Raw genomic sequence first — 48,105 nt, 5'->3', positions numbered from 1 at the left:
CCCGCACGGACTCCCGCACCGGCGGGAGTCCGTGCGGGAATCAGCGTCGGGGTGACCGGCGGCGCCGCGATCGGGTGCGGTGCCGGAACGCGAGTCGAAGCCACCGTCGGCGCGGCGGCCGCGATCGCCGGGTTCTGCTGCACGGGTGCGGTGTCCGCGTCCGCGCCGGCGTCCATCGCCCGCAGCCCGTCGCCCTCCACGTCGATGCGGGGGAGCGCCTTGTCGAGCCAGCGCGGGATCCACCACGCGCGATCGCCGAGCACCGCCATCGCCGTGGGCATGATGATCATCCGCACGAGGAAGGCGTCGAAGACGATGGCCGCCGCCATCGAGAAGCCCATCAGCTTCAGGAAGGTCATGGAGGAGAGCGTGAATCCGGCGAAGACGGAGATCATGATGATCGCGGCCGCGGTCACGACGCGGGCCCCCGACCGGTAGCCGATCCGGATCGCCTCCAGAGCCGGCGCTCCGTGATGGTGCTCCTCCCGCATCCGGCTCACCAGGAACACCTGGTAGTCCATCGCGAGCCCGAAGACGATGCCGATGAGGAAGATCGGCATGAACACCAGGATCGGGCCGCGCTCCTCGGGCGCGATCCAGCCCAACCAGCCCTCCTGGAAGACGCCGACGGTGACGCCGAAGGTGGCGGCGATGGAGAGCAGGAAGCCCAGCGACGCGATCACGGGGATGATCACCGAGCGGAAGACGATCATCAGCAACAGGATCGCCAGGCCCACGACCACGATCAGGTACAGCGGCAGCTTCGAGGTGAGCGTCTCGGAGAAGTCGGCGTTGATCGCCGCGGCGCCGCCGATGCCGATGTAGGTCGACGTGGCGCCGCCCACGGTCTCCGCGCGGTCCCGCAGCTCGTCGAGCAGGGTCGCGGTCTGCTTCGTCGACGGCCCCGACTCCGGGACGATGATGAACTGCGCCGCGTCGCCGGTCGCGTTGGGCACGGGACCGATCACGCCGTCGTGGGCGATTCCCGGCAGCGTGCGGGCCTGATCGGCGAACCGCTGCGTCGCCGCCTTCAGGTCCCCCTTGCCCTGGGTGTCGACGACGGCGACGAGCGGCGACGACTTGCCGGCGCCGAAAGCGTCGCTCTGCATCTGCACCGCCGCCTTGTCCGACGGCGCGGCGAAGTCCAGGCCGAGCTCGATCTTCCCGATGGGGATGGCCGCGAGCGCGAGGATCGCGACGGCACCCACGAGGAAGGGGAGCGGCTTGCGGGTGAGGAGGTCGCCGATGCGCTGACCCATCGGGCGGCGCTCGGTCTGCTCGGGCGTCCAGAGCAGCGGCAGCCGAGGCTTGAACACGGTCGACTTGAACATGCCCAGGAGGGCGGGGAGCACCGTCAGCGCCACAAGGACGGCGAGCGCGACGGTGACCGCGGCACCGAGGCCCATCTGGGACAGGAACGACATACCCGTGATCGACAGCCCGCACAGCGCGATGATCACCGTGGCACCGGCGAAGACCACGGCGCTGCCCGCGGTGCCGACCGCGAGGCCCGCGGCGTGCGACCGGTCCGACGTGGTCATCAACTCCTGGCGGTACCGCGAGATCACGAACAGCGAGTAGTCGATGCCCACCGCGAGCCCGATCATCATCGACAGGCCGGTCGTGGAGGTGCCGAGCGTGAGGAAGGAGGTGCCGATCGCGATGATCGACGTCGAGAGCCCGATGCCGATCAGCGCCGCCCCCAGCGGCATCAGCGCCGCGAGCAGTGCCGCGAAGGTGATGATCATGACGATCACCGCCACCACGATGCCGATCATCTCCGCCGGCGGTTCGGCCTCGGTCTCGTTGGCGGAGCCGGCGCTCTCGACCTTCAGGCCCGCGTCGGTGCCCGCCTTCTTCGCCGCCGCCACGGCCTCGATCGACTCCTCCGAGACCTCCTTGACGTCGCCGAAGGAGAAGTGGATCTGCGCGGTCCGGCCGTCGCTGCTGAGGTTCTCGGCGGCGGCCGCCCCCACGGTGGGGTTGATGACGGCGGCCTTGTCGGCGGCGGTGAGTTGCGGCACCTGGCGCAGCTTGTCGACCACGGCGTTCACGGCCGTGGCGTTGCCGCCCTGGTCCAGCCGCTGCCCGTTGGTCGACTGCAGCACGACAGTGGCGGTGGGCGCCTGCGTCTTCGCGGTCTCGGGGAACTTCTCCTGCAACACGTTCTGCGCCTCGACGGCGCGGCTGCCGGGGAGGTTGAAGTCGTCCTTGAAGGGCTTGGACAGCGACGATCCCGCGGCTCCGATCGCGAGGAAGGCGACAATCCAGAGCACGAGGACGAGCCACCATTTCCGGTAGCAGAACCGTCCGACCTTGTAGAGGAATGATGCCATGCCATCCAGTGTGGCCACCGGGAGCGACGCACGGTAGGCCTCGAAAGCCCTTGTGGACGACCGATGTCCACTTCGTAGACGATGGTCGGACCGGGGCGCCGGCGACCCCCTACGAAAGTCGTACGGGTGGCACCGTCGGCCTAACGGGGCGTGAGACCGGCGTCGTGCGCGAGGATCGCGAGCTGCACCCGGTTGGCCACGTCGAGCTTGTCCAGCAGCCGCGAGACGTGGGTCTTCACCGTGGCCTCGCTCATGAACAGCTCCCGGCCGATCTGGGCATTGGATCCGCCCCCGGCGATGCCGAGGAAGACCTCGTGCTCGCGGTCCGTGAGCACCGCGACCCGGGCGAGCGCGACGCGGCGGCGGTCCTCGCGCGGATCGTCGGCGAAGCGGGCGATGAGCTTGCGGGTCACGCTGGGGGAGAGCATCGCCTCGCCCGAGGCGACCACGCGGACGCCGTCGAGCAGCTGGCGCGGCGGGGTGTCCTTGAGCATGAAGCCGGCGGCGCCCGCCTGCAGGGCGCGCAGCACGTAGTCGTCGAGGTCGAACGTGGTGAGCACGATGACCTGCGGCGGTTCGGGCTCCGCGCGCACCAGCGCGGTGGCGGCGAGACCGTCGACGGACGGCATGCGGATGTCCATGAGCACCACGTCGGGACGGCATTCGCGGACCAGGTCCACGGCCTCGGCGCCGTCGCCGCCCTCGCCGACGATCGTCAGGTCCTCGGCGGATTCGATGATCATGCGCAGGCCGGACCGCACCAGCGGGTCGTCGTCGATGATGACGATGCGGGTCACGGGTCCTCCTGGGGTCGTGACCATCCTGCCACGGCCCCCGGCGGGTCAGGCCCGCTCGACGGGGACGGGCAGCTCGGCGTAGACGCGCCACCCGCCGGCAGCGGTGGCGGCGGAGGTGATCTCGCCGCCGGCGAGCTGCACCCGCTCGGCCAGGCCGATCAGGCCGGAGCCCGAGCCGGGCAGGGGAGACGCGGGAGAGTGCGGGCGGTCGTTGACCACCTCGATGGAGAGCCGATGCGCGTGCAGCCGCACCGCGACCCGGACGGCCGCCGGGCCGGCGTGCTTGCGCACGTTCGTCAGGCTCTCCTGGACGATGCGGTAGGCGGTGCGGCCCAGGGCCTCCGGCACGGCGTGCGGCGCCGCGGAGGCCTCGTCGATCAGCAGCTCGACGGTGGCGCCGCCCACCCGGGACTCCTCGACCAGGCGGGCGAGGTCGGCGAGATCCGGCTGCGGCGCGAGCGGCTCGGCGTCGGACCCGCGCAGCACGCCGAGCACGCCCCGCAGGTCCTCGAGGGTCTCGTGCGCCGTGGTGCGGATCTCCGCCGCCGCCCGTTCGACGGTGCCGGACGCCGCGCCGGCGTTGACCTCGAGCGCGCCGGCCTGCAGCGCGATGAGCGAGACCCGGTGCGCCAGGACGTCGTGCATCTCCCGCGCGATGCGGGAGCGCTCGGCGGTGCGGGCCTGGACGGCGCGCAGCTCGCGTTCGGCCTCGGCTCGCACGGCGCGCTCGCGCAGCGACTCGATGAGGTCCCGGCGCGCGCCGACGTACGAGCCCCAGAGCGCGAAGGCCGCGGCGAGCGCCACGCTGGTGAGGGTGTCGCCGAGCTGCCACGGAACGCTCGACCACGGGCGTGGCACGGCGAGGCAGGCGGCGACGAAGGCGGTCGCGATCACCAGGACGCGGTCGCGCCGCCGCACGGCGAGGGTGAACAGGCCGAGGAGGGCCACGCCGGGGAATCCGACGGCCGCGGTGAGGATCCCGCCGATCACGGTGACTTCGAGCGGCCACCTGCGACGCCACCACAGGAGCGGCGAACCGGCGAGGCCGACCACGAGCGCGAGATTGCCGTAGGCGGTGGACCCGCCGCGCCACTCCACCGCTGCGGTGGCGACCGCGAGGAGGACCGAGAGCACGACGCATGCGCCGTCGCGGAGGCGCGGGGCGGTCCACCACCGCTGCCACCGCGGCCCGTCGACGCTCGAATCCATGCGTCCACGGTACTGGCGAGGCGCAGCGGCGGGGAGCCGCCGAAGGTCGCGGCGCGGGCCCGCGCGACTACGACTTTCGTCGCGGTCGGGTCGCGCACGCGAACGGGGCGCCGCCGCGGTCCACCGCGCCGACGCCCCGTCGTACCTCCCCTGGCTTACTTGAGCTGCGAGCTCGTGAGGTCCAGGTGACGGCGCGCGATGATCAGCTGCTGGATCTGCTGCGTGCCCTCGAAGATGTCGAGGATCTTCGAGTCGCGTGCCCACTTCTCGAGCAGCGTGCGCTCCGAGTAACCCAGCGCACCGGCCAGTTCCACGGCCTTGAGCGTGACGTCCGAGCCCACCCGGCCCGCCTTGGCCTTCGCCATCGACGCGTTCATCGAGTTCGGGAGCTTGTTGTCGGCCATCCAGCCCGACTTCAGCGTCAGCTGGTAGGCGGCTTCCCAGTCGGACTCGAGGCGGATGAACTCTGCCGCGGCGTGCGGCAGGGTGTTCACCGGCGCGTCGTAGTCGATGACGATGCCCGCGTTCTCGAGGACGGTGCGCAGCTCCTCCAGCGACGCCCGTGCGACGCCGATGGCCATGGCGGCCACCAGCGGACGGGTGTTGTCGAAGGTCTGCATGACCCCGGCGAAGCCCTTCTCGACGTTCACCTCGGGGCTGCCGAGGATGTTCTCGAAGGGGATGCGGCAGTCCTCGAAGCGGATCTCCGCGGTGTCCGAGGCGCGGATGCCGAGCTTGTGCTCGAGCCGGGCAACGGTGACGCCCGGGTGCTCGCGGGGCACCACGAAGGACTTGATCGCGGCGCGGCCGGCGCTCTTGTCCACGGTCGCCCACACCACGATGTGGTCGGCGCGCGAGCCCGAGGTCACGAAGATCTTGGTGCCGTTGAGGACCCACTCGTCGCCGTCGCGGGTCGCTGTCGCGGTGACGGCGGCCGAGTCCGAGCCGAACGACGGCTCGGTGATCGCCATGGACGCCCACACCTTGCCGAAGCGCTCGAGCTGCTCGTCGGTCGCGACGGCGGCGATCGCGGCGTTACCGAGGCCCTGGTAGGGGAAGGCGAGCATGAGGCCCGCGTCGCCCCAGCACATCTCGATCGCGTTGATGATCGACTCCATGGTGCCGCCGTTGCGGCTGCCCGCGGTGACATCGGCCGGCTTGGGCTTGGGCTTCTCCTCGCCCTCGCCCTTCTTGCGGTCGCCCGTGGCGGCCGACGGGGCCTGGCCCGCGTCCGCGAGCCCGTCGTAGAGGGCCGCGATGGTGTCGAGTTCCTTGGGGTACTCGTGCTCGGCGAGGTCGTACTTGCGCGAGATGGGGCGGAAGATCTCGGCCGCACCCTGGTGCGACATCTCGGCCGACGCCTTCAGCTTCTTGGGGAGTTCCAGATTGATTGCCATGAGGGTTCTTTCTTCTGCTCTGAAGTCGAAGGGGCCTAGAGGACGACGACGCCCTCGGCGATGCCGACGGCGCGCAGGTCGCGGTACCAGCGCTCCACGGGGTGCTCCTTCGTGAAGCCGTGCCCGCCGAGCAGCTGGACGCCGTCCAGGCCGATCCGCATGCCCTTGTCGGTGGCGAACTTCCGCGCGAGCGCGGCCTCGCGGCCGAAGGACAGGCCCTGGTCGGCGCGCGCGGCGCCGCGCCATACGAGCAGCTCCAGGCCCTCGACCTCGGTCGCCATGTCGGCCACGGCGAAGGCCACCGCCTGCCGGTGCGCGATCGGCTCGCCGAAGGCCTCGCGCTCCTTGACGTACGGGGTGACGTAGTCGAGCACGGCGCGCGACGTGCCGAGCGCGAGCGCCGACCAGCCGAGGCGGGCCAGGCGCACCACGTCGGTGTAGTTCTGGGTAGCGGTGTCGAGGTCGACCTCGCCCAGCAGCGCGGTCGCGGGAACCTTGACGTTGTTGAGGTTCAGGCGGCCGAGCGCGGCGGCGCGCAGGCCCATGCTGGGGTCGCCCTCGACGATCACGCCGTCGGTGCCGGACTCGACGATGAACAGGGCGGGCTTGCCGTCCAGCTCGGCGCCGACCACGAACAGTTCGGCCGAACCGGCCTGTGGCACCATCGACTTCACGCCGCTCAGGACGTAGCCGCCCGTGGTGCGCGTGGCCTTGGTGGACAGCGCGAACGGGTTGAACAGCGCGCCGGGCTCGGCGATCACCACGGAGGACTGCGGCACGGACTCGCCGGCGTACTCCTTGAGGTAGGTCTGCTGCTGGCCGTCGGAGCCGAACTGCGACAGCGTCACCGCGACGCCGCTGGGGGCGAGGATCGGCAGCGCGAGGCCCATGTCGCCGTGGGCGAGGGCCGCGGCGACGAGGGCGTTGGTCACCGCGCCGCGGTCGCTGCCGGCACCGTCGAGCTCCTCGGGCACGTTGATCATGGTGATGCCGAGCTCGGTCGCGCGCTCGAGCAGCGACGCCGGGGCCGCGGTCGCCGCGTCGGCGTCGAAGGCCGCCGGACGGACGATCTCGGCTGCGAAGTCCCGCACCGTGTCGACGATCATCTGCTGCTCGTCGTCCGGGGTGAGGTCGTAGTTCGACTTCGTGCTCGAGCTCAGCCGCTTCGGCTTACCGGTGCCGGCGACCACCTTGAAGGTCCGGTTCGCGGCGCCGAGCGCCTTGAATCCGTGCTTGGTGCCCTCGTAGGCGACGCGGTTCACCACGTCCTGCAGGCCGCGGTTCTGGACGAAGGGCGTCTGCACCACGGCCATCAGGGCGCGGATCAGCTGGCCCGTGGGGTTCCGCCGGATCGGGTTCTTCCCGATGGCGCTGGTGTCCCGGGGATCGGTTGACGTGCTCATCTCCACCATCTCGTCGTCGTGGCGGCGCTGGTCGCGGGGGTGATCCCGGCGTCCTGGCCGCCAACTTACTCATCAGTCAGATGAGACCTTACTCCTCGGTAAGTTAAGTGCCAAGAGATGGGACGAAAACCGTGTCGGCGTGTCAGGGAGTGAGACGTGCCAGCACCTGGGGGTGCAGCGCCGGGTTCGCGGCCACGGCCGAGCCCGCGTGCGGGCCCGGCGTCCCGTCGGTGCCGGTGAACACGCCCCCGGCCTCGCGCACCACGATCTCGACAGCGGCCAGATCCCACAGGGACACTTCGGGTTCCACCGCGATGTCCACCGCGCCCTCCGCGACCAGGCAGTAGCTCCAGAAGTCGCCGTAGCCGCGCAGGCGCCACGCGTCGGCGGCCAGCGCCAGGAAGCGCTCGCGCGATCCGGCGTCGGGGAAGTACGACAGGTCGGAGAAGGAGATCGACGAGTCCGCGATCTCCTGCACGCCCGAGACCGCGATCCGGCGCGGCTCGGCACCGTCGAAGGAGACGAACGAGCCGACGCCCGCGCCGGCGAACCAGCGGCGCTTGAGCGCGGGGGCCGAGACCACGCCCACCACGGGCACGCCGTCCTCGAGGAGCGCGATCAGCGTGCACCAGACCGGCACCGCGCGGACGTAGTTCTTCGTGCCGTCGATGGGATCGATCACCCACTGCCGGCCCTCGAAGACGGCCTCGCCCCCGAACTCCTCGCCGAGCACCGCGTCGCCGGGGCGTTCCGCGGCGAGCCGCTCGCGGATGAGCGTCTCGGTGGCGAGGTCGGCGTCGGAGACGGGCGTGAGGTCGGGCTTGGCGTCGACCTTCAGGTCCAGCGCGCCGAACCGCGCCATGGTCAGCTCGTCGGCCGCGTCCGCGAGGGCGAGGGCCAGGGCGAGGTCGGGGTTCACGGGGTTCGACGGTGCGCTCGACATGCGAGAACGGTAGCCGAGGCCGGTCACGGGCGCGGGGCGGTCCCCGTCGGTAATCTGGACATATGGAATGGATCTGGGTGCTCATGCTCGCCGCGATGCTGGGCGCGCTCGTCGTCATGTGGCAGCGCTCCAAGCGGGGCACGCTCGGGACCGCGCCGGCGGGCCCGGGCATGGAGGACGGGATGCTCACGCTCAGCGGCGTGAGCCCGCGCCCGGTCGAACCCGATCAGAAGGGGCAGGCCTTCGTCACGGTCTCCGGCACCGTCGAGGGCCCGACCACCCCGCCGACGCACGTCTACCGGCGGCTGATCGTGGACTTCACTGAGCGCTGGCCGGAGGTCGGGGACCGTCTGCCCGTCTACTACAAGGTGGGCAAGGTCGACAGCTCCTGGCAGCTCGGCTCGCTGCAGCCGCCCGCCATCTGATCGCAGGGCCTAGGTGGTGAGGAGCCGCCACAGCCCGATGGTGCCGACCACCACGATGATCGTGCGTAGCGCGGTGGGGGAGAGGCCTCGGCCGAAGCGCGCGCCGAGCGCTCCGCCGATCAGGGAACCCACCGCGATGACCCCGGCCACAGGCCAGGCGATCCGGTCGAAGGCGAACACCAGGTAGAACACCGCCGCGACCACGTTGACCAGCAGGGAGAGCAGGTTCTTCGCCGCGTTGATGCGCTGCAGGTCGTCGTGCACCAGGACGCCCATCGCGGCGACCAGCAGGATGCCCTGCGCGGCGGTGAAGTAGCCGCCGTAGATGCCGATCGCGAACGTGGCGGCGACGAGCGCGGCGAGCCGGCCCGTCGAGGGCGGTGTGTCGGCATCGTCGTGCGGGGCGGTCCACCGCTGGATGCGGGGCTGCAGGACCACGAGCGCCAGCGCCAGGACCAGGAGGATCGGGACGATCGTCTCGAACACCGTCTCCGGCAGGTGCAGCAGGAGGAACGCGCCGACCACCGCCCCCGCCACCGACGCCGGCATCTGCCAGCGCAGCCGGTCGAACTGCCCGGAGAGCTCGCGGCGGTACCCCCAGGTGCCGGAGATCCCGCCCGCGACGAGGCCGATCGCGTTGCTGATCGTCGCGGTGACCGGCGGGACGCCGAAGGCGACGAGCGTGGGGAAGGTGATGAGGGTGCCGCTGCCGACGAGGGAGTTGATGAAACCGGCCCCGACACCGGCCGCGAGGACGATCAGCAGCTCCCATCCGTCCATGACGCGACCATAGTGCGCCGTCGGCCTCGGCCATCGCGGCGGCCCAGTATCCTGGGTGACTGTGCATCCTGACGTAGCCGCAGACATCGACAGCCTCGACACCACCCTGCAGACGGTGGAGAAGGTGATCGACCTCGACGAGCTGCGCCGGCGCGTCGACGAGCTGGAACACAAGGCGTCCGACCCCGAGCTGTGGAACGACCAGGCCAACGCCCAGCAGGTCACGAGCGAGCTGTCCTACGCCCAGGCGGAGCTGCGCCGCGTCACCGACCTGCGGCAGCGGCTCGACGACCTGCCCGTGCTCTACGAGCTGGCCGACGCGGAGGAGGGCGACGACAAGGCGGCGGCGCTCGAGGACGCCGACGGCGACCGCGCCCAGCTGCGCACCGAGATCGAGGCCATGGAGGTCAAGACCATGCTCTCGGGCGAGTACGACGCCCGCGACGCGCTGGTCAACATCCGCGCCGGCGCCGGCGGCGTCGACGCCGCGGACTGGGCCGAGATGCTCATGCGCATGTACATCCGCTGGGCCGAGAAGCACGGCTACGGCGTCGAGGTCTACGACACCAGCTACGCCGAGGAGGCGGGCCTGAAGTCCGCCACCTTCGCGGTCAAGACGGACTACGCCTACGGCACCCTCTCGGTCGAGATGGGCACCCACCGCCTCGTGCGGATCAGCCCCTTCGACAACCAGGGCCGCCGCCAGACCTCCTTCGCCGAGGTCGAGGTGCTGCCGGTGGTGGAGACCACCGACCACATCGACGTCGACGAGAACGAGGTGCGCGTCGACGTGTACCGCTCGTCGGGCCCGGGCGGCCAGTCGGTCAACACCACCGACTCCGCGGTGCGGCTCACGCACATCCCCACCGGCATCGTCGTCACCTGCCAGAACGAGAAGAGCCAGCTGCAGAACAAGGTCTCGGCCATGAAGGTCCTGCAGGCCAAGCTGCTCGAGCGCAAGCGGCAGGAGGAGCGCGCGCAGATGGACGCGCTCAAGACGAACGAGGGCGCCTCCTGGGGCAACCAGATGCGCTCCTACGTGCTGCACCCGTACCAGATGGTGAAGGACCTGCGCACCGAGTACGAGGTGAACAACCCGTCGGCCGTGCTCGACGGCGATCTGGACGGCTTCATCGAGGCGGGTATCCGCTGGCGGATGCGCGGCGATGACGAGTAGCGCGCTGCTCGCGAACTCGATCCTCCCCGACGTCACGGGGTGGCGCCTCCTCATGTTCGAGCGGGTCCTGCCGATCATGCTGTGGATCATCGCCGCGGTCCTGGCGAACCGGTTCGTGAACTGGTTCTCGGCGCGGGTCACCATGCGGATCGACGCCCAGTTCAAGAACAGCGACTCGCTGGTGCGCTCGGAGTCCGCGAAGCACCAGCACGCGCTCATCCAGGTGATCAGCTGGGTCGCGATCGCCGCGATCTACCTGTTCGCCGCCTATCAGATCGTCAAGGCGCTCGGCGTGCCGATCAACGCCCTCGTCGCGCCGGCCACCGTCATCGGCGCGGCCCTCGGTTTCGGCGCCCAGCGGGTGGTGCAGGACCTGCTGGCCGGCTTCTTCCTCATCACCGAGCGGCAGTACGGCTTCGGTGATGTGGTGAACCTCTCGCTGACCGGCGGCTCGGAGGCCGAGGGCACCGTCTCCGACGTCACGCTGCGGGTCACCAAGCTCCGCAACACCGACGGCGAGGTCATCACCGTGCCGAACGGGCAGATCGTCAAGGCCACCAACCTGTCGAAGGACTGGGCGCGCGCCGTGGTCGACATCCCGTTGCCGAAGACCGTCGACATGGGGAAGGTCAACACGCTGCTGCACCGCGTCGGCGAGCGGGCCTATCACGACCCGAAGATGTCGACGCTGCTGCTCGACGAGCCCACCCTCATGGGCATCGAGTCGATCGACCTCGACCGGGTGAACCTGCGGATGGTCGCCCGCACCCTGCCCGGCAAGCAGTTCGAGGTGGGTCGCAACCTGCGCGAGCGCATCGTCCGCAGCCTGGCGACGGCCGGCATCGACGTCGCGCCCGTCACCGACACCGTCGAGGACGAGGAGGAGGTGACGCCGCAGTGAGCGACATCTCGAAGGGGTCGCCGGACGAGCCCGAGAACGACGCCGACGCCACGACGGAGATCCGCGCCCAGGCCGCGCCGCCCGAGCCGCCTCCCGCGCCGTCCGAGCCCACCCGGGCGCTCCCGGCCGCGTGGGAGCGCATCCCGAAGACGATCCCGCACACCCGCGCGCGCACCAGCACCGTCGTCCTGGGGCTGCTGTTCCTGGGGCTGATGTGGTGGTACCTCGACCTGTACGCGCAGTTCGTCCCCGAGGAGCAGCGCCGCACCGGGCAGACGCCGGTCGCCACCACGACGGCGCCCGCGCAGGAGGAGCCCACGTACGACGCGCCGGTCACGACCACGCCCCCGCGGGCACCGTCGAGCGCGGTCCCGTCGAGCGGTGGGCCGGGGGAGTCCGGCGCACCGTCGTCGACGGTGCCGGGCCGCTCGGGTGAGCCGGGGACCGCCACCACCACGGGAGGCGCGACGACCACCTCCGCGCCGGGCGGGATCGTGCTGCCGGGCGGGGTCACGCTGCCGGGGATTCCGGGCGCGACGACCGAGCCGCCCACCACCGGCGGCGCACCGACGACGGTGGTTCCGCCGGGCTAGTGCGCGGCGTCAGTAGACTGGGCGCTCGTGATCACGCTCCAGAACGTCACGATGATGTACAAGGCGTCGGCCCGGCCGGCGCTCCACGACCTGTCGCTCGAGATCGGCAAGGGTGAGTTCGCCTTCCTGATCGGGCCCTCGGGTTCCGGGAAGTCGACGTTCTTCCGGCTCCTGCTCAAGGAGGACAAGCCGACGAGCGGCGACGTCTACGTGGGCGATTACCACGTGAACAAGCTCTCCGGGCGCCGCGTGCCGCAGCTGCGGCAGTCGCTGGGGTGCGTCTTCCAGGACTTCCGCCTGCTCCAGCAGAAGACGGTGGCCGAGAACGTGGCCTTCGCCCTCGAGGTCATCGGCAAGCCGCGCAACGTCATCGACCGGACGGTCCCGCAGGTGCTCGACTACGTGGGCCTCGGCGGCAAGGCGAACCGCATGCCCAGCGAGCTGTCGGGCGGCGAGAAGCAGCGCGTGGCCATCGCCCGCGCCATCGCCAACCGGCCGCTGCTGCTGCTCGCCGACGAGCCGACCGGCAACCTCGACCCCGACACCTCCGCGGAGATCGTGGACGTGCTCGACCGGATCAACCGGGCCGGGACCACCGTGGTCATGGCCACGCACGACCGCCACATCGTGGACTCGATGCGCCGCCGCGTCATCGAGTTCCGCATGGGCGAGATGGTGCGCGACGACGCCACCGGCGTGTACGGGCTGGGCCGCTGACGGCGCCCGCCGCCCCCCGCCGACGACGACGAACCGAAGGACTGAATTTCCAGTGCGAGCCAGTTTCATCACCAGCGAGGTCTTCACGGGCCTCCGCCGGAACGTGAGCATGACGATCGCCATGATCCTCACCACCGCGATCTCGCTCGGCCTGTTCGGCGGCGGCCTGCTCGTGGTGCGGATGGCGGACAAGAGCCAGGACATTTTCCTGCAGCGCGTCGAGATCCAGGTGTTCGTCGACGACAAGGTCGCCGCCGACGATCCCGACTGCCAGAAGGCCGTGTGCCAGGCGATCGAGTCGAAGATCAAGGCGCAGCCGGGCGTCGACTCGATCGACTACATCTCGCAGGACAAGGCGCTCGAGACCGCGAAGACCAAGACCTTCGCCGACCAGCCCGAGCTCGCCGAGCTGGTGCGGCCCGGCGTGTTGCCCGCGTCCTTCAAGGTGCGCGTGGGCGACGAGACGAAGTTCTCCGCGGTGATCGACGCGGTGAAGGGGCAGCCCGGCGTGGCCGGGGTCCAGGACCAGCGCGAGCTGGTGGAGCGCGTCTTCTCCGTGCTCAACGGCGCGCGGAACGCCGCCTTCTTCGTCGCCCTGATCCAGGCCGTCGCCGCGGTGCTGCTGATCGCGAACATGGTGCAGGTGGCCGCGTACACGCGGCGCACCGAGGTCTCGATCATGCGCCTGGTGGGTGCCTCCCGCTGGTACACCCAGCTGCCCTTCCTGCTGGAGGCGGTGATCGGCGCCGTCATCGGCGCGGTCCTCGCGATCGCCGGCCTGTTCGCGGGCAAGGCCCTGTTCTTCGACCGGGCCCTGCGCGAGATGTACGGCGTGAACATCCTGGCGCGGATCACGAACACCGACGTGCTGCTGGTCTCCCCGTGGCTGCTCCTCGTGGGCGCCGGCTTCGCCGCCATCACCGCGTACGTCACGCTGCGCTTCTACGTCCGGGAGTAGCCCCGCCGATAAGTCGCTTTCCGCGCACCGTCGCATCCCCGTACGATGGAGTGGTTGTCCAGCGTGACCGGCACCCGGTTACGGCGTACGGAAGGGATGGGGACGATGGCGAAGGAGAAGGGGCGCTCGGTGATCGCGAGCAACCGCAAGGCGCGCCACAACTACGCCATCCTCGACACCTTCGAGGCCGGCGTGGTGCTCGTGGGCACCGAGGTCAAGGCGCTCCGCGAGGGCAAGGCCTCGCTCGTGGACGCGTACGCCACGATCGACGACGGCGAGGTCTGGCTGCGCGGTCTGCACATCCCCGAGTACGGCAACGGCTCGTGGACCAACCACACGCCGCGCCGCACGCGGAAGCTGCTCATGCACCGGCGTGAGATCGACTCGCTGACCGGCAAGATCCGCGAGGGCAACCAGACCCTGGTGCCGCTGTCGATGTACTTCAACGAGGGCCGGGTCAAGGTCGAGCTGGCGCTCGCCAAGGGCAAGCAGGACTACGACAAGCGGCAGGACATCGCCCGCCGCACCGCCGAGCGCGAGCTCGTCAAGGAGCTCGGCCGGCGCGTCAAGGGCATGCGCGGCTGATTTCATTCCGACGGTGCCCGGCGTGGCACGTTGAGTTCCGGTCTTGGCGGGCGTTCACTTGAGATACGAGTTACTGATGTGACTCGTGGGACTCAAGTGAGGAGCGGATCCATGAGTGTCGAGAACAAGGCCAAGGTCGTTTCGCTGGCGCATCGCATCGGAGCGGTGCTGCTCACCGTGCTGATGAACATGAACGCCTCCGCCGCCGGCGTGCGGCTGCGCACCGTCTGATATTCGCTGGACAGTCGCCGATGCCGGTGCGGTAGTATGGAACTTCCACTCCGCAAGGGGTGGGCTTCCGCAGAGCGGACGATGAGGGGCCGATCGGTTTCGACTTCGTTTGTTGACGCGGGGGAAGCGTGCCGGTGCAGGCTGGAGACCACCGTAAGCGTCGCAGCAACCCTATAAGCGCCGATTCCAATCAGCGCGACTTCGCTCTCGCTGCCTAAGCAGCCAGGCGAGTCTGTCAGTCCGGGTTCGCCCTCGGCCCGGGTACTGGCATCAGCTAGAGGGATTCACCCCGCGGTGCGGTCGCGGTATCGCGGGGGACATCAAACAGCGACTGGGATCGTCATCCCGGCTCGTCCGTGAGACCGGGAGATCCGAGTAGAGACAGAGCGGACTGCGCACGGAGAAGCCCCGTAGAAATGACGGAGGACCCGGGTTCAATTCCCGGCGGCTCCACAGCGAAGCGCCCCCGGCCATCGGCCGGGGGCGCTTTCGTGTCCGCTGCTACTTCTTCACCTCGCAGGCGATCCCGTCGCCGTCGCGGTCGAGGTGGCTCGCGTACCCGGGATCGCCCTTGAGCAGTGGGGCCTTGCCGGCCTTGCGTACCTCGGTGCAGTTCTTGTAGTACGGGTCGGCGTGCGACACGGCGGCGGGGGCGGCGAGGGCCGCGATCGAGAACGCGGCGACGACGACGCGGGTGAAGGTGGGGGACATGGGTACTCCTGCAGACCGGGGGAAGCGACGACCGCGGGACGGTCCCTCTCCCGCGGTTCTTACGGTGTACGCCTTTGCGGCGGCAAGCTGATTGCCGGATATGGGTAATTAGCCGGGAAAGTGACCGCATCGCACGATTCGGCGGCGATGGTGGAGTGTCCGGGCCGGACGACTGTGAGTGAAACAAGTTCTAGAAACGTCTCTCAGTACGACGTGGGTTGGGCTATCGTCCGTGAGCATGAACCTGCGTTCCGTATGGCGACGGGCGGCCGTCGCTGCGGCCGGCATCGCGCTCCTGGTGGCGGCACCGTCGACCGCGGCTCCGCTGCCCGAGAACTTCAACTTCTTCGGCGGCATACCGTCGGAACTGACGAACGCGAACGGTTCGCTGCCGGGGACGAACGACTACTCCTGCAGGCCCACAGTCCGCCACCCCAACCCCGTCGTGCTGGTGCACGGCACCGGCGGCGGCTCGCAGACGAACTGGGGCGCCTACGCGCCGCTCCTCAAGAACAACGGCTACTGCGTCTTCTCCTTCACCTACGGCGCGCTGCCCGGTGCGCCGTGGCCGGTGAATCAGATCGGCGGGACCCGCCCGCTCGCGACCAGCGCGCAGCAGCTCAAGCAGACGGTGGAACGCGTTCTCGTATCGACCGGCGCGAAGAAGGTCGATCTCATCGGCCACTCGCAGGGCACGCTCATGCCGTCGTACTTCGTGAAGTACCTGGGCGGCGCCGACAAGGTGGGCAAGTACGTCTCGCTCGCGCCGCTCTGGCGCGGCACCGGTGGCGACCTCGGGCGCGCGGCCTCGGTCTTCGTGCGCGGCCTGAACATCCGCGATCCGTACTTCCCGGTTTTCGAGTCGATCGGCGACATGCTGCCGGGATCGCGCTTCCTCGACAAGATCTGGGCCGACGGTACGCCCTATGCGCGCGGCGTCGAGTACACGAACATCTCCACCCGCTTCGACGAGCTGGTGCTGCCGTACACGAGCGGCCAGCTCGACGGCCCGCCCGGAATCAAGGTCACCAACATCGTCGTGCAGGACACCTGCGGCCAGGACTTCTCCGACCATCTGGCCATCGCGGGTTCCCGGCGCGCGGCGTATTTCGCGCTCAACGCCCTCGATCCGCAGCATCCGCGGCCGGTGCCCTGTTACGTGGTGCCGCCGTTCACGGGGTCCTGACCCGCTAGCCTCCGCTGGCGGCCCGGCCCGCCGGGTACAGGGTGTTCGCCGCCTGGATCGAGCCGGCGGCCTCGTCGGCGCGCACGCCCTCGCACCGTCCGGCGACCGCGGCCTGGACCTGCGCGATCACGCGCGGGTTCACGGGCTCGACGGTGTGGTCGAATCCGCCGTTCCCGGTGGCCGACGGGACGGGCGTCATCCGGCACTGCGGTCCGGTGATGCGGCCGTCGGCCCACTCCTTGGCGCTCCGGATCGAGAAGTACTGCGTGGGTCCGACGGCCCCGACGCCGCTGTTCAGCGTGGCGAGGAAGCTCGAACCGGGGCACACCTCGCGGGCGGTGCCGGACTGCGAGCAGGCGGCGGGACTGCCGTACTGCGCGGTGCCGATCGCGACGTAGTGGGTCACCTTCGGGGCTCCGCCCAGCGCCTTGAGGTAGTAGCGGGCGCTGAGGCCGCCCACGCTGTGACCGACCAGGGAGACGGGGCCGCCGCCGGCCTTCGCCCGGTCGACGGCCGCGCCGATCGCGGCGGCGTCGGAGCGCAGGTCGAGGCCCCGCAGGTTCAGCACCTCGACCCGCGACCCGGACCGCTCGAGGGCGGCCTTCATCGGCTGGTAGGGCAGCGAGCCGATGTACTGGCCGGGAACGATGACGACGGTGCCCTGCGCGGGCGCGGCGGCAGCGGGTGCCGCGAGGGCGCCGGTCGCGGCGACGGCCGCAGCCAGGGCGAGGAGGGAGCGTCCTGCATTCATGCAGGGGAGCCTAACCTAAACAACCAGGGTTGAGAAGGATCGTGTCGCGGCTCACTCCGAGCGGTACGCCTCCCCGTGAGGCTCGTCGCAGTGGTCCTCGGCGCCGTCGTGATCGACCTGCAGCGTCGCGTGCTCGATGTCGTACTCGTCGTGCAGCATGCCGCTGATCTTCGAGCGGACGGCGTGGCAGTCCGACGCCGCGTCGACGAGGACGTGCGCGGAGAGTGCAGGCTGCCCCGAGGTGATCTCCCAGATGTGCAGGTCGTGCACCTCGGTCACGGACGGGACGGCCGCGACGTCGCGCCCGACCTCGGCGGGGTCGATGCCCTCGGGCGCGGCCTCGAGGAAGATCCGCCCCGACGCCTTGACCAGCCCCCAGCCGGCCTTGAGCATGAGCGCCGCAACGACCAGGGCGGCGATCGCGTCCGCCTGGCCCCACCCCGTGGCCCAGATGATCGCGCCCGCGATGGCGGTGGTGATGAAGGCGTACAGGTCGTTGAGGATGTGCTGGTAGGCGCCCTCGACGTTGAGGCTGGTGCGGTTGGCGCGCCGGATGCACCAAGTGGCGGCGAGGTTCACGGCGCAGCCGGCGAGGGCGGTGAAGAAGACCAGCCGGCCGTCGACGTCGGGCGGCGTGATCAGCCGCGAGATCCCCTCGTAGACGAAGAACGCCGCGAGGAGCAGGAGGGTGATCCCGTTGGCCTGCGCCGACAGGATCTCCACCCGCTTGAGGCCCCAGGTGTATCCGCCCTTCGCCGGCTTCGCGGCGATCTTGATCGCGACCAGCGCGAGCACGATCGCCGCGGCGTCGGTCAGCATGTGCGCGGCATCGGTGATCAGCGCGAGCGAGCTCGCGATGATGCCGATCGTCACCTCGATCGCCATGAAGCCGACGATGAGCGCCAGGGCCAGGCTCAGCCAGCGCTTGTCGGCGTCCGCCGACACCCCGTGGTCGTGTCCCGCGTGTCCGCTCATCTCAGCTCCGCCCCTCGTCCGATGAGATCACCGGACGAACATACATGGCTGTATGCGCATGTATCAATGGGCGGAGCGCGGCGACGATCAGTCGAGCACGGCGAGCGCGTCGATCTCCACGAGCATGACCTCGTGCGGGAGGTCGACGAAGACCGTCGTGCGGCAGGGGAGCGCGGCGCCCTCGGGCACGTTCTCGGCGATGAACGCACCGTAGACCTCGTTCATCGGGGCGAAGTCGTCGCGCGTGGTGAGGTAGACGCGGAACATGAGCACGTCGGCCACCGAGGCGCCGCCGGCCTCGAGGATCGCCTTGACGTTCTCCAGGGTGCGCCGGGTCTGCTCCTTGACGTCGCCCTCGGCGATGTACTGGTTCGTCGCCGGGTCCATCGGGCCCTGGCCCGAGACCTGCAGCATGTTGCCGCGGCGCACGCCCTGGGAGAAGAAGTGGGCGGGAGCGGGCGCGTCGGTGGTGGAGACGGCGGTCGCGGTCATGGTGGTGATTCCTTTGCTCTCGTGAGTGTTTCGGTGTTCCCCGGGGTGTCCGGGAGGTTCAGCGCGGGCGGTACCCGCAGTCGCGGGAGATGGCGGCGCACGTCGCGCGCAGCGGCTCCAGCAGGTCCAGCAACTCGTCGAAGGGCAGGACCACGTCGGGCACCGACACGGACACCGCGGCGACGACGGTGCCGCTCGCGTCGCGGACGGGCGCGCCGATGCAGTTGATCGTGGGCTCGTTCTCCTCGCGGTCCACGGCCCAGTCCTGTGCGCGGACGCGCTCGATCTCGGCGAGGTAGTCCTCGGGGGTCACGATGGTGTTCGGCGTGCGCCGGGTGAAGTCCATCCCGGCGACGAACCGTCGCAGTTCGTCGTCGGGCAGCGTCGACAGCATGAGCTTGCCGACGGCGCTGGAGTTGAGATTGACCTCCATGCCCACCCGCGAGTACATGCGGATGAGGTCCCGCGACTCCAGCTTGTCGATGTAGACGACGGCGTCGCCCTCGCGGGCCGCGAGGTGCGTGGTGCGGCCGTACTCGCGGTTGAACGCGACCAGGTGGGGCGCGGCGATCTCGCGGATCCCGCGCTGTTCCGAGGCCCGGGCGGCCAGGTCGAAGACGCGCGATCCGAGGTGGTAGCGGTGCGCCTCGTCGTGGTACGCGAAGCGCGCCTCGGTGAGCGGCCGCAGCAGGCGCAGCACGGTGGTCTTGTGCACGCCGAGCTCGTCGGCCAGCTCGTCGAGCGAGGCGGGGCCCTCGCCCAGCAGGCGGAGGATCTCCAGCGCGCGGGTCAGGCTCTGGCTCATGGTGCTCCGCTCTCGCGGGGCGGCGGGAAGTCCGCACCGCCCACGCGGATCCCGTCCGGGCCGATGTGCGCGGCGGACCAGGCGTCGTCGTCGCAGGTCAGTAACGCCGTCATCGCCTCGGGCGGCAGGGTGGCGAAGTCGGCGCGCACCGTCAGGGTCGCCGCGGCTCCCGCGTGCCCGCGGCGCAGGCAGGTGCGCATGTCCTCGTCGTGCGCGAGCCCGTGCAGGAAGCCGGCAGCGAAGGAGTCGCCGGCGCCCACGGGCTCGATCACGTCGACGGACAGCGCGGGAACCGTGATCTGCGCGCCCGCGCGGTCGACGGCGATCGCCCGCACGGCACCGTCCTTGACGACGACGGTGCGCGGTTCGGGCAGGAGCGCCCGGACCTCGCTGGGGGAGCCGGTGCCGAGCACGCGCTCGGCCTCGTCGGATCCGACCAGGACGACGTCCGCGCAGCGGGCCAGCTCGATGACCAGCGACGGGTCGCCGTCGGGCCAGAGCTGCTCGCGCCAGTTGACGTCGAAGGTGACGGTGCCGGTGATGCCAGTCCGGTCGCGGAGCAGGGCGCGGGTGAGGGCCGCGCACGACGGGGAGAGGGCGGGCGTGATGCCGCTGGTGTGCACGATCCGCGCGGTGTCGAGGGCGGCCGCGACCGCGGGGCGCGTGAGGAAGTCGGGGCCCATCGCCGCGGCCGCGCTGCCCGCGCGACGGTAGGTGCTGGCGGTTGCGGGCTCGCCGTCCGCATCGACGCCCTCGGTCTTGGCGTACCGGCCGGTGAACCCGCTGCCGTCGACCTCGATGCCGTCGGTGAGCACGCCGTGCGCGCGCAGGTGCTCGACGATCCGTCGCCCCTCGGCGTCCCCGCCGACCCGGCTGAGGAAGGCCGTGGGGGTGCCCAGGACCGCGGTGCCGGCGGCGACGTTGGCCTCGGCGCCGCCGGCGTGCATGGCGGGAGCGGGCGCGTCCAGGTCCGCCGCGGCGACCAGCGCCAGCGGTTCCCCGAGGCACGCGATCCAAGCTTCCGTCACCGTCTCGCACCGTTCTTTCATCTCGTGGTTGTGCAGGTCCTCGCCGCAATGCTAGCGTCTGTGACACGCATCACGCAACGGTGATTGCAATATACGCAACGTAGCAGATTGGGAAGCATGATGGCCAACGGGAACGGAGCGCGGCCGGCGGAGCTGAGTGTGCTCGACAAGGCGGTGCCCGCGTGGGCGAACGGCATGACGACGGCCGATTTCCTCGCCCGCGCGCCGCGCCTCGCGGAGCTCTCGACGCCGGTGCTGGTGCTCGACCGCGCGGCGATGTCCGACAACGTCGCCGAGTTCGCGCGGTGGACCGCCGCTCACGGCTTCGACCTCGAGCCGCACGGCAAGACCACGATGGCGCCCGCGCTCTGGCAGGACCAGCTCGATGCGGGGTCCACCGCCATCACCGTCGCGAATCTCCCGCAGTTGCAGGCCGCGGTCGCCACCGGCTTCCGGAACCTGCACGTGGCCAACGCGATCGCCGACCCGGCCGGCATCCGCTGGCTCGGCGAGGCGCTCGACGCCGACCCCGCGCTCGAGGTCACCCTGTGGGCGGACGGGCTCGGCACCGTCGACGTGCTCGACCGCGGCCTCGCCGAAGCGACCCGGCAGCCCACCGTGCTCGTCGAGCTGGGCGGCCCCGGCGGCCGCACCGGCGCGCGCACCGTCGACGAGGCCTTCGCGATCGGCGAGCGCGTCGCCGCCTCTCCGCGGCTGCGCCTCGGCGGCGTCACCGGGTACGAGGGCGCGTTCGCGCACGACACCTCGGCCGCGGCGCTCGGCACCGTCGACGACTACCTCCGCACGCTGAAGGACCTGCACGTCCGGCTGCGTCCGCTGTACCCGGAGGGTCGCATCGTCGTCTCCGCCGGGGGCAGCGCCTATTTCGACCGCGTCGCCGCCGTCCTGGGCGACATCGACGACGCGCGGATCGTCGTCCGCTCGGGGGCGTACATCATCCACGACGACGGCTTCTACCGCGGCATCACGCCGTCCGGCCGCGAGGCCGACGCACCCCGGCTGCGGTCGGCGATGCACGTCTGGGCCCGCGTCATCTCGCGGCCCGAGCCCGGCCTGGCGCTCCTCGACGTGGGCCGCCGCGACGTCTCCTTCGACGAGGGCCTGCCCGAACCGCAGGTCGCCGCACCGGGACTCGGCGAGTCCGCCCGCCCCCTGGAGGCCGAGATCTCCGCGGTCAACGACCAGCACGCCTTCCTGCGCCTGCCCGCCGACGACCCGCTCGCCGTCGGCGACGTCGTGCGGCTCGGCCTGAGCCACCCGTGCACCGTCTTCGACAAGTGGCGCGTCATCCCCGTCGTGGCCGACGACAGCGAGAACCCGCAGGTCGTCGACATGATCTCGACGTACTTCTAGAGCGGAGTCATCATGCACGACACACTGATCCGCGCCGCCGCCGTCGTCGACGGCACCGAGGCGCCGCGCTACACGGCGGACGTCGCGATCACCGACGGTGTCATCACCGCGATCGGCACCGACCTCGGGCCTGCGTACCGCGTCATCGACGCCGACGGTCTCGTCCTGAGCCCGGGCTTCATCGACATGCACGCGCACTCCGACCTGCAGGTCCTCCTCAATCCCGAGCACCCCTCGCGGATCACGCAGGGCGTCACGTGCGAGGTGATCGGCCAGGACGGGCTGAGCTACGCCCCCGTGTCCGACGAGACGCTCGCCGTCGTGCGGCGCCAGATCGCCGGGTGGAACACCGATCCCGAGGACTTCGACTTCTCGTGGCGCACCGTCGGCGAGTACCTGGACCGGCTCGACGCCGCCGGCACCGCCACCAACCTCGCGTACCTCGTGCCGCACGGCCTGCTCCGGGCCCTCACGGTCGGCTTCGGCGACGGTGTCGCGTCCCCGGCCGAGGTGGCCCGGATGCAGGAGATCCTGGCGCAGGGCCTGCGGGAGGGCGCTGTCGGCCTGTCCACCGGCCTCACCTACACCCCGGCCATGTACGCCGACGACGCCGAGCTGGCCGCGCTCATGCGCACCACGGGCGAGCTCGGCGGCTACTTCTCGCCGCACCACCGCAGCTACGGCGCGGGCGCGATGGAGGCCTACGCCGAGATGATCGACCTGTCGCGGCGCACCGGCTGCCCGCTGCACCTCGCGCACGCCACCCTCAACTTCGGGCCCAACAAGGGTCGCGCGCCGGAGCTCCTGGCGCTGCTCGACGAGGCGGTCGCGGCGGGCGCGGACGTCTCCCTCGACACCTACCCCTACCTGCCGGGCGCCACGACGCTCGCCGCGATCCTCCCGAGCTGGGCCGCGGCCGGCGGCGCCGACGCCACGCTCGCGCGCCTGCGCGACCCGCGGGACCTCGCCCGCATCCGGGAACACCTGGAGCACACCGGATCCGACGGCTGCCACGGCGTGATCGCCGAATGGAACACCATCGAGATCAGCGGCGTCGGCAGCGACGACCTGGCGGGCTACGTGGGCCGCACCATCGAGCAGATCGCCGCCGACGAGCGCCGCGACCCGTTCGACGTGTGCATCGGGATCCTCCTCGACGACCGCCTCGCCACCGGCATCCTGCAGCACGTCGGGCACGAGGAGAACGTGCGCGCCATCATGGGCCACCCCACGCACACGGGCGGCAGCGACGGCCTGCTCGTCGGCGGCAAGCCGCACCCGCGAGCCTGGGGCACCTTCGCCCGCTACCTCGGCCACTACAGCCGCGACCTGGGCCTGATGAGCCTCGAGGAGTGCGTGGGCCACCTCACGGGCCGCGCGGCCCGGCGCCTGAAGCTGGTCCGACGGGGCCTCGTCCGCGAGGGCTACGCCGCCGACCTGGCGCTCTTCGACCCCGACGCGGTCATCGACCGCGCCACCTACGACGCCCCGCGCACGCCCGCAGCGGGATTCACGCACGTCCTCGTCCGCGGGGTACCCGCGCTCGACGACGGCAACCTCACCGGCGCGCTCGCGGGCGGCGCGCTGCGATTGACCGAAGAAGGGGTCCTGTGACCGTGACCGACCATTCCGGCCTGCTCGACGCGCTCGCCGCCGACCGGGCGCTCACCGTGGTGCGCGCCCCCGAACTCCCCGACGCGGCGGCCCTGTGCCGCGCGCTCGCCGAGGGCGGGATCCGCACCGTGGAGCTGACGTTCACCACGCCCGGGGTGCTCGGCCACCTCGAGCGGGCCGCCGGCGTCGAGGGCACCAACCTCGGCGTGGGCACCGTGCGCTCCTCCGCCCAGGCCCGCGACGCCGTGAACGCCGGCGCCCGCTTCCTCGTCACGCCCGACGTCAACGAGGAGGTGGCGCAGGCCGCTCGCGACCTCGGCGTGCCCGTCTTCCTGGGCGCGCTCACTCCCACGGAGGTGGCCCGCGCGGCCGCGCTCGGCTCGGTGGCCGTGAAGATCTTCCCCGCCCGCGCGTTCGGGCCGGGTTACCTCAAGGACCTGCACGGTCCGTTCCCCGGCCTGCCGCTCCTGCCGTCCGGCGGGGTCAGTGAGGCCAATGCCCGCGAGTTCCTGGGTGCCGGCGCGGTCGCCGTCTGCGCCGGCACGTCCGTCGTGCCCCCCGACACCGTCGCCGCCGGCGACTGGGCCGACATCACCATCCGCGCCGCGCGTTTCGTCGCCGCGCTCTGATCCCCTTCCAGAACGGGAGTACCACTCATGTCCTCGGCCATCGACTGGCTGCAGCACGACACCGGGGGTCTGCTGACCCTCGCCGCGGTGTCGATCGCGGTCCTGCTCCTCCTCATCATCAAGGTCAAGCTCGAACCCTTCATCGCCCTGATCATCGTCTCGGTGGGCCTCGCGCTGGTCGCGGGCGTCTCCGTCGAGAAGCTCGTCGGGTCGCCGCAGAAGGGCGCGGCGCAATCGATCCTGGAGACCGGCTTCGGCGGCATCCTCGGGCACATCGCCCCGATCATCGGCCTCGGCACGGTGCTCGGCGCCATCCTGGAACGCTCCGGCGGCGCCGACGTGCTCACCAGCTGGCTCCTGAAGCTGTTCGGGCCCAAGGGCGCGCCGCTCGCGATGGGCGTCACGGGCCTCATCCTGGGCATCCCGGTGTTCTTCGACATCGGCATCTTCATCCTGGCGCCGCTGGTCTACGTCTGCGCCAAGCGCGGCGGCAAGTCGCTGGTCATGTACGCGATGCCCATGCTCGCGGGCCTGTCGATGACGCACGCCTTCCTGCCCCCGCACCCCGGCCCCGTTGCCGCCGCGGGCCTGCTGCACACCTCGCTCGGCTGGATCATCATCATGGGCCTCGTCTGCGGCATCCCGGCGTGGTTCGCCTCGGGCATCGTGTGGGGCACGTGGATCGGCAAGCGCGTCATCGTGGAGGTGCCGGAGGAGTTCGTGCCGGAGGAGGAGCACGCGAGCAAGGACAAGCCTCCGCTCGCGCTGATCGCCTTCATCATCGCGGTGCCCATGCTGCTGATCCTGGGCGGCACGTTCGGGTCCGTGTGGCTGACGCCGGGCACGAAGCCCTTCTCGATCCTGGTCTTCCTCGGCACGCCCGCGATCGCCCTGACCATCGCCGTGGTGATGGCCTTCTACCTGCTCGGCATCCGCCGCGGCATCAACGCCGGTCAACTCGCCGAGATGACGGGTGCGGCGCTCAAGCCGATCGGCATGATCCTGCTCGTGGTCGGCGCGGGCGCGCTGTTCGGTGCGGTACTGCGCGCCACGGGCGTCGGCACCGCGCTCACCGACTCGATGTCGGACCTGGGCCTGCCGCTCATCGTGACCGCGTACCTGGTCAGCTGCGCGCTCCGCATCGCCCAGGGCTCGGCGACGGTGGCGATCACCGCGACCGCCGGCATCATCGGCGAGTCCGTGGCAGCGGGCAACTTCTCGCAGGCGCAGATCGCGCTCATCGTCATCGCGATCTCCGCCGGCTCGATCATCCTCAGCCACGTCAACGACGGCGGCTTCTGGATCGTCGCGAAGTACTTCAACATGACGGTCAAGCAGACCCTCATGACCTGGTCGGTCCTCGAGACCATCCTGTCGGTGGTCGGCTTCGCGATGGTGCTCGTCGTCTGGGCGATCGTCTGACGATCGCGGCGTCGCGACGGTCCGCCGTCGCGACGCCGCGTCGCCGTCCCACCACCCCGGCCCCTGCTGGTGCGCCGGATTACCGCGCGCGGAACCCGACTCGGCGATACGTTGGACGACAGCGGCCGTGCGATCCGCGGCCGCGTTCCCGCACTGACGAGGTGGACTGAAGATGGCTCATGCGCGTGCCGGTCAACCGGCTCTTCCCGAGGACTTGATCGACGTCGAAGCTGTTCGTGCTGCGTACTATTCGGTCGTGCCGGACCCCGGCGATCCGGATCAGCGCGTGGCCTTCGGCACGTCGGGGCACCGCGGCACGTCGCGCAGCGGCAGCTTCAACGAGAACCACATCGCGGCCACCACGCAGGCCATCGTCGAATACCGCGCGGCGGAGGGCGTGCGCGGGCCGCTGTACCTCGCGAAGGACACGCACTTGCTGTCCGGGCCCGCGTGGGAGACGGCGGTCGAGGTGCTCGCCGCGAACGGCGTGGACACCCTCATCGACCACGACGACCGGTACACGCCGACGCCGGCCCTGAGCCACGCGATCCTCACCTTCAATCGCCGGCACGGCGGCGGCATCGAGGCCGACGGCATCGTCGTCACCCCGTCGCACAACCCGCCCGCCGACGGCGGCTTCAAGTACAACCCGCCCACGGGCGGCCCCGCCGATACCGACGCGACCTCGGCGATCGCGGCCCGCGCCAACGAGATCCTCGAGGGCGGCCTGCGCGACGTGCGCCGGATCCCGCTCGCGCAGGCCCTCGCCTCGGACGCGGTCCAGCGCTTCGACTTCCTCGACTCCTACGTCGGCGACCTGCCTTCCGTGCTGCACCTCGACAAGATCCGCGACGCCGGGATCCGGATCGGCGCGGACCCGCTCGGCGGCGCCGCCGTCGGCTACTGGGGCGCGATCGGGGACCGCTACAACCTCGATCTCACGGTGGTCAACCCGACGGTGGACCCGCAGTTCGCCTTCATGACGCTGGACACCGACGGCAAGATCCGCATGGACTGCAGCTCGCCGAACGCGATGGCCTCGCTCATCGCGAACAAGGACCAGTACGACATCGCGACCGGCAACGACGCGGACTCCGACCGGCACGGCATCGTCACCCCCGACGGTGGGCTGATGAACCCGAACCACTACCTCGCCGTCGCCATCGACTACCTCTTCGCCTCGCGGGGCGGCTGGCGCGACGACGCCGCGGTCGGCAAGACGCTGGTCAGCTCGTCCATGATCGATCGGGTGGTGGCCGAGCAGCGCCGCAAGCTCCTCGAGGTCCCCGTCGGCTTCAAGTGGTTCGTGCCCGGCCTGCTCGACGGGAGCGTCGGCTTCGGCGGCGAGGAGTCCGCCGGCGCCTCCTTCCTGCGGCACGACGGCTCCGTGTGGACCACGGACAAGGACGGCATCATCCTGGCGCTACTGGCCTCCGAGATCCTCGCCGTCACCGGCAAGAGCCCGTCGCAGCACTTCGCGGTGCTGGGGGAGCAGTACGGCGTGCCCGCCTACGCCCGCACCGACGCGCCAGCCGGTCGCGAGCAGAAGGCCGTCCTGGCGAAGCTCTCGCCCGAGCAGGTCACCGCGGACGAGCTCGCGGGGGAGTCGATCACCGCCAAGCTCACCCGCGCCCCGGGCAACGGCGCGCCCATCGGCGGTCTCAAGGTGACCACCGAGAGCGCGTGGTTCGCGGCGCGGCCGTCGGGCACGGAGGACGTGTACAAGATCTACGCCGAATCCTTCCGGGGGCCGGAGCACCTCGCGCAGGTGCAGGCCGAGGCGAAGGCTCTCGTGGACGGTGTATTGGGCGCCTGACCCCGCCTGACCTGCGCACTCGCCGACTGCCGCTATTGTGGTCGGCGTGAGCAAGGGTAAGAACGCGAAGTACGTTCCCGCGAAGCAGTCCAACACCATGACCTACGTGCTCGGCGGCATCGCCGTGCTCGTGGTGATCGTGGTGGTCATCGGTGGCGTCCTGCTGCTGAGCAAGAAGGAGGGCACGCCCGTCGACAAGGCGCAGGCCGCCATCGACAAGGCCACCCCGGCCTTCGTCCTCGGCAAGGCCGACGCCCCGACGAAGCTGACCTTCTTCGAGGACCCGTACTGCCCCGCCTGCGGCAACATGGAGCGCCAGTACGGCGAGCAGGTCACCAAGGCGATCGAGGACGGCAAGCTGCAGGTCAAGTTCTTCATGCTGTCGTTCCTGAACCGCCAGAGCCCGTCGGGCGACTACTCCGACCGCGCCGCCGGCGGCCTCCTGGCCATCGCGAAGTCCTCGCTGCCCGACGACCAGAAGCAGAAGGCGTGGCTGGGCGCGCACACCGCGATGTACGCCAACCAGCCCGAGGAGGGCAAGGGCGACAAGACCAACGCCGAGATCGCCACGATGCTCGCCGCGGGCTCGAAGGCCAAGGGCGTGGAGCTGCCCGCCGACGTCGTCACCGCCATCAGCGAGGGCAAGTACACCGTCGAGTCGGCGCAGAACGCCGGCGCCGGCAGCCAGCTGATGCAGGACATCGGCAGCACCGGCACGCCGACCGTCGTGCACAACGGCGAGAAGATCACCGTGCAGGGCGACTGGCTGACCCCGCTCCTCAAGTAAAACCGGCACTGACCAGCCGATTTGGTGCACGAGAGCTGCCTCCTGTAATGTTCTCCGGGCGGGAAACCGCAGGTGAACAACGCAATACGGGGCTATGGCGCAGCTGGTAGCGCACCACACTGGCAGTGTGGGGGTCAGGGGTTCGAGTCCCCTTAGCTCCACCGAAGAAATCCCCTCCGACGCAGGTCGGAGGGGATTTCTTGTTCTCGCGGTGATGGCGGGGTCAGTCGAGGCCCTCGACGATGCGGAAGTCGCGCTCCACGCCGTCCCCGAGCGCTGCCAGCGCCTCCTGGTAGGCGGCGCTCTCGCGGGCGGCGATCGCCTGCTCGAAGCTCTCGAACTCGATCACGATGGTGCGCTCGGCGATGCCGGCCTCGTAGGCCGCGACGCGGCCGTCGCGGGAGAGCAACCTCCCGCCGCCGGCGGCGACGGCGCGGGCCGCCAGCACGTTGTAGGCCTCGAGCTTGTCGGTATCGAGAATCGCGCGGTAGTTGCTGACCCAGTAGCCCTTGGCCACGGTGCCTCCTGTGCTCGGAGTGGTTGTCCGCGATCGGACGCGATCGCGCCGACGGTTCGGCGGGGACACCTCGATTGTGTCCCCACGCGCCCCGCCGATCGGTGGCAGGATCGAATCATGACCGACGACGCAGTGCACACCCGGATCGACGCCCTCATCGCGGAGGAGCACACGCTCCGGGAGAAGCTCGGCGCGGGCGAGATCAGCGAGAGCGAGGAGCATGCCCGGCTCCAGGTGCTCGAGACCCAGCTGGACCAGGCGTGGGATCTGCTCCGGCAGCGACGCGCGCGGCGCGAGTTCGGCGAGAACCCGGACGACGCGGCGACCCGGTCGGCGAACACCGTGGAGAACTACCGCAACTGACGGCCGTCAGGGGACCGGCGTCAGCATCCGGTGCCGGGTGCGCAGCGCCACGGCGACCGGGTCGTCGCGCCGGCGCGGGTTCGGCCCCTCGCCAGGACGGGTGTCGATGTCCCGCACCGTCGGGACGATGCCGCACCGTGGGCACAGGCCGGACTCCGCCAGGTCCGTCCCGCAGGTGGCGTGCGCGAAGATCCGCGCGGGGAAGTCGCCGTCGAGGTGCCGCTCGCCCCACTGCACCAGGCTGAAAACGGTGGGCCACAGGTCCTCCCCGGCGGGCGTGAGCTCGTATTCGACGGTCCGCCCGACCTTGCGGCGGGTCGCGACTCCGGCGGCGACCAGGGTGTCGAGCCGCTCGGTGAGCACGCCGCGGGAGACGTCGAGGTGCTCGAGCAGGTCGCTGAAGTGCCGCACGCCGTAGAAGAGGTCGCGCAGGATCAGCAGGGTCCATCGTTCGCCGACCACCTCGAGCGCGCGCGCCAAGTAGCAGGGCTGCGCCTCGTATCCGGTCCCCAGAGCCATGCCTTCAGCATAGTCGAAAGAGTCTTGTGAATGGACTCGTCATGGGCCATGATGAGTCTCATGACCAGACTTGAGTCCGGGTACGAGCGGGTCCTCGCGACCGTGGCCGCGAGCACGCTGCTGGCGATGCTCGCGTACGCGGGACCGCTGGGCAACGCCGTCACGCTCAACGGCGCGCTGCGCGCAGGCCCGGCGGCGGCCACGTGGATCCTCGCGTCGATGAGCGTCGGGCTCGCGGCGGCCCTGGTCACCGCGGGTGTCGTCGCCGACCGCATCGGCCACCGACGGGTCTTCCTCGCCGGCGCCGCCGTCTTCGTCGCGGCGAGCCTCGCGTGCGCGGCGGTGGCCTCGGCGCCGCTGTTCGTGGCCGCCCGGATCGTCGCGGGAGTCGGGGCGGCGGGGATGATCGCCACCGGGCTGGGCCTCGTCGCCGCGGTGAGCGAACACGACGGCCACCGCGCCCGCACCGCGGTGTGGTGGAGCTCGTCGATGGGTGCGGGGATCGCCCTCGGGCCGATCCTCACCGGCCTCCTCGACCTCGCGGGCGCCTGGCGCCTGTTCTACCTCCTGCTCGCGGCGGGCGGCGCGGCGCTGTGGGGCTCCGCTCGCCGGATTCCCGCGCGGCCGGCACACAACCCGGACCGCCCGCTCGACGTCCTCGGATTCGCACTGCTCACGGGCGCCCTCACCGCCGCGGTCGCGGCCCTCGTCGAGTCGCGCGCCGGGGCGGGCGCCCCGGCGGCTGCGCTCGGGGTGGTGTCCGTTGTCCTCGCCGCCGCACTCATCGCGAGCCAGCGCTACGGTCGCGCGCGCCTCGTCGACCCGGGCCTGTTCCGGCGGCCCCGGTTCCTCGCCGCGACCCTCGCCGCCTTCGGCACCGGCATCGGCGTCATCTCCGCGATGTCGGTCGCCGGCACCTTCGTGGTCCGCGGGCTCGGCCTGAGCACGCTACAGGCGGGTGCGCTGCTCGCGTTGTGGGCGGGGACGAGCGCCGTGGCGGCGCTGGGCTTCTCGCGCCTCGCCGGGATCCTCTCCGGTCGGGTCCACCTCGTCGGCGGGCTCGCCGGCGTGGGGTTGGGCCTGCTCCTGACCGCGGGGCTGTCCGACGGTGCCTCCCCGCTCCGCCTCGTCCCGGGTCTCCTGGTCGCGGGCATCGCCTCCGGTCTGCTCAACACCGGACTGGCGCGCGAGGCGATCGCGAGCGTCCCCGCGGCCGACGCCGCGATGGGTAGCGGCGTCAACAACACCGCCCGCTACGTCGGCTCCGCGCTCGGAATCACGATCGCCGGTGTCCTCGCGGCGGGCACCGGCGCCGTCGCCGGGTGGAACCACATCGCGCTGGCCGCCGCCGGAGCCTCGCTCACCTGCGCCGTCGGCGCCTGGGCGCTCACTCTCCGGACAGGTGCTCCCGCAGCCGATCGAGGAACGCCGACTGCGCCTTCACCAGCTTCTCCGCGGCCTCCCCGGGGCTGAACCAGCCGGCGCGGTCGATCTCGGGGAAGCTCTGCATCCGGCCGGAGCCGCGGGGCCACTCCAGCTCGAACTCGTTGGAGCGGATGGTCTCCGCGTCGAAGTCGCCCTCGCGGGCGAAGACCGTCACCGTCTTGCCGCCGGACTGCCGGACGGAGCCCAGCGGCACCGTCGGGCCCGTTGGCGCGGGGGAGCCCATCTCCTCGGCGAACTCGCGCTCCGCGGCGGCCAGGGGCTCCTCGTCGGTGTACAGCCCCTTGGGGATCGACCAGGCGTGCGCGTCCTTGCGGCTCCAGAACGGGCCGCCCATGTGGCCGAGCAGCACTTCGACAGCGTCGTCGGTGCGGCGGAACAGCAGGAGCCCGGCACTGGTCGTGGTCATGTCCTCAGTGTGCACCTCACACAACTGGTCCAACCAGTTGACCAGAACCTGGAGCCGTGCCATGCTGCTCGCCATGGACGTCACCCCCATCGCCAGGACGGCGGTCTCGGACGAGGTGCTCGCGCGCATCGTCGACGAGATCCTGTCCGGGCGCCTCGCCCCGGGCGACCCGCTGCCCGCGGAGCGCGAGCTCGCCGAGCGCTTCGGCGTGAACCGCCACGCGATCCGCGAGGCCCTCAAGGGCGTGCGGCAGGCGGGGTTGGTGCACATCGCGCAGGGCGGCAAGACCCGTGTGCTCGACTGGCGGGAGAGCGCCGGCCTCGACGTGCTCAGCGCCGTCGCCGCCGCGGGCGTCGTACCACCGCTGCGGGTGCTGCGCGACGTCACCGAGATGCGCCGCACCATCGCCGCCGACGCCGCGCGGCTGTGCGCCGAGCGCGCTACCGCGGAGCAGAAGGCTGCGATCGTCGCGCTCGCGCAGGGCTATCCGGACGGCGGATACGCCGCCGACGCCGCCTTCTGGACGGCCGTGATCGACGGCTCCGGGAACCTCGCCTATCGGCTCGCGCTCAACACCCTCCTCGCCGGCATGCGGGGCGTGGGGGAGCAGACCTTCGGCGCCCTCGGGCTCGACGGTGAGCTGTTGGACCGGCAGGCGCACCTCGACCTCGCCCGGCACATCGCCGACGGTGACGGCGATGCGGCCCACCGGACGACCTCCGACCTCCTGGCCGGCGTCGTCGCCGCCCTCGACGCCGCCTCGGCGACCTCCTAGAAAGCACCGATGCCACCGTGTTCGACCTCATCCGCGCCGCCATCCCGGTGTTCGTACTCTGCCTCGCGCTGGAGTACCTGTCCTTCCGGTTCCGGCCGGACGACGACGTGCTCGGCTACGACCTGCGCGACGCGCGCACCAGCCTCACCATGGGGATCGGCAACGTGGTGATCAACCTGGGCTGGAAGCTGGTGGTACTGGCGGCGCTGGCCGGCGCGTACCTGATCGCGCCGGTGCACCTCCCGGCGACGAACCCGCTGACCTGGGTGCTGCTCTTCGTCGCCGACGACCTGGCCTACTACTGGTACCACCGCACCCATCACACTGTGCGCGTGCTCTGGGCGAGCCACGTCGTGCACCACTCGAGCCGCTTCTACAACCTCTCGACCGCGCTCCGCCAGACCTGGACGCCGTTCACCGCGCTGCCCTACTGGATCCCGCTGGCGCTCATCGGCATCCCGCCGTGGATGATCCTGCTGCAACAGTCGGTGAGCCTGCTCTACCAGTTCTTCATCCACACCGAGCGGGTCGGGAAGCTGTGGCGACCGATCGAATTCGTGATGAACACCCCGTCGCACCACCGCGTGCACCACGGCTCGAACGCGGCGTACCTCGACCGCAACTACGGCGGCATCCTCATCGTCTGGGACCGCCTGTTCGGCACCTTCGAGCCGGAGGGGGAGCGGGTGCGCTTCGGGCTGACGAAGAACATCGAGACGCACAACCCGCTCAAGGTCGCGACGCACGAATACACCGCGATCGTCGCGGACGTGCGGGGTACGCGCTCGTGGCGCGAGCGATGGGGCTACGTGGCGAAGGGACCGGGCTGGTCGCCCGCCGCACCCGCGCTGCCCGCGGCGGCGTCGGCCGACTGACGCCGCGAGAGAACGGCGTTCGCGACGCCCGCACCCAGCACGACGAGGGCGGCGACCAGCGGCGCGCACTGCGCCGCCGCGGTGCCGACGTTCTCCGCGAGCGCGCCGTTCACCGCCGACGCCAGCGACTGGCCCAGGATCAGGCTGCTGCCGAGGATGGTCATGACGGTGGCGGAGCGGCCCAGCGGGCTGCGCTCGGCGCCCAGGCTGAACTCGGTCACCAGGGTCGGGCCCACACCGATGCCCGCGATGGCCAGTCCCGCCACCAGCAGCGGGAGCGAGGGCGCGGCGGCGATCAGGGCGGCGCCGAAGACGAGCACCGTGGAGAAGCTCACCCACCGCGCGGCGATGCTGAACCGCTCGGGGAGGAGCGCGGAGCCGAGGGCGAGCGCGGCGGAGCCGACGCCCATGACGCCGTAGAAGAGCCCGGCGGACTCCGCGTTGCCGGCGTCGCGCATGAAGGCCGTGAGGCCGGTGAGGGTGGAGCCGAAGAACAGGCCCATGCCGAAGACGCCGGCGATCACGGTGAACAGCAGGGGATTCGCGAGCTCGCGGGCCGGCGCCTGCATGACGGCGCCGTCGCCGTGCTGCTCGGGCGCCCGGCCACTGGGGTGCAGGGCGAAGGCCGAGACGAAGAGCACCGTGAGCACGGCCGCGCCGATCATCGGGGCGGCGGGCGACATCGTGGTCGCGAGTAGGCCGACGATGACCGGGCCGAAGACGAAGATCACCTCGTCGGCCGCGGATTCGTAGGCCATCACCGAGAGCAGCGTGCGCACCCGGCGTCCCTCGGGGAGCTTCGTGGTGATCATGGTGACCAGGCGGCTGCGCGACATCGGCCCGACCTGCGGGGCGCTCGCGCCCACCAGCGCGGCCGAGGCGAGCACCGCCCAGCCGGGCAGCGGGCTGAAGACGACCCACGTCATGAGGAGCAGCGCAAGGCTGTTCGCGATCCCCGCGGCGAGCACCGTCCGGCGCTGGCCGAACCGGTCCGCCGCCGCGCCGACGAGCGGACCGACTGCGGCGGAGCCGATGCCCACCATCGCGGAACTCAGGCCGCCGAAGGCGAGCGAGTCCCGGCCGGCGACCACCAGGGTGAGGACGCCGACCACCATCATGGCGAAGGGGAGCCGCGCGACGAAGGCCACCGGGAAGTAGCTGCGCCCGGCGACCGACATCAATGTCGGTGCGGGGGAAGGGGTCTCCTGGGGGGACGTCTCGTGGGACATGGTGGCGGTCACCGTCGTCGGGCCTTTCCGCGGCGCCGCGGCCGCCATCGTTGTCGACGTGCCGCCTTGGGTGCCCGGAGGCCGTGCCAGGTAGATACACGGAGCTGTCGCCGCGGTGTCATCGCGGCCGAATCATCCTATCAATTCTCGGCCGAGGATGCGCGCGTGCAAGAACCGGACAGCTTGTCCAAACTAATAAAACCCCAGGTAAAGAGGGGTTTTGTCCGATTGGTCACACCGGATAAGTAAGGCTAGTCTCACTCGACTATGACGAGCCTTACCTTGCATCTCGCCGCGGCCGCACCGGCCGCTCCTCCGCTGTGGCGCATCCTCACGCAGATGGGCTACTTCGGCGCACTGTCGCTGTCCGGCGGGCTGTTCCTGGCACTCGCCTTCCTGCTGCCGGCCACTGCCCGGGGCGGCGCGGCCGAGCGTGCCCTCCGCGGCCTGGTGCCGTACGTCGCGGTCTTCATCGTGGTCGCCGCCTACGCGCAGTACGCGGGGCGCATCGCGCGGAGCAAGCTGGGGCTCTCGTTCGCCGAGTCGCTCTCGCCGGCCCGATTCGGCGCGTACCTCGACCTGCCGAAGGAGAAGGGCGCGTGGATCTCGGGCGCCGCGATGGCCACGGTGCAGCTCGCCCTGTTCGCGCTCGCGGTCGTGCTGCTGCTGGCCCTGCGGCGGCTGCACGGCCGCTCGATGGCCGTCGTGGCGACCGCGGGATTCGCCGTCGTGATGCTCGCCGCGTCGGCGCCCAGCCTCACCACGGCGGTGGTGGGCATGGACGCGGCGGCCAATCGCGTCCTCAAGCTCGCGCACATCCTGGCCTGCGTCGTCTGGCTCGGCGGGCTGTTCGTGCTCGCGGCCGCCGGCCTGCGGGCGCGGCGCTCCGGGGTCGACGGTGCCGGCGCCTTCGAGCGCATGTGGGTCCGGTTCAGCGCGTGGGCGATGGGCGCCGTCATCGCGGTCGGCGTGAGCGGTCTGTGGCTGACGTGGGTGCACGTGGGCTCGTTCACGCAGTTCGTCACCACGCCGTACGGCCGGTACCTGCTGATCAAGCTGGTCCTGGTTGTGGGCATGGTGGCGGCGGGCGTCTACAACGTGCGCGTCCTCATTCCGGCGATCCGGCGGGCGCGCCTCGCCGGTGACGAGGACACCGTCGTGCGGCTGGCCCTGCATCACTTCCCGAGGGTGGTCGCGGCCGAGGCCGTGGCCGGCGTCGGTGTGCTGGTGATCGTGCCCTTCCTGTCCGGTTCCGCGCGCAAGCAGGCCGACGGTGCTGCCGCCGGCCCGTTCGACTGGGAGACCTTCGGCATCGGCGCGCTGCTCGTGGTGCTGCTGATCGGCGCGTGTGCGGCCGCGGTTCGGCTGGGCTCGGAGCGCTCGTCCGGCGCCACGGGCGTCCCGGCGGCCTAGTACCTAAACCGCGGGGACGCGGATCACCTCGAGGGGGACCGTGCTGGTGTGGAGGAAGCCCATGGCGTCGTAGAGCTTCTGCGCCGGGTTGTCGTCCGAGGTGTGCAGGAAGGGGACGTCGCCGCGCTCGCGGATGCCGTGGGCGACGGCGCGGATCAGCCGGGAGGCCAGGCCCCGCCCCCGGGCCTCGGGCGCCGTGCACACCGCGCTGATCTCGGTCCAGCCCTGCGGGTGCATCCGCTCGCCGGCCATGGCGATGAGGGCCCCGTCGGCGTCCCGGATGCCGAGGTACGTGCCCAGCTCGATGGTGCGCGGCAGGAACGGGCCGGGCTTGGTCCGTTCGACGAGCGCGGTCATCTCCGGGACGTCGGCGGCGGTGAGGCGCGCGGCCTCCGGCTCCGGCGCGGTCTCGACGGCGCTGCCGTCGTACTGCACCAGGCCGATCGTCTCGACCACGGTCCATCTCGCCGGGAGCGGTGCCGAGCGGTCGCGCAGGAGGGCGATCCGGTCCGCGCCGGTCAGGCGCGCGATGTCCGCGTAGTCCTCGTCGGTGAGCTCGCGCGGGTGGCCGTAGAACACCGAGACGTCCGGGTGGTACCGCTGGATCCGTCCCGAGGCCTGCCGGAACCGCGCGTGCGGGCCGGAGAGGGCGGAGTTGACGGGGTCGGCGAGAACGGTGCGCTCGGTCACCAGCCGATCATGGCAGACGTGCCGGCGTCAGAGCGCGGCGGCGGTCTCCGCGAGGCGCGGCAGCACCACGTCGCGCCAGCCCGGACCCATGCGGTCGAAGGCGGCGGCCATCCGCTTGTCGTCCAGGTCGAATCCGCTGTGCTCCAGGAGGACGCGGGTGCCCCGCCCCTCCGGGCGCAGCGTCCACGCGAGGGTCCACGCGGGGGTGAAGGTGTAGACGAAGCGCTCGGGCGCGACCGACTCCAGGACGCGGCACGGCTGCGCGCCGAAACCCGGCATGTCCAGGGTGAACTCGTGGCCGACCTCGGGCCCGATGTCGCCCTCGGCCCACCATCGCCGCACCAGCTCCGGTTCGGTGAGGGCGCGCCACACGGCAGCCGGCGCGGCGGCGACGAACTGATCCAGCGTGATGACGGCCATCTCACAACTCCTCTGCGACGTCGGCGAGCGCGGACAGGCGTGCGCGCCAGAACTTCTCGAACGGATGCAACCACTCGCCGAGGTCCGCCAGCGGCTCGGCCGTCAGCCGGTAGATCCGGCGCCGGCCGTCGGGGGAGTCGGCGACGAGCCCCGCGTCGCGGAGCACCTTGAGGTGCTCCGCCACGGCCGGGCGGCTCAGCGTGAACCGCTCGCTGAGCTCGCCCGCGGCGAGCGGCCCCTCGGCGAGGATCCGGAGGAGTTCGCGGCGAACGGGATTGGCGAGCGCGAGGAAGACGCGATCGGTGCTCTCCGTCTCCGTGGTCACGCCGTCGAGGATATGTCGGAGATTCCCGACGTGTCAACTTTCTCCGACGCTTCTCGGCCGGGCGCGAGCGGCACCGTGTCGATCCGCTCCCGCTGCAGGCGATCGCGCCCCCAGGCGCCGAGCGGCGCGAGCGCCGCGTTCAGCGCCAGGCCGGACGCGGTCAGCGAGTACTCGACCTTCGGCGGCACCTGCGCGTACACCTCGCGCATTACGAGGCCGTCCTCCTCCATCTCCCGCAGGTGCTGGGTGAGCATCTTCTCGCTCACGCCCGGCAGTCCTCGGCGCAGCTCCGCGAACCGCCGCACGCCGTGGGCCTGCAGCTCCCACAGGATGAGGCCCTTCCACTTCCCGCTCACCACGTCCAGTGCGGCGTCGATGCCGCAGATGTACGGGCCCGATCGTGTCGATCTCGCCATGACCACCTCACTCACCAGAAGGTAAGTACCCCAGTAATTAGTGGGTACTTACGGAACCGATTGTTCCTCTCGATGATCGAGGCATGACACCGCAGAACGCAAGAGCACATGAGCCGCAGACCCTGTCGATCCTCGGACTGGGGGCCATGGGCACCGCCCTCGCCGCCGCACTCCTGGACCGCGGCGACCCCGTCACCGTCTGGAACCGCAGCCCCGGGCGCGGCGACGGCCTCGTCGAGCGCGGCGCGCACCGCGCCGGCACCATCGACGAGGCGGTGGGCCGGAGCGAGGTGATCGTCACCTGCCTGCTCCGGTACGCCTCGGTCCGGGAGACCCTCGACCCCTTCGCGGAATCGCTCCGCGGCCGCACCCTCATCGACCTCACCACCACGACGCCCGACGAGGCGCGCGAGCTGGGGCGGTGGGCCACGGAGCACGGGATCCGCTTCCTCAACGGCGCGATCATGGCGACGCCCTTCCAGATCGGCGCGCCGGGCGCTCGGATCCTCTACAGCGGACCGTCGGAGCTGTTCGAGAGCAACCGGGATGCGCTGGCCGCGTGGGCCGAGGGCGTGTACGACGGGCCCGACGTCGGGGCGGCGTCGCTGATCGACCTGGCGATGCTCTCCGCGATGTACCAGATGTTCGTCGGCATGTTCCACGGCGCGGCGATGGTGGGCTCGCAGGGGATGCCGGCCTCGGCGTTCGCCGAGCGGGTGATCCCGTTCCTCGAATCGCTCGTCCACCACTTCGCGACCGATGCGGCGATCATCGACGAAGGGGACTACACCGTCGCCGGGCAGCAGGACCTGTACTTCTCCGACCTCGGCGACATCGTCCGGACCAGCGACGAAGCGGGGGTCGACTCGTCGACGATCGCGGCCGCGCAGGGCCTGATCCGGCGTCAGGTCGACGCGGGCCGGGGGCGGGAGGGCTTCGCCCGGATCTACGAGAGCCTGCGCTTCCCGCGCGGCGGCGAGCAGCAGGAGTGGATCGCATGACCGCCGACCTCACCGTGCTCGGCCTCGGCGCCATGGGGCACGCGATCGCAGCGGCCTTCGTCGACGCCGGGCACCGCGTCACCGTGTGGAACCGGACCCGGGGGAGGGCGGACCGTCTCGTCGCCCGCGGCGCGCGGGAGGCGGCCACCGCGGCCGAGGCCGTCCGCGCGTCCGATCTCGTCGTGGTGTGCCTGCTCGACCAGACGGCCTCCCGGGCCGTGCTCGGCCCGCTCGCCGCGGACCTGCGGGGCCGGGTGCTGGCGGACCTGAGTTCCGATGTCCCGCAGCGCGCCCGGGAGGCCGCCGCGTGGGCGAAGGAGGAGGGACTCGACTACCTGGACGGCACCATCGTCGTCAACGTGCCGATGGTGGGCGCCGACGACGCGCTGGTCCTGTACGCGGGCCCGCGGTCCGCGTACGAGCGGCACGAGCGCACCCTGCGGGCACTCGGCGGCGCCACCACGTACCTCGGCGAGGACCACGCCCTCGCGGCCGCGTACGACGTCGCCGTGCTCGACTACTTCTGGACGAGCATGGCGGGGATCGTGCACGCCTTCGCGCTGGCCCGCGCCGAGGGGATCGCGGCCGCCGACCTCGCGCCCCACCTGCTCGGCAACGGCGGACTGCTGGCCTCGATCATCCCCGCCATGGCGGCGGACGTCGACGCCGGCGAGTACCCGGGCGACGAGGACAACCTGGTCATGGACGCCGCCGGCGTCGAGCACGTGCGGCACGCCGCCGCGCATCACGGCCTGGACGTCTCCGTGCTGCGGGCGGTCGGCGAGGTGGCGCAGCGGGCGATCGCGGAGGGGCACGGCGCCGAGGGCTGGACGGCGACGGTGGAGGCGGTCCGCCGGCCCGCATAGGTGGCCCACAATGAGTGGATTCGGCGCAGATCCTCTCATCGCACCCCTACGATGGGCGGCTATGGACCTCAAGGGCATCGTCACCACACCGCTGCGCGTCGCCTTCTCGACCGCCGACGCCGCGATGTCGGCGATCGAGGGCGGCGTCGCCGTCACCCGATTCGCCGTGCAGAACGTCGACACGGAGGTGAGCAACGCGCTGCACGTCGAGGCGGGGATGTCCTCCGCCACGCCGATGCAGCTGCTGCAGCGCCTCGCCTCGCTGCTCGAACCCGACCGCCCCGTCGGCATCATCCTCTCGCGCGGCGGGCCCCTCGACCGCGTGCTCAAGTCCGGCGGCGTCGTCGACCGGCTCACCGAGCCCGGCGGCATGCTCGAGAAGCTCACCGCCCCCGGTGGCCTCCTCGACCAGGCGACCAAGGAGGACAGCCCCGTCACCCGCCTGACGCAGGAGGGCGGACCGCTCGACCGGCTCACCCGCCCCGGCGGCGTCGTCGACCAGATCACGGAGTCCGAGGGCGTCCTCGAGCGCCTCACCTCCGAGGGCGGCGTCATCGACAAGCTCACCGCGCCCGACGGCGTGCTCGAGAAGCTCATGTCCAAGGACGGCGTCCTCGACAAGCTCACCGAGAAGGGCGGCGTGCTGGACAAGCTGGCCGCCAAGGACGGCGTGCTCGACAAGCTCACCGGCCAGGACGGCCTCATCGACAAGCTCACCGAGCCGAACGGGGTCATCGACCGCGCGATCGCCGACGGGGGCATCGTCGACCAGCTCCTCGGCCAGGAGGGCGCCATCGAGCGCGCCATCGCCCCCGGCGGCACGCTGGACGCCGTCTCCCAGCTTCCCGACGTCGTCGCCGAGCTCAACGAGGCCGTCGCGCTGATGACCGCGGCGGTGAACCCGATGAGCGACCTGGTCAACCGGCTGCCCAAGCGCATCCTCAAGGGCCGCGAGGGCCGGGAGCCCCGCCGCGGCTCGTCCGCGTACGACGGTGCGCCCTCGGCCCCGTCCGGCCCGGCGAGCGCGGCGGCACAGGCGCCCCGACCGAGCGCGCCCGCGCCCCGTCCCGCTGCGCCCGGGGCGGACGATCCCGCCGCTCCGCCCCAGTAACGCCGAGGCGAACCCGCGGCCACTCCGAGGCGAACACGGGGGATCGCGGCGGGCGCGCTCGTGAATCTCCGCGTAACCCTTGCCCAACTCCGGCGCGCGGCCCTTCCGTGTCGCCCTGGTGCCGACCTACTTTCGGCGCATGAAGATCACAGTGCTGGGTACGGGGTACCTGGGAGCCACGCACGCGGCGTGCATGGCGGAGCTGGGCCACGAGGTGCTCGGTGTCGACGTCAACCTCAGCAAGATCGCCGCGCTCTCGGAGGGCAAGGTGCCCTTCCACGAGCCGGGGCTCCCCGCGGTGCTCAAGCGGAACATCGAGGCCGGCCGGCTGCGCTTCACGGACTCCTACGAGGAGGCCGGCGCGTTCGGCGACGTGCACTTCATCGCCGTGGGCACGCCGCAGCGCAAGGGCGAGTTCGCGGCCGACATGACCTACGTGAACTCCGTGATCGATTCGCTCGTGCCGCACCTGCGCCGCGACGCGGTGATCCTCGGCAAGTCGACGGTCCCCGTCGGCACCACCGACCTGCTCCGGGCCCGCGCGGCCGAGCTGGTGCCGGCCGGCGTGAGCGTCGAATTCGCCTGGAACCCCGAGTTCCTGCGCGAGGGCCACGCCGTCAAGGACACGCTCGAGCCCGATCGCCTGGTGCTCGGCGTCGAGCCCGGCGGCCGCGCCGAGGAGGTCGCCCGCGAGGTCTACGCGGAGATCCTCGCCCGCGACACCCCGTTCTTCGTCACCGACACCGCCACTGCGGAGCTGGTGAAGATCTCCGCGAACGCCTTCCTGGCGACCAAGATCTCGTTCATCAACGCCGTCGCCGAGGTCTGCGAGGCGGCGGGCGCCGACGTGGTGGCCCTGGCCGACGCGATCGGCGTCGACTCCCGCATCGGCCGCAAGTTCCTCGGCGCCGGAATCGGTTTCGGCGGCGGCTGCCTGCCGAAGGACATCCGCGCCTTCATGGCCCGATCGGGCGAGCTCGGCGCCGGCCACATGCACGGCCTGCTCCGCGAGGTCGACGCGATCAACATGAGCCGCCGCACCCGCATGGTGGACCTGGCGCGGGAGGCCTGCGGCGGCTCGCTGCTCGGCGCGAAGGTCGCCGTGCTCGGCGCCGCCTTCAAGCCGGACTCCGACGACGTGCGCGACTCGCCGGCGCTCAACATCGCGGGCCAGATCCAGCTGCAGGGCGCGGCCGTCTCGGTGTACGACCCCGAGGCCATGGACAACTCGCGCCGCGTCTTCCCGACGCTGGACTACGCCACCACCGCACTCGAGGCCTGCGAGGGCGCCGACGTGGTGCTGGTGCTCACCGAGTGGACCCAGTTCCGCGAGCTGGACCCGGCCGTGGTCGGCGCGGTCGTGCGCAACCCCGTGCTGCTCGACGGCCGCAACTGCATGCCGTCCGCCGCGTGGGTCGCCGCCGGCTGGGAGTACCGCGCCTGACGTCGCTGCTGGACAGTTCGAGTGCACACTCGTACACTCGATCTTCGTGAGTGTTGTCGAAGATCGCCGTCGCGCCGAGGTGCGTGCTCTCGCTGAGCTGGGCTGCAGCGAGATAGCGGGCGCCGCTGACGGCGTGCACGGCGTGCACCGGGCGATCTCGGACCGGGTCTTCCGCTACGTCCGCCTGGGCGTCGGCCCTGCGGTCGCGCCGGTGCGCGCCCTGCACGACGGCATCACCGACGGCGTCTACGCGACCATCAGCACCGTCGCGCGGACCGTCGGGCGGGTCGCGGCCGTCGGCGCGGATTGGCCGGGGGACCGGCCACCGTCGGAGACGATGCGCGGGGCGACGCTGATCGGCGCCGTGCTCGGGCTCATCGGCGACGACCTCGAGACCCGGGCCTCGCCGCTGGCCGCGGACCCCGTCACGGTCCGCATCGACGGCGCCGTCGTCCACCTGGGGGAGGGGCCCGTCCCGCCCGGCCGGCTGGATCCGGCGGAGGTCTTCGACGGCGCGACGGGCCGCGTGGTGGTGCTCCTGCACGGGCTCACCGAGACCGAGCACGCGTGGGGCGTGGGCGGCCTGGAGGCCGACGACTACGGCGTGCGGCTGGCGGTCGACCTCGGCGCCACCCCGGTGTACGTGCGCTACAACAGCGGGCGACACATCAGCGACAACGGGCGCGATCTGGCGGAGCTGATGGAGCGGCTCGTCGCGGCCTGGCCGGTCCCCGTCACGGATCTCGTGCTCATCGGCCACTCCATGGGCGGCCTCGTCGCCCGCAGCGCGGCGCACCTCGCCGACGAGGAGGTGATGGCGTGGCCCGCAGCGGTATCGGCCACCGTCAGCCTGGGGACGCCGCACCTGGGTGCCCCGCTGGAGCAGGCCGCGCACTACGGCAGCGCGGCCCTGACCGCGATCCCGGAGACGGCGCCCTTCGGACGGCTACTGCGCCGCCGCAGCGCGGGGATCCGCGACCTGCGTGGGGGCTCGATCGTCGACGAGGACTGGCGGGGCCGCGAGGCCGACGCGCTCGGCGCCGCCGCCGCGGCGGAGATCCCGCTCCTGGAGGGCGCGGAGCACTACTTCGTCGCCGCCACCTTCACCCGCGACGCGCGGCACCCGGTGGGGCGCCTCCTGGGCGACGGCCTCGTGCTCGCGCCGAGTGCGGCGGGCCGGGGAAAGGCCCGCCGCATCGGGTTCACCGCCGAGGCGGGGATGCACCTCGGCGGAGCCCATCACTTCACCCTGCTCCGCTCGGACGCCGTCTACGAGCGGATCCTGAGCTGGCTGGATCAGCCCCGCGAGCGCGCGGGGGTCACGGGCGCGTAGTCCGAGGCATCGCCCTTGAGCGCCACGCCCTCCCGGCCGTCGACGCCGACGGGCAGGTCGCCCGCGAGCGTCACGCGGCGCAGCAGGCGCTTGTGGTCGCCGTAGTCGTTGATGCCGAAGTGCTGCGTCGAGCGGTTGTCCCAGATCGCCACGTCGCCCGGCTGCCACGCCCAGCGGACGGTGTTGTCCGGGTTCTCGATCCGCCGCTGGAGCAGCGCGAGGATCGGCGCCGAGTCCTGCGTGCTCAGGCCCGCGAAGGACTTCACGAAGTGGCCCAGCAGGAGCGAGCGGCGGCCCGTCTCCGGGTGCACGCGCACCACGGGGTGCTCGGCCTCGAAGATGTTGCGGATGAACTCCTTGTGGTACTCGGCGCGCTGGTAGGTGGCGTTGTGGCCGGCGTAGTCGTAGTCGTTGGTGTGCAGCGCGCGCAGGTTCTCGGCGAGCGCCTTGAGCGGCTCCGGCAGCCGGTCGTAGGCGCGCGTGGTGGACGCCCACGTCGTGTTCCCGCCGTGCGGCGGCAGCTCGACGGGCCGCAGGATCGACGCCTTCGGCACGCGGTCGACGAAGGAGACGTCGGTGTGCCAGCTGTTCGCCGCGCCCTCGATGGGCAGCAGGTCCGAGTTCGAGCGGACCGTCGGGTGCGGGGTCGTCGGCACGCCGAGGCGCGCGGCGAAGGCGTGCTGGCCGGCGTCGTCGAGGTGGTCCTGGCCGCGGAAGAAGATGACCTCGTGCTCGGCGAGCAGGTCGAGGATCGTCTCCGCGGTCGCGTCGTCGATGTCACCGCCGACCCGGACCCCGTGCACGATCGCCCCGATGTGCTCGCCCAGCTTGGTCACGGTGATCTCGGGCGCGGTGGTGGTGGGCTCGAGCGTTGCGGTCATGGCTGCCTCCGGGGTGCGTTGCGTGCGTGGTAGACCCAGCTCACCCGATCCGGGCCGACGGGGCCAGGGTTGCGTTCAACGCGGGCGCAATCCGCTCAGTCCGCCTCCTCCTCGGCCTCCTGCTGCAGGCGGTCGATGTCGTCCGACGGGACGCCCACGGGGCCCGGCGTGTACGTGACCGCGTGCAGCGCACCGGAGTACGGGAAGGTGCCGCGGCGCTCGCGCAGCTCCCACGCGACCGGCCCGCGGGCGTCGAGGCCGACGGAGATCCCGGTCCACGGCGCCATGCCGATGAGCTGGACGCGGTCCGGGAGCACGGTTGCCTCGGCGCCGTCGACCGCGAGCGCGAGGTCCCAGCGCAGGTTCGGGCGCACCGTGGCGGTGAGCGTGACGGTGCGGCGTCCCGGCTCGACGGGGCCCGAGCGGGCCTCGGCGTACCGGCCGTAGGCGTTGTAGCCGACGACGACCGCTTCGTCCTCGACGTACACGAGATAGCCGCCCAGCGCGTCGCCGTGCGCGACGAGGACGCCCTCGGCGCCGTCGGCGAACTCGACGTCGATGTCGACGCGGAAGTCCCGGTACTGCACGAGTTTCGCCGAGCGGTACCGCTCGAGCACGGGCGTGCCGGGCAGCAGGCGCACGGGATCGGAGAGGCGCCGCTCCGCGGGATTGCGGGTGGACCCGTCGATCACGATGGGGAACACCGTGTTCCGCCAGGCCTCGTGCTCCCACTCGGCGGCCAGTTCGGCGACGAGGTCGGGGTGCTGCGCGGCGAGGTCGGTGGTCTCGGCGGGGTCCGCCCGGTTGTCGAAGAGCTGCCAGCGCGGCGCGAGCGGGTCGTCGCCCCGGCCGTGCAGGCTCAGCAACTTCCAGCCGTCCCGGTAGTAGCCGCGGTGTCCGCGGAACTCCGAGTACTGGCGCCTGCGGGCCGATGGGGCGGCCGCGTCGGACCAGGCGGCGCGCTGCGAGAGGCCGTCGCGCTCCTGCGCGGGGAGCCCGTGCCGCGCGGCGGGCGTCGGCACGCCCGCCAGGTCCAGCAGCGTGGGCGCCACGTCGGTGACGAAGGAGAACTGCTCACGCACGCCGCGCGCCTCCGGCAGGCCCCCGGGCCAGGACAGGACGAGGGGCACGCGCACGCCGCCGGCGAAGGTCTGGCCCTTGTAGAACCGGAAGGGCGTGTTGGACACCTGCCCCCAGCCGCGCGGGTAGTGCACGCCGAGCCGCGCGGTGCCGATGAGCTCCTCCGGATGGTCGACGTCGCCCTCCCAGCCGTCGGGCCCGATGCCGTCGGCGAACTTCACGAACTCGGCGAAGTAGCTGCGGGTGCCCTCCGGGCCGCCCTCGGCGGTGCCACCGTTGTCGGAGGTGAAGACGACGATCGTGTCGTCCAGCTCGCCCAGCTGCTCGACCGTCTCCAACAGCCGGCCCAGGCTGTCGTCGACGGTGCGCACCATCGCCGCGTACACCTGCATGTACCGGGCGAACCGCCGCTGCCGCTCGGGATCGAGCTCGTCCCACGGCGGCACATCGTAGCCGGGCTCGCTGTTGCGCTGCGCCGGCCGGACGTCCGCGCCGAACAGGCCGAGCTCCTGCTGCCGAGCGAACCGCTGCGCGCGCACCGCGTCCCAGCCGCGGGCGTAGTCGAGGTCGCCGCGCGGCAGATCCTCGCCGCGCACCTGCAGCGGACCGTGCATCGCGATGTGCGCGAAATAGAGGAAGAAGGGCTTCTCCGCGTCGTGCGCCCGCAGGTCCTTGATCCACGAGACCGCCGTGTCGGTGAGCGCGTCGGTGACGTAGAAGTCCTCCGGGTACTCGGTCACGGGGTCGACGGTGTTGTCCCGCACCAGCTGGTTCGGGTGGAAGAAGGAGTTCAGGCCCTCCAGGGAGCCGTAGTAGTGGTCGAAGCCGCGCTGCAGCGGCCACGACGAGCGGTCGGCGTCCGGGCCGAGCCGCGAGTCCTTCGCCAGGTGCCACTTGCCGACCGCGTGGGTGGCGTAGCCGGATTCGCGGAGGATCTCCGGCAGGGTGAGCACGTCGTCGGCGAGGCTCAGGCGCAGGTTGGGGAAGCCCGGATCGGAGTTGGCGACCGAGCCGTAGCCAGCGCGGTGCGGGTTGAGCCCGGTGAGCAGCGCCGCACGGGCGGGCGAGCACACCGGGGTGGTGTGGTGGTTGGTCGAGACGATGCCGCGGGCGGCGAGCGCGTCCAGGTGCGGGGTGGGGATCTCCGAGCCGTAGGGCCCGATGTCCGAGAAGCCCATGTCGTCGACGAGGACGACGATGATGTTCGGCGCACCGGGCCTGGCCCGCACCTCCGCCGGCCAGGCCGGCTCCGATTCGGCCTCGGAGCGGCCGATACGCCCCGTGAAGCCGTCGTACCCGCGGGCGTGATCGGGGATCGTCATGCGGTGGCGGCCACCGCCGAATCCTGCTCCACGCCCAGGGCGTCGAGCAGCGAGCCGCGCAGCTCCGCGAACCCGGATTCGCCCGGCCGGCGCCCGGCACCGTCGGCGAGGGTGACGTCCACGGAGAGGATCCCGTGGTCCAGCACGAGGATCCGGTCGGCGAGCGCGATGGCCTCGTCGACGTCGTGCGTGATGAGCAGGACGCCCGGCCGGTGCCGCGCGACGAGGCGCCGCAGCAGGTCATGCATCTTGAGCTTGGTCAGGGCGTCGAGCGCGCCGAAGGGCTCGTCGGCCAGGAGAACGGCCGGCTCGCGCACCAGGCTGCGGGCGAGCGCGACGCGCTGCTGCTGTCCGCCGGAGAGCTCGCGCGGCCAAGCCTTCTCGCGCCCGTCCAGCTCCACCTCGCGCAGCAGTTCGCGGCCCACGTCCTTGGCATCGGCGCCGCCGAGGCCGAGGATGACGTTGTCGAGCACGCGCGACCACGGGAGCAGCCGGGAGTCCTGGAAGACCACGGCGCGCCGCGGATCGACGTCGAGCACACCGGATCCGGGGACGCCGTCGTCCAGTCCGGCGATGGCGCGCAGCAGCGTCGACTTGCCGGAGCCGGACCGGCCGAGCAGCGCGACGAACTCGCCGCGCCGGATGGTCAGGTCGATGCCGCGGAGGACCGCGCGGCCGTCGAAGCCGCGCACCAGGTTCCGCGCCTCGATCACCGGACCGTCGCTCTCCGGCGTGGCGGTCGGCGTGCTCAGTGGGCCAGGGTGCTCTGCCATGACAGGGCCTTTCGTGCGGAGAAGCGGACGAGGAGGTCGGTGCTGAAGCCGAGGAGCGCGTAGACGGCGAGGCCCACGACGATGACGTCGGTCAGGCCGTAGAGCCGGGCCTTGTACATGAGGTAGCCGATGCCGTCGGAGGCGCCGACCTGCTCGACGACGACCAGGGCGAGCCAGGCCACCGTCGCCCCGAGCCGCAGGCCCGTGAAGAAGCCGGGCAGGGCACCGGGGATCGCGATGTACCGCACGAACTTCGCGCGACTGAGGCCGACGGTCTCCGCCAGCTCCACGTACTTGCGGTCGATGCCGCGCAGGCCCGCGTGGGTGTTGAGGTACACCGGCGTGGCGACCGCGAGGGTGATGAGGACGATCTTCATCTCCTCGCCGATGCCGAACCAGACGATGAACAGGGGCAGCAGCGCGAGCGCGGGAATCGCGCGGTAGATGGTGACGGTTCCGTCGATGAGAGCCTCGCCGGGGCGGGTGAGGCCCGAGAGGAGTGCGAGCACGACCGCCAGGGTCACGCCGAGGACGCCGCCGATGATCGCGCGCTGCGCGGAGGCCCAGATGTTGGACCACAGCGAGCCGTCGAGCGCGAGGTTCCAGGCGGTGTTCGCGACCGTCCACGGCGCGGACAGGACGGTGTCCGGGATGATCCCGGTCGCGGAGCCCGCGGCCCACAGGGCGACGACGAGCGCGGGGCCGGTGAGGATCCACGCGCCGATGGGGCGGGAGTCGACGAGGGCGCGGCGCGTGGACGTGCGGGGCAGCAGCTCGTGGTCGGGATCGAGGCGCCCGGTCGCTGCTCGGGCGCGGAATCGTGGGCGAGGCCGCTGCCGAGGCGGCCGGTCGGGGGAG

The 48,105-nt window shown here is 71.5% G+C and carries 49 protein-coding genes, 1 tRNA gene and 1 other RNA gene; 26 read left to right on the top strand and 25 right to left on the bottom strand.

The annotated features are described in order from the left end of the window. The 6 genes from LB823_RS16610 to hisN all read right to left on the bottom strand — a co-directional run. Nucleotides 1-2,336, bottom strand: a 2,336-nt coding sequence (locus tag LB823_RS16610; protein ID WP_224648865.1) for an MMPL family transporter, incomplete at its 3' end; no start/stop codon positions are given. A 140-nt stretch (nt 2,337-2,476) separates the two neighbouring features. Then, a complete protein-coding gene (locus LB823_RS16605; protein WP_224648863.1) occupies nt 2,477-3,133 on the bottom strand; it encodes a response regulator transcription factor in 657 nt (218 codons plus the stop codon). Between the two features lie 45 nt (nt 3,134-3,178). Next, entirely contained in the window at nt 3,179-4,342 is a 1,164-nt protein-coding gene (locus tag LB823_RS16600; RefSeq protein WP_224648861.1) for a histidine kinase, read from the bottom strand. Nucleotides 4,343-4,497: 155 nt separating this feature from the next. After that, on the bottom strand, nt 4,498-5,739 hold the full coding sequence (locus LB823_RS16595) for an acyl-CoA dehydrogenase family protein (RefSeq protein WP_224648858.1): 1,242 nt from the start codon (nt 5,737-5,739) through the stop codon (nt 4,498-4,500). 35 nt (nt 5,740-5,774) lie between these two features. Further along, the gene (locus LB823_RS16590; protein WP_374201340.1) at nt 5,775-7,151 is read right to left on the bottom strand and encodes an acyl-CoA dehydrogenase family protein; all 1,377 of its coding nucleotides are present in this window, start codon (nt 7,149-7,151) and stop codon (nt 5,775-5,777) included. A gap of 133 nt (nt 7,152-7,284) precedes the next feature. Then, nucleotides 7,285-8,085, bottom strand: a complete 801-nt coding sequence (gene hisN, locus LB823_RS16585) for a histidinol-phosphatase (RefSeq protein ID WP_224648854.1) — start codon at nt 8,083-8,085, stop codon at nt 7,285-7,287. 62 nt (nt 8,086-8,147) lie between these two features. Here hisN and LB823_RS16580 point away from each other — a divergent pair, with 62 nt between their 5' ends. Beyond that, nucleotides 8,148-8,510 (top strand): hypothetical protein, encoded by a 363-nt coding sequence (locus LB823_RS16580; protein WP_224648852.1) that lies wholly within the window; start codon nt 8,148-8,150, stop codon nt 8,508-8,510. A gap of 9 nt (nt 8,511-8,519) precedes the next feature. On the opposite strand, the gene LB823_RS16575 is transcribed toward LB823_RS16580, so the two are convergent. Then, nucleotides 8,520-9,290, bottom strand: coding sequence for a sulfite exporter TauE/SafE family protein (locus LB823_RS16575; RefSeq protein WP_224648850.1), 771 nt, complete (start codon nt 9,288-9,290; stop codon nt 8,520-8,522). Nucleotides 9,291-9,351: 61 nt separating this feature from the next. On the opposite strand from LB823_RS16575, the gene prfB reads away from it, so the two are divergent. The 7 genes from prfB to ssrA all read left to right on the top strand — a co-directional run bounded on the left by prfB (nt 9,352) and on the right by ssrA (nt 14,908). Beyond that, nucleotides 9,352-10,467, top strand: coding sequence for a peptide chain release factor 2 (prfB, locus tag LB823_RS16570; protein WP_224648848.1), 1,116 nt, complete (start codon nt 9,352-9,354; stop codon nt 10,465-10,467). Beyond that, nucleotides 10,457-11,368, top strand: coding sequence for a mechanosensitive ion channel family protein (locus LB823_RS16565; RefSeq protein WP_224648846.1), 912 nt, complete (start codon nt 10,457-10,459; stop codon nt 11,366-11,368). The genes prfB and LB823_RS16565 overlap by 11 nt, the downstream gene beginning before the upstream one ends. Continuing rightward, nucleotides 11,365-11,961, top strand: coding sequence for a hypothetical protein (locus LB823_RS16560; RefSeq protein WP_224648844.1), 597 nt, complete (start codon nt 11,365-11,367; stop codon nt 11,959-11,961). The genes LB823_RS16565 and LB823_RS16560 overlap by 4 nt, the downstream gene beginning before the upstream one ends. Nucleotides 11,962-11,988: 27 nt before the next feature. After that, nucleotides 11,989-12,678 (top strand): cell division ATP-binding protein FtsE, encoded by a 690-nt coding sequence (gene ftsE / locus LB823_RS16555; RefSeq protein WP_068521966.1) that lies wholly within the window; start codon nt 11,989-11,991, stop codon nt 12,676-12,678. 52 nt (nt 12,679-12,730) lie between these two features. Then, nucleotides 12,731-13,636 (top strand): permease-like cell division protein FtsX, encoded by a 906-nt coding sequence (gene ftsX, locus LB823_RS16550; RefSeq protein ID WP_224648842.1) that lies wholly within the window; start codon nt 12,731-12,733, stop codon nt 13,634-13,636. A 105-nt stretch (nt 13,637-13,741) separates the two neighbouring features. Then, the gene (gene smpB / locus LB823_RS16545; RefSeq protein ID WP_224648840.1) at nt 13,742-14,221 is read left to right on the top strand and encodes an SsrA-binding protein SmpB; all 480 of its coding nucleotides are present in this window, start codon (nt 13,742-13,744) and stop codon (nt 14,219-14,221) included. A gap of 316 nt (nt 14,222-14,537) precedes the next feature. Beyond that, nucleotides 14,538-14,908, top strand: a transfer-messenger RNA (tmRNA) gene (gene ssrA, locus LB823_RS16540). Nucleotides 14,909-14,953: 45 nt separating this feature from the next. Here ssrA and LB823_RS16535 read toward each other — a convergent pair. Continuing rightward, nucleotides 14,954-15,163 carry an excalibur calcium-binding domain-containing protein gene (locus tag LB823_RS16535; protein ID WP_224648827.1) on the bottom strand — a complete coding sequence of 70 codons (210 nt, stop codon included), beginning with the start codon at nt 15,161-15,163 and terminating at the stop codon, nt 14,954-14,956. 238 nt (nt 15,164-15,401) lie between these two features. Here LB823_RS16535 and LB823_RS16530 point away from each other — a divergent pair, with 238 nt between their 5' ends. Then, nucleotides 15,402-16,349: a triacylglycerol lipase gene (locus LB823_RS16530; RefSeq protein WP_224648825.1), complete on the top strand. Its 948-nt coding sequence runs from the start codon at nt 15,402-15,404 to the stop codon at nt 16,347-16,349. Nucleotides 16,350-16,353: 4 nt separating this feature from the next. Here LB823_RS16530 and LB823_RS16525 read toward each other — a convergent pair whose 3' ends face one another. The 5 genes from LB823_RS16525 to LB823_RS16505 form a co-directional block, all read right to left on the bottom strand. Continuing rightward, nucleotides 16,354-17,100, bottom strand: coding sequence for a lipase (locus tag LB823_RS16525; protein ID WP_224648822.1), 747 nt, complete (start codon nt 17,098-17,100; stop codon nt 16,354-16,356). Nucleotides 17,101-17,151: 51 nt separating this feature from the next. Continuing rightward, nucleotides 17,152-18,075, bottom strand: a complete 924-nt coding sequence (locus tag LB823_RS16520; RefSeq protein ID WP_224648820.1) for a cation diffusion facilitator family transporter — start codon at nt 18,073-18,075, stop codon at nt 17,152-17,154. A gap of 87 nt (nt 18,076-18,162) precedes the next feature. Continuing rightward, nucleotides 18,163-18,567, bottom strand: coding sequence for a RidA family protein (locus LB823_RS16515; RefSeq protein ID WP_146430997.1), 405 nt, complete (start codon nt 18,565-18,567; stop codon nt 18,163-18,165). 58 nt (nt 18,568-18,625) lie between these two features. Next, nucleotides 18,626-19,372: an IclR family transcriptional regulator gene (locus tag LB823_RS16510; RefSeq protein ID WP_224648818.1), complete on the bottom strand. Its 747-nt coding sequence runs from the start codon at nt 19,370-19,372 to the stop codon at nt 18,626-18,628. Continuing rightward, entirely contained in the window at nt 19,369-20,421 is a 1,053-nt protein-coding gene (locus tag LB823_RS16505; RefSeq protein ID WP_224648815.1) for a sugar kinase, read from the bottom strand. Before LB823_RS16505 ends, LB823_RS16510 begins: the two co-directional genes overlap by 4 nt. A gap of 96 nt (nt 20,422-20,517) precedes the next feature. Here LB823_RS16505 and LB823_RS16500 point away from each other — a divergent pair, with 96 nt between their 5' ends. From LB823_RS16500 to LB823_RS16470, 7 genes are all read left to right on the top strand, one after another. Then, nucleotides 20,518-21,774, top strand: a complete 1,257-nt coding sequence (locus LB823_RS16500) for an amino acid deaminase (protein WP_224648813.1) — start codon at nt 20,518-20,520, stop codon at nt 21,772-21,774. A 12-nt stretch (nt 21,775-21,786) separates the two neighbouring features. Then, nucleotides 21,787-23,388, top strand: coding sequence for an amidohydrolase family protein (locus LB823_RS16495; protein ID WP_224648811.1), 1,602 nt, complete (start codon nt 21,787-21,789; stop codon nt 23,386-23,388). 2 nt (nt 23,389-23,390) lie between these two features. Further along, nucleotides 23,391-24,017: a bifunctional 4-hydroxy-2-oxoglutarate aldolase/2-dehydro-3-deoxy-phosphogluconate aldolase gene (locus tag LB823_RS16490; RefSeq protein WP_374201341.1), complete on the top strand. Its 627-nt coding sequence runs from the start codon at nt 23,391-23,393 to the stop codon at nt 24,015-24,017. Nucleotides 24,018-24,044: 27 nt separating this feature from the next. After that, nucleotides 24,045-25,439, top strand: a complete 1,395-nt coding sequence (locus LB823_RS16485) for a GntP family permease (protein WP_224648807.1) — start codon at nt 24,045-24,047, stop codon at nt 25,437-25,439. 172 nt (nt 25,440-25,611) lie between these two features. Further along, entirely contained in the window at nt 25,612-27,255 is a 1,644-nt protein-coding gene (gene pgm, locus LB823_RS16480; RefSeq protein ID WP_224648804.1) for a phosphoglucomutase (alpha-D-glucose-1,6-bisphosphate-dependent), read from the top strand. 46 nt (nt 27,256-27,301) lie between these two features. Beyond that, nucleotides 27,302-28,042, top strand: a complete 741-nt coding sequence (locus LB823_RS16475; protein WP_224648791.1) for a thioredoxin domain-containing protein — start codon at nt 27,302-27,304, stop codon at nt 28,040-28,042. 88 nt (nt 28,043-28,130) lie between these two features. Then, a tRNA-Ala gene (locus tag LB823_RS16470) sits at nt 28,131-28,203 on the top strand. A gap of 62 nt (nt 28,204-28,265) precedes the next feature. Here the strand turns inward: LB823_RS16470 and LB823_RS24110 are convergent. Then, nucleotides 28,266-28,559 carry a DUF1330 domain-containing protein gene (locus LB823_RS24110; RefSeq protein WP_224648777.1) on the bottom strand — a complete coding sequence of 98 codons (294 nt, stop codon included), beginning with the start codon at nt 28,557-28,559 and terminating at the stop codon, nt 28,266-28,268. Between the two features lie 117 nt (nt 28,560-28,676). On the opposite strand from LB823_RS24110, the gene LB823_RS16460 reads away from it, so the two are divergent. After that, nucleotides 28,677-28,922 (top strand): DUF2630 family protein, encoded by a 246-nt coding sequence (locus tag LB823_RS16460; protein ID WP_224648775.1) that lies wholly within the window; start codon nt 28,677-28,679, stop codon nt 28,920-28,922. 6 nt (nt 28,923-28,928) lie between these two features. Here LB823_RS16460 and LB823_RS16455 read toward each other — a convergent pair whose 3' ends face one another. Then, on the bottom strand, nt 28,929-29,441 hold the full coding sequence (locus tag LB823_RS16455; protein WP_224648772.1) for a helix-turn-helix domain-containing protein: 513 nt from the start codon (nt 29,439-29,441) through the stop codon (nt 28,929-28,931). Between the two features lie 60 nt (nt 29,442-29,501). On the opposite strand from LB823_RS16455, the gene LB823_RS16450 reads away from it, so the two are divergent. Beyond that, entirely contained in the window at nt 29,502-30,914 is a 1,413-nt protein-coding gene (locus LB823_RS16450) for an MFS transporter (protein WP_224648770.1), read from the top strand. Here LB823_RS16450 and LB823_RS16445 read toward each other — a convergent pair. Continuing rightward, complete coding sequence (locus tag LB823_RS16445) at nt 30,829-31,293, bottom strand: NUDIX domain-containing protein (RefSeq protein ID WP_224648768.1); 465 nt, start codon at nt 31,291-31,293, stop codon at nt 30,829-30,831. The two genes, LB823_RS16450 and LB823_RS16445, sit on opposite strands and share 86 nt — an antisense overlap. A gap of 73 nt (nt 31,294-31,366) precedes the next feature. On the opposite strand from LB823_RS16445, the gene LB823_RS16440 reads away from it, so the two are divergent. Together LB823_RS16440 and LB823_RS16435 are read left to right on the top strand one after the other, a co-directional pair. Continuing rightward, complete coding sequence (locus LB823_RS16440; RefSeq protein WP_224648765.1) at nt 31,367-32,068, top strand: FadR/GntR family transcriptional regulator; 702 nt, start codon at nt 31,367-31,369, stop codon at nt 32,066-32,068. 17 nt (nt 32,069-32,085) lie between these two features. Next, nucleotides 32,086-32,943 (top strand): sterol desaturase family protein, encoded by an 858-nt coding sequence (locus LB823_RS16435; protein ID WP_224648755.1) that lies wholly within the window; start codon nt 32,086-32,088, stop codon nt 32,941-32,943. On the opposite strand, the gene LB823_RS16430 is transcribed toward LB823_RS16435, so the two are convergent. Beyond that, nucleotides 32,874-34,172, bottom strand: a complete 1,299-nt coding sequence (locus tag LB823_RS16430) for an MFS transporter (protein ID WP_224648753.1) — start codon at nt 34,170-34,172, stop codon at nt 32,874-32,876. The two genes, LB823_RS16435 and LB823_RS16430, sit on opposite strands and share 70 nt — an antisense overlap. 267 nt (nt 34,173-34,439) lie before the next feature. Between LB823_RS16430 and LB823_RS16425 the strand changes: the two genes are divergently transcribed. Beyond that, complete coding sequence (locus LB823_RS16425) at nt 34,440-35,585, top strand: CopD family protein (RefSeq protein WP_224648751.1); 1,146 nt, start codon at nt 34,440-34,442, stop codon at nt 35,583-35,585. Nucleotides 35,586-35,588: 3 nt separating this feature from the next. Here the strand turns inward: LB823_RS16425 and LB823_RS16420 are convergent, their stop codons facing one another. Genes LB823_RS16420 through LB823_RS16405 form a run of 4 tightly spaced genes read right to left on the bottom strand, consistent with a single transcriptional unit; the run spans nt 35,589 to nt 37,436 of the window. Beyond that, nucleotides 35,589-36,275 (bottom strand): GNAT family N-acetyltransferase, encoded by a 687-nt coding sequence (locus tag LB823_RS16420; protein WP_224648749.1) that lies wholly within the window; start codon nt 36,273-36,275, stop codon nt 35,589-35,591. 27 nt (nt 36,276-36,302) lie between these two features. Further along, the gene (locus tag LB823_RS16415) at nt 36,303-36,695 is read right to left on the bottom strand and encodes an SRPBCC domain-containing protein (protein WP_224648747.1); all 393 of its coding nucleotides are present in this window, start codon (nt 36,693-36,695) and stop codon (nt 36,303-36,305) included. Nucleotide 36,696: 1 nt separating this feature from the next. Next, nucleotides 36,697-37,020, bottom strand: coding sequence for a helix-turn-helix transcriptional regulator (locus tag LB823_RS16410; protein ID WP_224648745.1), 324 nt, complete (start codon nt 37,018-37,020; stop codon nt 36,697-36,699). Next, nucleotides 37,017-37,436 (bottom strand): helix-turn-helix domain-containing protein, encoded by a 420-nt coding sequence (locus tag LB823_RS16405; protein WP_224648743.1) that lies wholly within the window; start codon nt 37,434-37,436, stop codon nt 37,017-37,019. Before LB823_RS16405 ends, LB823_RS16410 begins: the two co-directional genes overlap by 4 nt. 83 nt (nt 37,437-37,519) lie before the next feature. Here LB823_RS16405 and LB823_RS16400 point away from each other — a divergent pair, with 83 nt between their 5' ends. The 5 genes from LB823_RS16400 to LB823_RS16380 all read left to right on the top strand — a co-directional run bounded on the left by LB823_RS16400 (nt 37,520) and on the right by LB823_RS16380 (nt 43,191). Continuing rightward, the gene (locus tag LB823_RS16400) at nt 37,520-38,437 is read left to right on the top strand and encodes an NAD(P)-dependent oxidoreductase (RefSeq protein WP_224648741.1); all 918 of its coding nucleotides are present in this window, start codon (nt 37,520-37,522) and stop codon (nt 38,435-38,437) included. Beyond that, nucleotides 38,434-39,303 (top strand): NAD(P)-dependent oxidoreductase, encoded by an 870-nt coding sequence (locus tag LB823_RS23905; RefSeq protein WP_304941287.1) that lies wholly within the window; start codon nt 38,434-38,436, stop codon nt 39,301-39,303. The genes LB823_RS16400 and LB823_RS23905 overlap by 4 nt, the downstream gene beginning before the upstream one ends. Nucleotides 39,304-39,364: 61 nt before the next feature. After that, nucleotides 39,365-40,414 carry a hypothetical protein gene (locus LB823_RS16390; RefSeq protein ID WP_224648739.1) on the top strand — a complete coding sequence of 350 codons (1,050 nt, stop codon included), beginning with the start codon at nt 39,365-39,367 and terminating at the stop codon, nt 40,412-40,414. Nucleotides 40,415-40,553: 139 nt separating this feature from the next. Further along, nucleotides 40,554-41,858 carry a UDP-glucose/GDP-mannose dehydrogenase family protein gene (locus LB823_RS16385; RefSeq protein WP_224648737.1) on the top strand — a complete coding sequence of 435 codons (1,305 nt, stop codon included), beginning with the start codon at nt 40,554-40,556 and terminating at the stop codon, nt 41,856-41,858. 46 nt (nt 41,859-41,904) lie between these two features. Continuing rightward, a complete protein-coding gene (locus LB823_RS16380; RefSeq protein WP_224648735.1) occupies nt 41,905-43,191 on the top strand; it encodes a triacylglycerol lipase in 1,287 nt (428 codons plus the stop codon). Here LB823_RS16380 and LB823_RS16375 read toward each other — a convergent pair. The 4 genes from LB823_RS16375 to LB823_RS16360 all read right to left on the bottom strand — a co-directional run bounded on the left by LB823_RS16375 (nt 43,155) and on the right by LB823_RS16360 (nt 48,017). Continuing rightward, nucleotides 43,155-44,072, bottom strand: coding sequence for a TauD/TfdA family dioxygenase (locus LB823_RS16375; RefSeq protein ID WP_224648733.1), 918 nt, complete (start codon nt 44,070-44,072; stop codon nt 43,155-43,157). The genes LB823_RS16380 and LB823_RS16375 overlap by 37 nt on opposite strands. A 95-nt stretch (nt 44,073-44,167) precedes the next feature. Next, a complete protein-coding gene (locus tag LB823_RS16370; protein WP_224648721.1) occupies nt 44,168-46,474 on the bottom strand; it encodes an arylsulfatase in 2,307 nt (768 codons plus the stop codon). Next, nucleotides 46,471-47,247 carry an ABC transporter ATP-binding protein gene (locus LB823_RS16365; protein WP_224648719.1) on the bottom strand — a complete coding sequence of 259 codons (777 nt, stop codon included), beginning with the start codon at nt 47,245-47,247 and terminating at the stop codon, nt 46,471-46,473. Before LB823_RS16365 ends, LB823_RS16370 begins: the two co-directional genes overlap by 4 nt. Then, the gene (locus tag LB823_RS16360) at nt 47,223-48,017 is read right to left on the bottom strand and encodes an ABC transporter permease (protein WP_224648867.1); all 795 of its coding nucleotides are present in this window, start codon (nt 48,015-48,017) and stop codon (nt 47,223-47,225) included. The genes LB823_RS16365 and LB823_RS16360 overlap by 25 nt, the downstream gene beginning before the upstream one ends. Nucleotides 48,018-48,105 lie beyond the last annotated feature (88 nt).

Source organism: Tsukamurella sp. M9C, from assembly GCF_020169415.1.
Lineage (GTDB): Bacteria > Actinomycetota > Actinomycetes > Mycobacteriales > Mycobacteriaceae > Tsukamurella.
The sequence above is the reverse complement of the archived record's forward strand: the minus strand, read 5'-3'. Positions and strand labels throughout refer to the sequence as shown.

Bases quoted from the DNA above. Each gene is read 5' to 3' on its own strand.
- LB823_RS16600 (WP_224648861.1), bottom strand. From the start codon at position 4,342: ATGGATTCGAGCGTCGACGGGCCGCGGTGGCAGCGGTGGTGGACCGCC.
- LB823_RS16595 (WP_224648858.1), bottom strand. From the start codon at position 5,739: ATGGCAATCAATCTGGAACTCCCCAAGAAGCTGAAGGCGTCGGCCGAG.
- LB823_RS16590 (WP_374201340.1), bottom strand. From the start codon at position 7,151: ATGGTGGAGATGAGCACGTCAACCGATCCCCGGGACACCAGCGCCATC.
- hisN (WP_224648854.1), bottom strand. From the start codon at position 8,085: ATGTCGAGCGCACCGTCGAACCCCGTGAACCCCGACCTCGCCCTGGCC.
- LB823_RS16580 (WP_224648852.1), top strand. From the start codon at position 8,148: ATGGAATGGATCTGGGTGCTCATGCTCGCCGCGATGCTGGGCGCGCTC.
- LB823_RS16575 (WP_224648850.1), bottom strand. From the start codon at position 9,290: ATGGACGGATGGGAGCTGCTGATCGTCCTCGCGGCCGGTGTCGGGGCC.
- LB823_RS16565 (WP_224648846.1), top strand. From the start codon at position 10,457: ATGACGAGTAGCGCGCTGCTCGCGAACTCGATCCTCCCCGACGTCACG.
- smpB (WP_224648840.1), top strand. From the start codon at position 13,742: ATGGCGAAGGAGAAGGGGCGCTCGGTGATCGCGAGCAACCGCAAGGCG.
- LB823_RS16535 (WP_224648827.1), bottom strand. From the start codon at position 15,163: ATGTCCCCCACCTTCACCCGCGTCGTCGTCGCCGCGTTCTCGATCGCG.
- LB823_RS16530 (WP_224648825.1), top strand. From the start codon at position 15,402: ATGAACCTGCGTTCCGTATGGCGACGGGCGGCCGTCGCTGCGGCCGGC.
- LB823_RS16525 (WP_224648822.1), bottom strand. From the start codon at position 17,100: ATGAATGCAGGACGCTCCCTCCTCGCCCTGGCTGCGGCCGTCGCCGCG.
- LB823_RS16520 (WP_224648820.1), bottom strand. From the start codon at position 18,075: ATGAGCGGACACGCGGGACACGACCACGGGGTGTCGGCGGACGCCGAC.
- LB823_RS16515 (WP_146430997.1), bottom strand. From the start codon at position 18,567: ATGACCGCGACCGCCGTCTCCACCACCGACGCGCCCGCTCCCGCCCAC.
- LB823_RS16510 (WP_224648818.1), bottom strand. From the start codon at position 19,372: ATGAGCCAGAGCCTGACCCGCGCGCTGGAGATCCTCCGCCTGCTGGGC.
- LB823_RS16505 (WP_224648815.1), bottom strand. From the start codon at position 20,421: ATGAAAGAACGGTGCGAGACGGTGACGGAAGCTTGGATCGCGTGCCTC.
- LB823_RS16500 (WP_224648813.1), top strand. From the start codon at position 20,518: ATGATGGCCAACGGGAACGGAGCGCGGCCGGCGGAGCTGAGTGTGCTC.
- LB823_RS16495 (WP_224648811.1), top strand. From the start codon at position 21,787: ATGCACGACACACTGATCCGCGCCGCCGCCGTCGTCGACGGCACCGAG.
- LB823_RS16485 (WP_224648807.1), top strand. From the start codon at position 24,045: ATGTCCTCGGCCATCGACTGGCTGCAGCACGACACCGGGGGTCTGCTG.
- pgm (WP_224648804.1), top strand. From the start codon at position 25,612: ATGGCTCATGCGCGTGCCGGTCAACCGGCTCTTCCCGAGGACTTGATC.
- LB823_RS16460 (WP_224648775.1), top strand. From the start codon at position 28,677: ATGACCGACGACGCAGTGCACACCCGGATCGACGCCCTCATCGCGGAG.
- LB823_RS16455 (WP_224648772.1), bottom strand. From the start codon at position 29,441: ATGGCTCTGGGGACCGGATACGAGGCGCAGCCCTGCTACTTGGCGCGC.
- LB823_RS16450 (WP_224648770.1), top strand. From the start codon at position 29,502: ATGACCAGACTTGAGTCCGGGTACGAGCGGGTCCTCGCGACCGTGGCC.
- LB823_RS16445 (WP_224648768.1), bottom strand. From the start codon at position 31,293: ATGACCACGACCAGTGCCGGGCTCCTGCTGTTCCGCCGCACCGACGAC.
- LB823_RS16440 (WP_224648765.1), top strand. From the start codon at position 31,367: ATGGACGTCACCCCCATCGCCAGGACGGCGGTCTCGGACGAGGTGCTC.
- LB823_RS16430 (WP_224648753.1), bottom strand. From the start codon at position 34,172: ATGTCCCACGAGACGTCCCCCCAGGAGACCCCTTCCCCCGCACCGACA.
- LB823_RS16425 (WP_224648751.1), top strand. From the start codon at position 34,440: ATGACGAGCCTTACCTTGCATCTCGCCGCGGCCGCACCGGCCGCTCCT.
- LB823_RS16415 (WP_224648747.1), bottom strand. From the start codon at position 36,695: ATGGCCGTCATCACGCTGGATCAGTTCGTCGCCGCCGCGCCGGCTGCC.
- LB823_RS16405 (WP_224648743.1), bottom strand. From the start codon at position 37,436: ATGGCGAGATCGACACGATCGGGCCCGTACATCTGCGGCATCGACGCC.
- LB823_RS16400 (WP_224648741.1), top strand. From the start codon at position 37,520: ATGACACCGCAGAACGCAAGAGCACATGAGCCGCAGACCCTGTCGATC.
- LB823_RS23905 (WP_304941287.1), top strand. From the start codon at position 38,434: ATGACCGCCGACCTCACCGTGCTCGGCCTCGGCGCCATGGGGCACGCG.
- LB823_RS16390 (WP_224648739.1), top strand. From the start codon at position 39,365: ATGGACCTCAAGGGCATCGTCACCACACCGCTGCGCGTCGCCTTCTCG.
- LB823_RS16385 (WP_224648737.1), top strand. From the start codon at position 40,554: ATGAAGATCACAGTGCTGGGTACGGGGTACCTGGGAGCCACGCACGCG.
- LB823_RS16375 (WP_224648733.1), bottom strand. From the start codon at position 44,072: ATGACCGCAACGCTCGAGCCCACCACCACCGCGCCCGAGATCACCGTG.
- LB823_RS16370 (WP_224648721.1), bottom strand. From the start codon at position 46,474: ATGACGATCCCCGATCACGCCCGCGGGTACGACGGCTTCACGGGGCGT.
- LB823_RS16365 (WP_224648719.1), bottom strand. From the start codon at position 47,247: ATGGCAGAGCACCCTGGCCCACTGAGCACGCCGACCGCCACGCCGGAG.